Source organism: Pseudomonas sp. Q2-TVG4-2 (assembly GCF_013620795.1).
GTDB lineage: Bacteria > Pseudomonadota > Gammaproteobacteria > Pseudomonadales > Pseudomonadaceae > Stutzerimonas.
On the sequence record NZ_LGLW01000007.1, the window covers coordinates 1 to 57671 of the forward strand.

General features: G+C 61.4%; 47 protein-coding genes, 3 tRNA genes and 1 pseudogene (1 of these 51 running past the window's edge). 33 read left to right on the top strand and 18 right to left on the bottom strand.

Annotated elements, in window-relative coordinates; translation table 11 throughout:
- Nucleotides 1–508, bottom strand: a pseudogene (locus H3028_RS15585) (dTDP-glucose 4,6-dehydratase); the annotation flags it as partial.
- Between the two features lie 244 nt (nucleotides 509–752).
- The gene (locus H3028_RS15590; protein ID WP_181298168.1) at nucleotides 753–1274 is read right to left on the bottom strand and encodes an ATP-dependent zinc protease; all 522 of its coding nucleotides are present in this window, start codon (nucleotides 1272–1274) and stop codon (nucleotides 753–755) included.
- A 283-nt stretch (nucleotides 1275–1557) separates the two neighbouring features.
- Here H3028_RS15590 and H3028_RS15595 point away from each other — a divergent pair, with 283 nt between their 5' ends.
- Nucleotides 1558–2439: a manganese catalase family protein gene (locus H3028_RS15595; protein ID WP_181298169.1), complete on the top strand. Its 882-nt coding sequence runs from the start codon at nucleotides 1558–1560 to the stop codon at nucleotides 2437–2439.
- A gap of 78 nt (nucleotides 2440–2517) precedes the next feature.
- Here H3028_RS15595 and H3028_RS15600 read toward each other — a convergent pair whose 3' ends face one another.
- From H3028_RS15600 to H3028_RS15640, 9 genes are all read right to left on the bottom strand, one after another.
- On the bottom strand, nucleotides 2518–4788 hold the full coding sequence (locus tag H3028_RS15600; protein ID WP_181298170.1) for an MHYT domain-containing protein: 2271 nt from the start codon (nucleotides 4786–4788) through the stop codon (nucleotides 2518–2520).
- A gap of 321 nt (nucleotides 4789–5109) precedes the next feature.
- Nucleotides 5110–5496: a helix-turn-helix transcriptional regulator gene (locus H3028_RS15605; protein ID WP_181298171.1), complete on the bottom strand. Its 387-nt coding sequence runs from the start codon at nucleotides 5494–5496 to the stop codon at nucleotides 5110–5112.
- Nucleotides 5493–6812 (bottom strand): type II toxin-antitoxin system HipA family toxin, encoded by a 1320-nt coding sequence (locus H3028_RS15610; protein ID WP_181298172.1) that lies wholly within the window; start codon nucleotides 6810–6812, stop codon nucleotides 5493–5495. Before H3028_RS15610 ends, H3028_RS15605 begins: the two co-directional genes overlap by 4 nt.
- A gap of 419 nt (nucleotides 6813–7231) precedes the next feature.
- Nucleotides 7232–7759: an inorganic diphosphatase gene (ppa, locus tag H3028_RS15615; RefSeq protein ID WP_181298173.1), complete on the bottom strand. Its 528-nt coding sequence runs from the start codon at nucleotides 7757–7759 to the stop codon at nucleotides 7232–7234.
- Nucleotides 7760–7898: 139 nt separating this feature from the next.
- Nucleotides 7899–8711 (bottom strand): zinc-dependent peptidase, encoded by an 813-nt coding sequence (locus tag H3028_RS15620; protein ID WP_181298174.1) that lies wholly within the window; start codon nucleotides 8709–8711, stop codon nucleotides 7899–7901.
- Nucleotides 8712–8949: 238 nt separating this feature from the next.
- Nucleotides 8950–9759 (bottom strand): ethanolamine ammonia-lyase subunit EutC, encoded by an 810-nt coding sequence (gene eutC / locus H3028_RS15625; protein WP_181298175.1) that lies wholly within the window; start codon nucleotides 9757–9759, stop codon nucleotides 8950–8952.
- 246 nt (nucleotides 9760–10005) lie between these two features.
- Entirely contained in the window at nucleotides 10006–11400 is a 1395-nt protein-coding gene (locus H3028_RS15630; protein ID WP_181298176.1) for an ethanolamine ammonia-lyase subunit EutB, read from the bottom strand.
- A 226-nt stretch (nucleotides 11401–11626) separates the two neighbouring features.
- Nucleotides 11627–13075, bottom strand: coding sequence for an ethanolamine permease (gene eat, locus H3028_RS15635; protein WP_181298177.1), 1449 nt, complete (start codon nucleotides 13073–13075; stop codon nucleotides 11627–11629).
- 161 nt (nucleotides 13076–13236) lie between these two features.
- Nucleotides 13237–14757, bottom strand: coding sequence for an aldehyde dehydrogenase family protein (locus tag H3028_RS15640; protein WP_181298178.1), 1521 nt, complete (start codon nucleotides 14755–14757; stop codon nucleotides 13237–13239).
- Nucleotides 14758–14962: 205 nt separating this feature from the next.
- On the opposite strand from H3028_RS15640, the gene mpl reads away from it, so the two are divergent.
- The 11 genes from mpl (at nucleotide 14963) to dgoD (ending at nucleotide 26351) form a co-directional block, all read left to right on the top strand.
- Nucleotides 14963–16312 (top strand): UDP-N-acetylmuramate:L-alanyl-gamma-D-glutamyl-meso-diaminopimelate ligase, encoded by a 1350-nt coding sequence (gene mpl / locus H3028_RS15645; RefSeq protein WP_181298179.1) that lies wholly within the window; start codon nucleotides 14963–14965, stop codon nucleotides 16310–16312.
- Nucleotides 16313–16456: 144 nt separating this feature from the next.
- Nucleotides 16457–17086, top strand: a complete 630-nt coding sequence (ubiX, locus tag H3028_RS15650; RefSeq protein ID WP_181298180.1) for a flavin prenyltransferase UbiX — start codon at nucleotides 16457–16459, stop codon at nucleotides 17084–17086.
- 58 nt (nucleotides 17087–17144) lie between these two features.
- The gene (locus tag H3028_RS15655; RefSeq protein WP_375154425.1) at nucleotides 17145–17429 is read left to right on the top strand and encodes a YceK/YidQ family lipoprotein; all 285 of its coding nucleotides are present in this window, start codon (nucleotides 17145–17147) and stop codon (nucleotides 17427–17429) included.
- A gap of 485 nt (nucleotides 17430–17914) precedes the next feature.
- A complete protein-coding gene (locus H3028_RS15660) occupies nucleotides 17915–18640 on the top strand; it encodes a FadR/GntR family transcriptional regulator (protein ID WP_181298182.1) in 726 nt (241 codons plus the stop codon).
- Nucleotides 18641–18664: 24 nt separating this feature from the next.
- Nucleotides 18665–19543 carry an SMP-30/gluconolactonase/LRE family protein gene (locus tag H3028_RS15665; RefSeq protein WP_181298183.1) on the top strand — a complete coding sequence of 293 codons (879 nt, stop codon included), beginning with the start codon at nucleotides 18665–18667 and terminating at the stop codon, nucleotides 19541–19543.
- A gap of 54 nt (nucleotides 19544–19597) precedes the next feature.
- Nucleotides 19598–20416 carry an SDR family oxidoreductase gene (locus H3028_RS15670; protein WP_181298184.1) on the top strand — a complete coding sequence of 273 codons (819 nt, stop codon included), beginning with the start codon at nucleotides 19598–19600 and terminating at the stop codon, nucleotides 20414–20416.
- 142 nt (nucleotides 20417–20558) lie between these two features.
- A complete protein-coding gene (locus H3028_RS15675; RefSeq protein WP_181298185.1) occupies nucleotides 20559–21563 on the top strand; it encodes a substrate-binding domain-containing protein in 1005 nt (334 codons plus the stop codon).
- A gap of 85 nt (nucleotides 21564–21648) precedes the next feature.
- Nucleotides 21649–23163, top strand: coding sequence for an L-arabinose ABC transporter ATP-binding protein AraG (gene araG / locus H3028_RS15680; protein WP_181298186.1), 1515 nt, complete (start codon nucleotides 21649–21651; stop codon nucleotides 23161–23163).
- Between the two features lie 21 nt (nucleotides 23164–23184).
- Nucleotides 23185–24153 (top strand): L-arabinose ABC transporter permease AraH, encoded by a 969-nt coding sequence (araH, locus tag H3028_RS15685; protein ID WP_168425109.1) that lies wholly within the window; start codon nucleotides 23185–23187, stop codon nucleotides 24151–24153.
- A gap of 37 nt (nucleotides 24154–24190) precedes the next feature.
- Nucleotides 24191–25171: a 2-dehydro-3-deoxygalactonokinase gene (locus H3028_RS15690; protein ID WP_181298187.1), complete on the top strand. Its 981-nt coding sequence runs from the start codon at nucleotides 24191–24193 to the stop codon at nucleotides 25169–25171.
- Between the two features lie 31 nt (nucleotides 25172–25202).
- Nucleotides 25203–26351, top strand: a complete 1149-nt coding sequence (gene dgoD, locus H3028_RS15695; RefSeq protein ID WP_181298188.1) for a galactonate dehydratase — start codon at nucleotides 25203–25205, stop codon at nucleotides 26349–26351.
- Between the two features lie 272 nt (nucleotides 26352–26623).
- Here dgoD and H3028_RS15700 read toward each other — a convergent pair whose 3' ends face one another.
- Both H3028_RS15700 and queG read right to left on the bottom strand, forming a co-directional pair.
- Nucleotides 26624–27772 carry an aldose epimerase family protein gene (locus H3028_RS15700; protein WP_181298189.1) on the bottom strand — a complete coding sequence of 383 codons (1149 nt, stop codon included), beginning with the start codon at nucleotides 27770–27772 and terminating at the stop codon, nucleotides 26624–26626.
- 181 nt (nucleotides 27773–27953) lie between these two features.
- Entirely contained in the window at nucleotides 27954–29027 is a 1074-nt protein-coding gene (gene queG, locus H3028_RS15705; RefSeq protein WP_181298190.1) for a tRNA epoxyqueuosine(34) reductase QueG, read from the bottom strand.
- A gap of 171 nt (nucleotides 29028–29198) precedes the next feature.
- Here queG and H3028_RS15710 point away from each other — a divergent pair, with 171 nt between their 5' ends.
- The 11 genes from H3028_RS15710 (at nucleotide 29199) to H3028_RS15760 (ending at nucleotide 42164) form a co-directional block, all read left to right on the top strand.
- Nucleotides 29199–30698: an NAD(P)H-hydrate dehydratase gene (locus tag H3028_RS15710; RefSeq protein WP_181298191.1), complete on the top strand. Its 1500-nt coding sequence runs from the start codon at nucleotides 29199–29201 to the stop codon at nucleotides 30696–30698.
- On the top strand, nucleotides 30686–31156 hold the full coding sequence (gene tsaE / locus H3028_RS15715) for a tRNA (adenosine(37)-N6)-threonylcarbamoyltransferase complex ATPase subunit type 1 TsaE (protein ID WP_181298192.1): 471 nt from the start codon (nucleotides 30686–30688) through the stop codon (nucleotides 31154–31156). The genes H3028_RS15710 and tsaE overlap by 13 nt, the downstream gene beginning before the upstream one ends.
- Nucleotides 31157–31173: 17 nt before the next feature.
- On the top strand, nucleotides 31174–32580 hold the full coding sequence (locus H3028_RS15720; RefSeq protein WP_181298193.1) for an N-acetylmuramoyl-L-alanine amidase: 1407 nt from the start codon (nucleotides 31174–31176) through the stop codon (nucleotides 32578–32580).
- Nucleotides 32577–34454 (top strand): DNA mismatch repair endonuclease MutL, encoded by a 1878-nt coding sequence (gene mutL, locus H3028_RS15725; protein ID WP_181298194.1) that lies wholly within the window; start codon nucleotides 32577–32579, stop codon nucleotides 34452–34454. The genes H3028_RS15720 and mutL overlap by 4 nt, the downstream gene beginning before the upstream one ends.
- Before the next feature lie 77 nt (nucleotides 34455–34531).
- Complete coding sequence (gene miaA, locus H3028_RS15730; RefSeq protein WP_181298195.1) at nucleotides 34532–35503, top strand: tRNA (adenosine(37)-N6)-dimethylallyltransferase MiaA; 972 nt, start codon at nucleotides 34532–34534, stop codon at nucleotides 35501–35503.
- Between the two features lie 90 nt (nucleotides 35504–35593).
- Nucleotides 35594–35848 carry an RNA chaperone Hfq gene (gene hfq, locus H3028_RS15735; protein WP_168425119.1) on the top strand — a complete coding sequence of 85 codons (255 nt, stop codon included), beginning with the start codon at nucleotides 35594–35596 and terminating at the stop codon, nucleotides 35846–35848.
- Nucleotides 35849–35860: 12 nt separating this feature from the next.
- Complete coding sequence (hflX, locus tag H3028_RS15740) at nucleotides 35861–37162, top strand: ribosome rescue GTPase HflX (RefSeq protein WP_181298196.1); 1302 nt, start codon at nucleotides 35861–35863, stop codon at nucleotides 37160–37162.
- 97 nt (nucleotides 37163–37259) lie between these two features.
- The gene (gene hflK / locus H3028_RS15745; RefSeq protein ID WP_181298197.1) at nucleotides 37260–38441 is read left to right on the top strand and encodes an FtsH protease activity modulator HflK; all 1182 of its coding nucleotides are present in this window, start codon (nucleotides 37260–37262) and stop codon (nucleotides 38439–38441) included.
- A complete protein-coding gene (gene hflC / locus H3028_RS15750) occupies nucleotides 38441–39313 on the top strand; it encodes a protease modulator HflC (RefSeq protein ID WP_181298198.1) in 873 nt (290 codons plus the stop codon). The genes hflK and hflC overlap by 1 nt, the downstream gene beginning before the upstream one ends.
- A gap of 280 nt (nucleotides 39314–39593) precedes the next feature.
- Nucleotides 39594–40781, top strand: coding sequence for an ATP phosphoribosyltransferase regulatory subunit (locus tag H3028_RS15755; RefSeq protein ID WP_181298199.1), 1188 nt, complete (start codon nucleotides 39594–39596; stop codon nucleotides 40779–40781).
- Between the two features lie 87 nt (nucleotides 40782–40868).
- Entirely contained in the window at nucleotides 40869–42164 is a 1296-nt protein-coding gene (locus H3028_RS15760; RefSeq protein WP_181298200.1) for an adenylosuccinate synthase, read from the top strand.
- 190 nt (nucleotides 42165–42354) lie between these two features.
- Here the strand turns inward: H3028_RS15760 and H3028_RS15765 are convergent.
- The 3 genes from H3028_RS15765 to H3028_RS15775 form a co-directional block, all read right to left on the bottom strand.
- Nucleotides 42355–42441, bottom strand: a tRNA-Leu gene (locus H3028_RS15765).
- A gap of 103 nt (nucleotides 42442–42544) precedes the next feature.
- Nucleotides 42545–42631: transfer RNA gene (locus H3028_RS15770), tRNA-Leu, on the bottom strand.
- A 103-nt stretch (nucleotides 42632–42734) separates the two neighbouring features.
- Nucleotides 42735–42821: transfer RNA gene (locus H3028_RS15775), tRNA-Leu, on the bottom strand.
- 205 nt (nucleotides 42822–43026) lie between these two features.
- Between H3028_RS15775 and rnr the strand changes: the two genes are divergently transcribed.
- The 10 genes from rnr (at nucleotide 43027) to H3028_RS15825 (ending at nucleotide 56007) form a co-directional block, all read left to right on the top strand.
- Nucleotides 43027–45552, top strand: coding sequence for a ribonuclease R (gene rnr, locus H3028_RS15780; RefSeq protein WP_181298201.1), 2526 nt, complete (start codon nucleotides 43027–43029; stop codon nucleotides 45550–45552).
- On the top strand, nucleotides 45549–46301 hold the full coding sequence (rlmB, locus tag H3028_RS15785) for a 23S rRNA (guanosine(2251)-2'-O)-methyltransferase RlmB (RefSeq protein ID WP_181298202.1): 753 nt from the start codon (nucleotides 45549–45551) through the stop codon (nucleotides 46299–46301). The genes rnr and rlmB overlap by 4 nt, the downstream gene beginning before the upstream one ends.
- 180 nt (nucleotides 46302–46481) lie before the next feature.
- On the top strand, nucleotides 46482–48656 hold the full coding sequence (locus H3028_RS15790; RefSeq protein ID WP_181298203.1) for a PAS domain-containing protein: 2175 nt from the start codon (nucleotides 46482–46484) through the stop codon (nucleotides 48654–48656).
- A gap of 180 nt (nucleotides 48657–48836) precedes the next feature.
- Nucleotides 48837–49259 carry a 30S ribosomal protein S6 gene (rpsF, locus tag H3028_RS15795; protein ID WP_168425127.1) on the top strand — a complete coding sequence of 141 codons (423 nt, stop codon included), beginning with the start codon at nucleotides 48837–48839 and terminating at the stop codon, nucleotides 49257–49259.
- A 28-nt stretch (nucleotides 49260–49287) separates the two neighbouring features.
- Nucleotides 49288–49518: a 30S ribosomal protein S18 gene (rpsR, locus tag H3028_RS15800; RefSeq protein WP_181298204.1), complete on the top strand. Its 231-nt coding sequence runs from the start codon at nucleotides 49288–49290 to the stop codon at nucleotides 49516–49518.
- A 34-nt stretch (nucleotides 49519–49552) separates the two neighbouring features.
- Nucleotides 49553–50446: a hypothetical protein gene (locus H3028_RS15805; RefSeq protein ID WP_181298205.1), complete on the top strand. Its 894-nt coding sequence runs from the start codon at nucleotides 49553–49555 to the stop codon at nucleotides 50444–50446.
- 20 nt (nucleotides 50447–50466) lie between these two features.
- Nucleotides 50467–50913, top strand: coding sequence for a 50S ribosomal protein L9 (gene rplI / locus H3028_RS15810; RefSeq protein ID WP_131649793.1), 447 nt, complete (start codon nucleotides 50467–50469; stop codon nucleotides 50911–50913).
- A gap of 109 nt (nucleotides 50914–51022) precedes the next feature.
- Nucleotides 51023–52417 carry a replicative DNA helicase gene (dnaB, locus tag H3028_RS15815; protein ID WP_168425130.1) on the top strand — a complete coding sequence of 465 codons (1395 nt, stop codon included), beginning with the start codon at nucleotides 51023–51025 and terminating at the stop codon, nucleotides 52415–52417.
- A gap of 111 nt (nucleotides 52418–52528) precedes the next feature.
- The gene (gene alr / locus H3028_RS15820) at nucleotides 52529–53608 is read left to right on the top strand and encodes an alanine racemase (protein WP_181298206.1); all 1080 of its coding nucleotides are present in this window, start codon (nucleotides 52529–52531) and stop codon (nucleotides 53606–53608) included.
- Nucleotides 53609–53718: 110 nt separating this feature from the next.
- The gene (locus H3028_RS15825; RefSeq protein ID WP_181298207.1) at nucleotides 53719–56007 is read left to right on the top strand and encodes a YgiQ family radical SAM protein; all 2289 of its coding nucleotides are present in this window, start codon (nucleotides 53719–53721) and stop codon (nucleotides 56005–56007) included.
- Between the two features lie 52 nt (nucleotides 56008–56059).
- On the opposite strand, the gene H3028_RS21620 is transcribed toward H3028_RS15825, so the two are convergent.
- Both H3028_RS21620 and H3028_RS21625 read right to left on the bottom strand, forming a co-directional pair.
- Nucleotides 56060–56905 (bottom strand): methyl-accepting chemotaxis protein, encoded by an 846-nt coding sequence (locus H3028_RS21620; protein WP_375154420.1) that lies wholly within the window; start codon nucleotides 56903–56905, stop codon nucleotides 56060–56062.
- Nucleotides 56905–57671, bottom strand: partial view of a hypothetical protein gene (locus H3028_RS21625; RefSeq protein ID WP_375154421.1) — the 3' portion only. It continues 175 nt past the right edge of the window; the window shows 767 of its 942 coding nt (coding positions 176–942); its start codon lies beyond the right edge, outside the window — the gene reads right to left on this strand; its stop codon occupies nucleotides 56905–56907. Before H3028_RS21625 ends, H3028_RS21620 begins: the two co-directional genes overlap by 1 nt.

Sequence of the window (57671 nt, forward strand, 5' to 3'; positions counted from 1 at the left end):
GCCAGGTCGAGGGGTTGTAATCCCAGCCCGGTGGAACTGCGGCCTTCTGCATCATCCCGGACATGCTCATGCCGGGCATCATCGGTACCAGTGTGGAAAAGGCAATCACCAGCCCGCCGACCAGCAGGGCATTACCATAGCTGGCTGGTGACGGGGTCCAGAACAGCAGCGGGGCGAACATCAGCCAGAGCCCCATGCCCGTATTGGCCCACAGCGCCCAGCTGATCCGTTTTAGCGAAAGGACCGAGAGCAGCACGATCAGGGCGCCGCTGATAATGTCATTCCAGGTCATCAGCAGCGCGCGAGTGGCGACTTCGGGTAGATCGCGTTCCGAGGCCAGGCGGGCGAGATCCAGATCAGTGCTGGAAATGTTCGCGTAGCCAAAGATGAAGGGCGAGCTGAGCAGCCAAAAGCCGAGCAAGGCGTTGGCGAAATGGCACCACAGCGTGGCGAGATGGCGGCGTTCCATCATCTCCATATGTTCTTCCATGCCCATGTTCGGGCGCATGGCTGATCGCCGCAAGTATTCCGCTTGATGCTCCATGAACTCCCCCGCTCGAAGAATGGCAGCATGTCGCGTTCAGGCCGGGGCGGGTATTGCCTCCGGCAACAAACCAGGCTGCTGGTCAGTTGACCGGGGGAGGCGGGGTGAGTTGCAGAAAAATTAGCGCTGGCCGGCGCACCGAAGAAAGATAACGGCCGCAGTCGCCAGCGCTCCTCATCTGCCGGAGGGCTGGCACTTGAGGGGGCTGCTATTCAGAGCAATCCGGCTCGACGGTAAAGGTCTTGGACGAGTCCACCAAGCCCAGATTCTCCAGCGTACGGCGGCCAACGAGTACCGGATAGTTCATCTTGTCGCGATCGTTGAGTGAGAACTGCTCTTCGTAGATCTTGTTACCCAGGCATACCTTCATCAGCACCACAGGGCGTTCTTCGGCACCGCCTGCACCGCGCACCTTGATGTCCCGCACCACTTCGCGCTCCAGGCGCTTCTCAATATTCCTGTCGGTATCGATGTCTTCCATTTCCAGGGTAAAGCGCACCCAATCGTCGCCGTCTTTCTCGAATCGGTCGATGTTTTCGGCATGCATTGAGGAGGTCAGCGCACCGGTATCGAGCTTGAACTTCACGGCGACTTTCTCAGGAAAGATAAGCCCTTCCTCGACCCAGCCGAACACCTGAGGCGAATCGGCCAAAGCCGGTGCGCTGCAGACGGCTATCAGCGCCGCCAATCCAAGAGCTTTAATCAGGCTGGGGCTTGTCGAACGGAGCATTTTTCACCTCGAGTCAGTAGTGCCACGGCAACGATAGAGTCGCTGGGTCTGAATACGTTCAGCAAAAAAGGGGCGCCCGATCGCTGCGCGAGACACCGTGGCGATCCACTCGCTCCATTGAGTTGGTCAATCATCGTCATTGGAAAAAGCAATCGGACGGCTGCCGCAGCTTGTACTCCACCACTAGGGCCGCCTGCGATGCAGTCAGATACCGAATCGCCGTGCCCCGTTAACTGATCGAAGGAGGCAGTCACTAGGGAAGTCCAAAATTGAGAGGTGAACCATGTTCGTCCACAACAAACGACTTCAGTACACGGTAAGAGTAGCGGGCCCCAATCCGGGCCTGGCCAACCTGATGCTTGAGCAATTCGGCGGTCCGCAGGGTGAGCTCGCTGCCGCCATGCGTTATTTCACTCAGGCCGTGTCCGAGGATGACCCAGGCCGCAAGGACATGCTCATGGACATCGCCACCGAAGAGCTCAGCCACCTCGAGGTGATCGGCTCCATTGTTGGCATGCTTAACAAAGGCGCCAAAGGCCAGGTGGCCGAGGGCGTCGAAGAGGAAGCGGATCTGTATCGCTCGCTGACGGACGGCGGCAATGATTCGCACGTTACCTCGTTGCTGTACGGTGGCGGCACGCCGCTAACCAACTCAGGCGGGGTTCCATGGACGGCCGCCTACATCGATACGATCGGTGAGCCAACGGCGGATCTGCGTTCCAACATCGCAGCCGAGGCGCGGGCCAAGATCGTTTACGAGCGATTGATCAACGTGACGGATGATCCGGGCATCAAGGACGCGCTGAAATTCCTCATGACCCGCGAAATCGCGCACCAGAAATCGTTCGAAAAGGCGCTACATGCCATCCAGCCCAACTTCCCTCAGGGCAAGCTGCCGGGCGAGCCGCAATTTGCCAACGTCTACTACAACCTGTCGCAGGGCGAAGGGGATCTGCGGGGCCCATGGAATCAAGGGCCTGAATGGGAGTTCGTTGAGAGTCCGCAGCCTGCCGTGGACGGTGGCGATGGTAAACCTTCCGTCGAGCTGAACAAGGACCAGCAGAAGGTATTGCAGCAGATGGCGGTGCGGACCCAGTCCGACGTCTCCGCCGATCCCATGACAGGAGCCGATCTGGGCTCTGGCAAGGCCGTAAAGAAGGGCTGAGCCTGATGGGCGAAACGCAGTCCCGGTGCGTCTGAATTCAGGCGCATAGGTGCTGCGTTTCGTTTTCGACGGGCGTATCTAGCGCCGGCCGAGCAGCGGCACCACGACCCCCGAGCCCGGACGGCCAAGTGCGTCGCCGATGGCTACGCTTAGCGAGTGTTGCGTAAACGGCTTGGCCAGCGTGTGCAGCGGGCGAGCCTCCTCGGTCAATTCCGCATAACCGCTGACCAACAGAACCGGCAGATCGGGCTTTTCAGCGTTGACGATCTCCGCCAGCTGGGTTCCGGTCATGCCTGGCATCATCTGATCGGTGATCAGGATATCGAAAGCGCTTTGACGGAGGATGCTGAGAGCGGCCTCGCCACCGTCGGCAGAGGTGACTCGATGACCCAGGTCCTCGAGAAGCTCGGCCGTATTGGTCAGCACCAGTGGATCATCGTCCACCACGAGAATCGACAAAGCGGGTATGGATGTTCCGATGGGCTCGTTCGCGATCTCTGGTTCCGGCGCGGCCACCGGAGCAGGGATGCCCAGCGGTAGCCACAGCTCGACTGTCGTTCCCTTGCCCGCGCTGCTTTCGATCACCAATCGCCCCCCTGACTGTTCAGCGAGGCCGTGCGCCATCGAAAGGCCAAGGCCGGTGCCCTTGCCCGGTCCCTTGGTGGTGAAGAAGGGTTCGGTTGCTCGGGCGAGTGTCTCCGGGCTCATGCCCGTGCCGTCGTCGCACACGATCAAAGCGACAAACTCCTGCGTCGGCTGTTCCGCTGATGATCTGAGGGTGCGCAGCTGGCCTTCGATGCGGATCGTGCCGCCCGCCGGCATCGCGTCTCGTGCGTTGACCACCAGATTGATCAGCACCATTTCGAGCTGATTTGCGTCGACGTACGCAGGCGGCAGGCTAAGCGGGAATCTCGTTTCGATGTTGATGTTGATTTCGACCGAACGTTGCAGCAGCTCCCGCATGTTCAGCACTACGTCCGGTAGCACGACGGAGCTCGGTTTCAACTCCTGTTTGCGGGCAAAGGCCAGCATGCGCTGGACCAGACCTGAGCCGCGTTGCGTCGCCTGCAGCGCGTTCTCGATCAGGCTTGCGACACGAGCCGTGTCGTTTGGCAGCCGCTTGCGGAGCAGTTCGAGATTTCCACCGACCACCGCCAGCAGGTTGTTGAAGTCATGAGCGATGCCGCCGGTAAGCTTGCCGATCGCCTCCATCTTCTGCGCCTGGCGGAGCGCGGCTTCGGCGTTCCGGCGCTCGGTGATATTCACCAGACCGCCGATGATGAGCGCGCCGCGAGTGGTCTGCTCGAGACGGGTGGAGGCCAGCACATCAATGAATGCGCCAGCCCTGGCTACCAGGCGGTATTCGGCGTTGAGGCACTCCCCGGTTTCGAGCAACACCGGCCAGTCCTTGTCGAGCATCTGGCGCGCGGAGCGTTCGGTCATGAAGCTGATCAATGACCGACCGATCACGTCCTCTCGGCGATAGCCCATCAGCACGAGCCAGGCATCGCTGACCGACTCAAGCCGGCCTTCTTCGTCCAGCGAATGCAGAGGCAGCGGCGTCTTGCTATAGAGCTCGCGGAACCGCTCTTCGCTCTGGCGCAATGCTGCCGCTTCTCGCTCGCTGATGATCGCCATGCGCCTGTCGTGCATCGAGGCAGCAAGGCCGAAGAACAACACGATGAAGGTCGAGCCAGCGACCGATAACGCCAACGTCAGCAGGTCCAGACCGCTTCCGGACGGTGCGGGCATCGCATCGTCCAGCGGGGTGAAGCGCGCGCCTGCCATGGCTGTGTAGTGCATGCCTGCCACGGCAAACCCCATCGCGACGGCGGAGATGGCCTGCAGCGATAATCGCCGGCCCCGGGCGGAGAGCCAGAGCGCTACAGTTGCCGCCCCGATGGCAATAAGGATCGAAATGACAACCCACTGCGGGTCATAGGACAGTTCGGCATGCATCGTCATGGCGGCCATGCCCATGTAATGCATCGCACCAATCCCGAGGCCCATGAACAAACCGCCAATACCGAGCGTCTTTCGGCCCAGGCCGCTAATGCCAACCGCAAAAAAGCTGATCGCCGTCACCGCAATCGGCACGACTAGCGACCAGAGGGTGAGGCTCAGATCGTATTGGATCTCCATGCCGGGCATGCCGAACGCGAGCATGCCAACGAAATGCATCGACCAGATGCTGCCGCCCATGCATACCGCTGCCGCGCAAAGCCAGACGTGCCGCATCCAACCCACGGAAGCGCGCGAACGGCTGGCCAGATCGAGCGCCGTGAAAGAGCCAGCAATGGCGATCAGGATAGACAGGCTCACCAGTGCTGTGTTGTAGGTGGTAGGCATCGAAGGATCCGCTCAGATATTCGGGACTATCGCTTTCATCTATTACGGCAGACACCTTCAGGTCCTGCCAGTTACAAATGCTATAGCGCTCGCCTCCGCATTGGCTGTTGGTTTGCGGAACAATTCAACCGGGCCGGCGCCAAGCCGTTTGCGCGCCTCGATAAAACGCCACTTCTTAGCCTGAAACTGGTCCGAGGCCAGCCCCAGGGCGAAGATGTTCAGACGCCTTGCGGCTTGTGGACAGGGCAGGCGCAAAGCACTTGGTGCGAAACCTGCGAACCCGATGCGATGGTCAATCCCCTGGCCTCGAAGAGGAGATGTTTACTCGGCCACAGGCTGGAAAGGCGACGTTTGGAGCGCAGCCTTCTGGCGTTTCGGGCTGGCTCCCCGTTTACGCGCTGGCTCCTCCTCATTTTGGCGGATTGGCGTGGTGGGTTGATGGCGCAACGCGCCGAGCGTTATCGCTAAACCGAATGGTTTGAGAATGCCGTTGAGGGTGTTGATCGTTGGGTTGCCTCTGTCGTTCTCAAGTGTGGACAGGGTCTTCGTCGTTAGTTTGCACATCCTGGCGAACGAGTCCTGATCTAGCCCGGTGATCTCGAGGCGCAGACGGCGAATCGATTTTCCGAGGCTTTCTTCACCCGATGCGCTCTTGAACTGGATGTCTTCGATGAGTTGCTGGCGATCCATGGGCGTGAGGTTTTTCATAGCAAGCCCCACTCCTTCAGGCGGGCATCTAGATTGTTGAGGGGGATCGATTGCGCGAGCCGTATGTCTTCCGGCATGTCTTTCAAAAGCCCAGGAAGGGCTCTGAATTCCTCGGCTGCCGCCCGTAGCCGGGCAAACAGATGGGCGGGGTCGACGTGCTCCCGAAATAGCGCGCACACCGCAGACCAATCCGGCGCGCCAAGTCGCTCGTTCTCCCATTTCGTGACGCGCGTGACGCCCTCGGGGTCCAGCACCATGGGGGCCAGGTCGTAGATCGGGGCGAGCTGGAAACGTCCATCATGCCGGAAAATCGAAGTGTTGCGACCATGGTTGTCGGAGTTGCCGACGATGCGGTTGAGCAAGTCGCGACGTATGTATTCGAACACCAGCCCTGCGATCTCGTCGGCCTGGTCGTTGGCGAGCCAAAGCTCGATCAGTCGATGCGCAACCTCCTCATGACGCATGTTCGATCCCGGCTCCGTGTTGCCGCAGATTGAGTAGATCGACTCCATCGGGATGCGCTCGACATTTCCGTCCGGCAACAATCGACGATCGAAGCGTGGCATCCAGAGGCTTGGTTTTTGCGCTTCCTCAAGAGCCAGCCCCTCCGTAGGAATGGTGTCCAGCCCTAGCGCGGCAATCGCACGGTAGTAGTGGTACTCGGCTCGCAGGATGTTCTTGTCTCGCTCGGTTGCCTTGTTTCGAGCGAACTTCACGAGCCAATGCCGGCGCACCTGGTGGTCAGGCAGGACCGCATCGGCATGGAAACCGCCATGAAGATCCTCAGTCATCAGCAGCTTGGGGGCTTCCCCTTGAGCACCCGTTGCGCCGCCGATGGCTGCGCCGAGTTCATAGGCGTACTCAAGGAAGTCGTTCGTTCGCTCGATGATTTCCCGGCGCGGGAAGGCGACAGTCCGGCTGGTGTCGGTCAGCTCGAAGGACTCTTTCACGCGCATATGGCCAATGGGCGCCGGCGTACAACGCTTCAGCAGAAAGAGATCCAGGTCCATGTCCTTGGGCTTTTCACCTGCAGACCGCTTTTCCAGCGACTTTCGCGCAGCGCCAGCGGGAATGATGTCGTAGATGAATGCGGGAAAGCCCCTGGTGCGGGTCCCCGTCCAGTTAATGGGCAAATTGACGCTGACCGCAGGATCGAGGGGCGAGTCGATACAATCCAGGAAATGGATCAGGTAGTTCGGCATATAGGCGGTCGAGCAGATGCCGTTCCTGACGTCTGCGGGATCATCCACAGTCAGCTGCAGGGCGTCGTACCACTGACCGTTAATGAAAGTTTGGATGGTCAGTTGTTCGGGCATGGAGTGGTAACCGGAAACATAATTCCTGAAATGCTAGCCAAGTAGCTTGTTTCAAGCAATATATTTCTTGGTTCGTTGAATTTCAGAGAGTAACTAGAGTTTTAATTCCAATTGCAGGCTGAGTCAGATCTTCTTGATCAACGTGGGGCTAGGCGCTGCGTAGCGCCCATGCAAACGCCGCCCAATCATTCATGAATGCCCGGCGCTTCTTCGGCAGATCGGAGTCATGCCTCCCTCCAAAACCCTGCCCCCACCTCCTGATCCACACTTCGGGGTGGGTCAGGGTAAAGCCGGCGGAAGAAGTGTGGGGTTTCAGAGAGGCCAGCCCGCATGAATGCTGGGTTTCAGCAATGTTTTTGGGCTTTCCACGGGCATAAAAAAAGCCGGCTTGTGGCCGGCTTTCCGTTAGCGGTTTTGGCTTACTTCTGATAAGCCGCCACAGCCTTGGTGATTTCTGCGCGGGCGGCTTCGGCGTCGCCCCAGCCTTCTACCTTGACCCACTTGCCCTTCTCCAGATCCTTATAGTTCTCGAAGAAGTGCTTGATCTGCTCGAGCAGCAGCGGGGGCAGGTCGGTGTATTCCTTCACGTCCACGTACAGCTGGCTCAGCTTGTCGTGCGGGACGGCGATCAGCTTTGCATCGCCGCCGGCTTCGTCGGTCATGTGCAGCACGCCGACGGGACGGGCGCGGATGACCGAGCCTGGGGCAACCGGGTAGGGGGTGACGACCAATACGTCGAGCGGGTCGCCATCGTCAGCCAGGGTGTGCGGGATGAAGCCGTAGTTCGCCGGGTAGAACATCGGTGTGGCCATGAAGCGGTCGACGAACAGGCAGTCGGTGTCGTGGTCGATTTCGTACTTGATCGGCGCATGGTTGGCCGGAATTTCGATGGCGACGTAGATATCGTTTGGCAGGTCTTTGCCGGCCGGGACTTTGCTGTAGCTCATGGACATTGCTCCGTGGTCGGCCGAAGCGGCCTGGGGCGAAAAAAGTGGGCGCGATTATAGGCGCAGTATCGGGCGTTTTGCCATGCCAGCGGTGGCGAAGCTCACTGGCCTGGCGATGCGCGCATTCGACGGCCTGGAGTCAGTGAGGTTCCGCGTACTGCGGATGGCTGTGCTGCAGTTGCTGCAGGCGCGTCAGCGGATCCTGGTGATAGAAGGCGGCGAGCTGCTGATAGACCTCGGGATAGGTCGCATGCAGCAGGTCCGGCGCGGCGAAGAAGTACTCGCTGGTGACGGCAAAGAACTCAGCTGGATTCTCTGCCGCATAGGGATCAATCGGTGTTTCGGCATCCGGATCGGAGTCCAGGGTGGTATTCAGCGAGTCATAGGCGCTTTGCATCGCGCTCGCCCAACTGTCGATGCGCATGTTCCGGTGCAGCGGTGGCAGGCCGTTGGCGTCGCCGTTGAGCATGTCCAGCTTGTGCGCCAGTTCGTGAATCACCAGGTTGTAACCTTCCCAGCCGCCGCTCTCCTGCACGCCTGGCCAGGCCAGGATCACCGGACCCTGCAGCCAGGCCTCACCGCTGTGCTCGCCGTCCCACTCGTGCACGACGCCAGCTGAATCACGGTGCTTCTGCGGGCTGTGGAAGTCGCCGGGATAGATGACGATTTCATGGAAGCCCTGATACCAGTCCAGGTCGGCCAGGTGGAGCAAGGGCAGCTGCGCCTGGGCAGCCAGACGCAGCCGGTCTGCCGGTTCCAGTTCGGTGCCGGGCAGGGCTGTGATTCGCTTGGCATGCAAGAACAGGATGCTGCGCTGGCGAAGCCGCTCGGTTTCCTCGACGCTCAGGCCGTCGAGAATCGGCAAGCTATCCAGCACGCGTTGCCAGAGTGCCGGCTCGATGGCGAAACGGCTGAGGATGCGCTTGCGGCGCCAGTCGCGAAATGACCACATGAGGGAGCTTCCAGCCTGGGGGCGACAACCTTAAGCGGGGTGGTAGTTGTCGGCAAGCGGGGGGCGTGATGGAGCAAGGCGCCGGCCGTGAGCCCAACAGGGTGTGCCTGTTGGGCGATGTGGATCGGTCATCGCCAGGCGGCAAACGGCGCTCTCGTTAGAGGCTGCTTGTCGGCGAGCCCGGAGCACCTGGCGCAGCAGATCGGGCTGTGCGTCTGCCTCGCGACAGGCGATCCATTCAACCCAACAGAAAATTGCTGGTTCTCGGCGTGTCGTCATCAAGGCTGAGCATCTCCGCTTCATCTTTCAGGCTGACCCCTGAAAGTTGGCGTCTGCAAGCCTCGCGCATCAGATGGCTCAAGCGGTGCGCGGCGAGGTTGTAGCTCAACCCTTCCAGCCGGATGTTGGAGATGCAGTTGCGGTCGGCATCGGTGCGCCCGACTTTCGGCGCGTAGGTGAAATACAGTCCTAGGCTGTCCGGCGAGCTCAGGCCGGGCCGCTCGCCCAGCAGCATCACCACCATTTTCGCCTTGAGCCGTACGCCGACCTCGTCTCCGAGTGCAACGCGGCCCTGTTGCACCAGGCTGATCGGCGCGAGACTCCAGCCATCTTTCTCGATTTGCTCTTCGATGCGCTGGAGCAAGGGCAGGGCGTGACGCTGGACTGCCAACGCCGACAGTCCGTCGGCAATGACGATTGCCAGGTCGTAGCCAGCCGTGTGTTGCTGTGCATGGTCGCCCAATCGCTCGGCGGAGGCGTCGTCCAGCCGTCGACCCAGGTCGGGACGTTGCAGGTAGATGTAGCGATCGGTTGCCGCACTGTGCAGTCGCAGGGTGTTGAACCCTCTTTCCTGAAGTTGCGCGGCCAGCTCGCCGGTATCTAGGGTGAGGTGCACGGCGTCGCGTGCCTGCGCGTGGGCAAACTGGAAATCCAGCTGGGCTTCGGTGGGCAAGCTGGCGCCCGCGCGGCCCAATGCGATGCGCGCCGGGGTGAGCTGGCGCAGGTGGCTCCAAGGGTTGGCGATGGCAATGGGCGGGCGAGTGCTCATTTCTGTTGCTCCGTTGATGTCTTCGGCGGACGGCAATCACGTATCGCTCTAACCATCGGGCTCGCTCATGGCCTTGATCGCCAGCAAGCCGGTTCCTACAAAAATAGGCATGGCGTATATGTGTGCGGTGACGCGTAGGAGCCAGCCTGCTGGCGAATCGGTTCGAAACGACCATGCAGGTCGGGTTCGCGAGCAAGAGCTGGGCGCCCCCCTCGTTCCTACAGGCGGCGCAGAGCCTCAACATTGTCATGCCATCCGCTCAAGCGCTTGGCGAAAGGCAGGGGGAAGCTGTTCGCCCATCTGCAAACGACCGCCATCCTGGCGCAAGATTTCCATTTTCTGGAGCCATTCTTCGAACTCTGGTGCAGGTCTAAGCCCGAGGCTCTGGCGCAGGTAAAGGGCGTCATGGAACGACGTGGTCTGGTAATTGAGCATCACGTCATCCGAACCCGGAATGCCCATGATGAAGTTGACGCCGGCGGTGCCGAGCAGGGTCAGCAGCACATCCATGTCGTCCTGATCGGCTTCGGCGTGGTTGGTGTAGCAGATGTCGCAGCCCATGGGCACGCCGAGCAGCTTGGCGCAGAAGTGATCCTCCAGCCCGGCGCGGATGATCTGTTTGCCGTTATAAAGGTATTCCGGGCCGATGAAACCGACCACGGTATTGACCAGCAGCGGTTTGAAGCGGCGCGCCACGGCATAGGCGCGCGCCTCGCAGGTCTGCTGATCGACGCTATGATGGGCGTTGGCCGACAAGGCGCTGCCCTGGCCGGTTTCGAAGTACATGAGGTTGTCGCCGACGGTCCCGCGCTTCTGCGACAGGCCCGCCTCGTAACCCTCCTGCAGTACCGCCAGGTTGATGCCGAAGCTGGTATTGGCCGCTTCGGTACCGGCGATGGACTGGAACACCAGGTCCAGCGGCGCGCCACGGTTGATCGCCTCGATGGAGGTGGTGACGTGGGTGAGAATGCAGCTCTGGGTCGGGATTTCGTAGCGCTGGATGATGGCGTCGAGCATCTTCAGCAGTTCGCAGATGCCGCTGGTGCTATCGGTGGCCGGGTTGATGCCGATCACCGCATCGCCGTTGCCGTAGAGCAGGCCGTCGACGATGCTCGCGGCGATGCCGGCGGCCTCATCGGTGGGATGGTTGGGTTGCAGGCGAGTGGACATCCGCCCGCGCAGGCCGATGGTGTTGCGGAATTGGCTGACCACTCGGACTTTCTGCGCCACCAGAATCAGGTCCTGCACGCGCATGATCTTCGATACCGCGGCGACCATCTCCGGTGTCAGCCCTGGCGCCAGGATTTTCAGTGTCAACTCATCGGCGTCGTCGCCCAGCAGCCAGTTGCGGAAGTCACCGACGGTCAGGTGACTGACCGGGGCGAAGGCTGCTGCGTCGTGGCTGTCGATGATCAGGCGGGTGACTTCATCCGTCTCGTAGGGGATCAGCGCTTCCTCGAGAAAGCGCTTGAGGGAGATCTGAGCCAGGCACATCTGCGCGGCGACCCGCTCGGCATCGCTACCCGCCGCAACCTCGGCGAGGAAATCGCCGGAGCGCGCCGGGCTGGCCTTGGCCATCACCTCGCGCAGGCTGTCGAAACGCCAGTTGGTGCCGCCTACGCTGTGTGTGTATCCCGCCATGCTCGTCTCCCATAGCAAGCTGTGAAAACTACCTGCGTTGGCATTCCTGCGTTAAAAGCGCCCTCAACATGCTCATTTACAATACGTAAACTCGTACGCGAGCCCGGTCCGCTGTTTCGGCCGCTTTGACTCGCGGCGCTCGCCCTTCGGGCCAGCCTTTTGGCTGTTACTCCCTTCGGTCGTTGCGCCTTGTACTGCCTGCCTCGTTCACGTTTTCAGCAGCCTGCTAGTTAAGCGATGCCTCGGCATTCTCGATCGCCGCGAATTCCTCTTCCGGCGTACCAGCGACGAGATGGTGACGGCTATAAATAGCGAAGTACGCGATGAACACGCCGTAAATCACCGCCGCAGCGATCACCACGCGCGGGTCGACGAGGAAGCCGGCAACTACCGCAAGGCAGGCCAGCACCAGCGCGACGCCGGACGTCAGCACACCGCCGGGCGTTTTGTACGGGCGATGCAGGTCCGGCCGGCGCAGGCGCAGGACGATATGCGAGGCCATCATTAGCACGTAGGAAATGGTCGCGCCGAACACCGCGACGAGGATCAGCAGATCGCCCTGACCGGTCAGCGAGAGCAGGAAGCCGACGACACCCGGGATCACCAGCGCCATCACCGGCGCCTTGTTTTTGTTGGTCAGCGACAATCTGCGCGGCAGATAGCCGGCTCGCGACAGCGCGAAGATCTGCCGCGAATAGGCGTAGATGATCGAGAAGAAGCTGGCGATCAGCCCGGCTAGACCCACCAAATTGACGAAGCCGCTCATCCAGGTTGAGGAGCCATAGGCGGTGGTCAGCGCTTCGACCAGCGGGTTGCCGGATTCCACCAGCGTGCTGGAACCGGCCCCACCAGGCCCGACCAGCAGGATCAGCCCGGCGAAGGCGAGCAGCACCAGCATGGCGCCGATCAGCCCGCGTGGCATGTCGCGCTGCGGGTTCTTGGTTTCCTCGGCAGCCAGTGGCACGCCTTCGACCGCAAGAAAGAACCAGATCGCATAGGGAATCGCCGCCCATATACCGACGTAGCCGTAGGGCAGAAATGCGCTGGCGCCAGCGGCGGTTGTCGGCGCGATATCCAGCAGGTTGTCCACGGAGAAGTGCGGCACCATCGCGACGATGAATACGCCCAGCGCCAGCGCGGCGATCGCGGTGATGATGAACATCAGCTTCAGGGCTTCACCGACGCCGAAGATATGGATGCCGATAAAGATGATGTAGAAGGCTAGGTAGATCGCCCAGCCCCCGATGCCGAACAGCGATTCGCAATAGGCGCCGATGAACACGGCGATGGCGGCCGGGGCAATGGCGTATTCGATGAGGATCGCCGTACCGGTGAGAAAGCCACCGAGCGGGCCGAAGGCGCTGCGGGCGAAACCATAGCCGCCGCCCGCGGTGGGGATCATCGAGGACAGCTCGGCGAGGGAGAAGCACATGCACAGGTACATCGTCGCCATCAGCAGCGTGGCGATGAACAACCCGCCCCAGCCGCCCTGAGCCAGGCCGAAGTTCCAGCCGGCATAGTCGCCGGAAATCACGTAGGCAACGCCAAGGCCCACCAGTAGCACCCAGCCGGCGGCGCCTTTCTTCAGTTCGCGTTCCTTAAAATAGGTACTGCCAACTGCTTCGAAATCGATGGCGTGTGTCGGGGGTGTCGCACTGCTGTGTTCGAGAGCCATGGGATCATCCTCTGATGGGTTCGGTACGGCAGGATCGTTAAAGCAAGCGCTGTGCCTGGTGTTTTCTCACGCTCTGCTGCGCCTTATTGCAGGCACCGCCGCACCAGCCCGGCGCGCATGGCGTCGGGCTGGCACCTTGGCGGAGCGTTTCAGCGAGCGGGCTAGAAGAACCCGAGAGGATTGATGTCGTAGCTGATCAGCAGGTTCTTGGTCTGTTGATAGCTGTCGAGAATCATCTTGTGCGTCTCGCGACCGACGCCGGACTTCTTGTAGCCACCGAACGCCGCATGCGCGGGGTAGAGGTGGTAGCAGTTGGTCCAGACACGGCCAGCCTTGATCGCCCGGCCCATGCGGTAGGCGCGGTTGATGTCGCGGGTCCAGACGCCCGCTCCGAGGCCGTACTCGGTGTCGTTGGCGATCGCGAGTGCTTCGGCTTCGTCTTTGAAGGTGGTGACACCGATGACCGGGCCGAAAATTTCCTCCTGAAACACGCGCATCTGGTTGGTGCCCTTGAGCAACGTCGGCTGGATGTAATAGCCAGTGGCGAGAGAGCCTTCGAGCTTCTCGACTCCGCCGCCGGTGAGCACTTCGGCGCCTTCCTGCTTGGCGATTTCGAGGTAGGACATGATCTTGTCGAACTGCTGCTGGCTGGCCTGAGCGCCGACCATGGTGTCGGTATCCAGTGGATCGCCGCGTTTGATCTGCTCAACCTTCTTCATCACCGCTTCCATGAAGGGTGCGTAGATGGACTCCTGAACCAGCGCACGCGACGGGCAGGTGCAGACTTCGCCCTGGTTGAAGAAGCCCAGCACCAGACCTTCTGCGGCCTTTTCGATAAAGGTCGGTTCGGCCTGCATGATGTCTTCGAAATAGATGTTCGGGCTCTTGCCACCCAGCTCGACGGTACTTGGAATGATGCTTTCAGCGGCGCGCTGCATGATGTGCGAGCCCACCGGGGTGGAGCCGGTGAAGGCGATCTTGGCGATGCGCTTGCTGCTCGCCAGTGCCTCGCCGGCTTCCTTGCCGAAGCCCTGAACGACATTCAACACGCCGGGCGGCAGCAGATCACCCACCAGTTCCATCAGCACGGCGATGCCCAGCGGTGTCTGCTCGGCCGGCTTGAGTATCACGCAGTTGCCGGCGGCCAGCGCCGGGGCGAGCTTCCAGGCGGCCATCAGAATCGGGAAGTTCCAGGGGATGATCTGCCCGACCACGCCCAGCGGTTCGTGAAAGTGATAGGCCGCGGTGTGCTCGTCGATCTCGGCGGCAGTGCCTTCCTGAGCACGGATGCAGCCGGCGAAATAGCGGAAGTGGTCGGCGGCCAGCGGAATGTCGGCGTTCAACGTTTCACGTACCGCCTTGCCGTTGTCCCAGGTTTCGGTGATGGCGAGCATTTCGAGGTTCTGCTCGATGCGATCGGCGATCTTCAGCAGGATCAGCGAGCGCGCCTGCACGCTGGTCTTGCCCCAGGCATCGGCGGCGGCATGGGCGGCATCGAGCGCTTTCTCGATATCGGCTGCGTCGGAGCGGGGGAATTCGGCGATGGGCTGGCCGTTGACCGGGGACAGGTTGGTGAAGTACTGGCCGTTGACTGGCTCGACGAACTCGCCGTTGATGAAGTTGCCGTAACGGGATTTGAAGGAAACGACAGCGCCTTCGCTGCCGGGATGGGCGTAACGCATGGTGAGTCTCCGGAACTTGTAATTGTGTTGGGACTGCTGTGATTCAGCGTAGAACAAAGCCCGTTCGTCGGTAGGCGAGGCGACGTGCGGTGCGGGGGCCAGCGAGCAGGTGCTGTGCTAATCTGCGCCGCAGTTTTCGGCGCCGACACGCGCGGCTGTGCCGCGGGGTCCCTCCGTTTGGCGCAGCGCTTTCCAGAGGTCATTCATGCACATTCACATTCTCGGCATCTGCGGCACCTTCATGGGTTCGCTGGCGGTGCTGGCCAAGGAACTCGGCCACCGCGTCACCGGCTCCGATGCCAACGTCTACCCCCCGATGAGCACCCAGCTTGAAGCCCAGGGCATCGAGCTGACTCAGGGCTACGAGCCGAGCCAGCTCGAGCCGGCGCCCGATCTGGTGGTGATTGGCAATGCGTTGTCTCGTGGCAACCCGGCGGTTGAGTACGTGCTGAACAAGGGCCTGCCCTATGTGTCGGGCCCGCAATGGCTGGCCGACCATGTTCTGCAGGGCCGCTGGGTATTGGCAGCGGCCGGCACCCATGGCAAGACCACCACCAGCAGCATGCTGGCCTGGGTGCTGGAACACGCTGGCATGAGCCCGGGCTTTCTCATCGGTGGTGTGCCGCAGAACTTCGGTATTTCGGCGCGCCTGGGGGGTACGCCGTTCTTCGTGGTCGAGGCCGACGAATACGACAGCGCCTTCTTCGACAAGCGCAGCAAGTTCGTCCATTACCGTCCGCGCACGGCGATCCTGAACAACCTGGAATTCGACCACGCCGACATTTTCCCGGACCTCGCTGCGATCGAAAGGCAGTTCCACCACCTGGTGCGCACCGTGCCCAGCGAAGGCCTGGTCATTCATCCCGAATCCGAAGCCGCACTCAAACGCGTGGTCGGCATGGGTTGCTGGACGCCGGTGCAGACCACTGGCGAAGGCGGGCAGTGGCAGGCGAACCTGCTCAGCGCCGACGGGTCGCGTTTCGAGGTGATCTTCGATGGCGCCGTTCAGGGCGTGGTCGACTGGGAATTGACTGGCCTGCACAACGTCAACAACGCCCTGGCCACCCTCGCCGCAGCGCGTCATGTCGGCGTACTGCCGAAGCTGGGCGCCGAGGCGTTGAGCGAGTTCCGTAGCGTCAAGCGGCGCATGGAGAAGGTCGCGGACGTCAACGGCATAACCATCTATGACGATTTCGCACACCACCCGACCGCTATCGCCACCACGCTTGATGGGCTGCGCAAGCGCGTGGGCGATACGCCGATCATTGCCGTGATCGAGCCGCGTTCCAATTCCATGAAACTTGGCGCGCACCGTGAAGGCCTGGCTGACTCGGTGGCACTGGCGGATCAGGCGATCTGGTACGCGCCGCCGAATCTCGGCTGGGATCTGGCCGCCACCGTGGCCGGTTCGCCGGTCGAGACGACCGTCTGTGATTCGCTGGACGCGATCATTGCTAAGGTGAAAGCCGACGCCAAACCGGGCACGCAGGTGGTGGTGATGAGCAATGGTGGTTTTGGCGGGTTGCACGTCAAACTGGCGGAGGCGTTGGGCTGATCGCCCAAGGTGGAAATCGCCGAAGGCATTTCCACGCAACGGCCCCATGGCTGAGCCCGGGGCCCTTGTAGGAGAGATCCGGAGGCGAGCGGAGCCCCCGAGACAAATAATCGGCGGGCGTGCCCGCTTGACGGAGCAGATTGTATGAACGGACCGGAACGCATCACATTGGCCATGACCGGCGCCTCCGGGGCGCAATATGGCTTGCGACTGCTCGATTGCCTGATTCAGGAAGACCGCGAGGTGCACTTCCTAATCTCCAAGGCGGCGCAGCTGGTGATGGCCACCGAGACCGATGTGGTGCTGCCGGCCAAGCCGCAGGCCATGCAGGCGTTTCTGTCCGAATACACCGGCGCCGCGGTCGGGCAGATCCGGGTTTTTGCCAAGGAAGACTGGATGGCACCGCCGGCTTCGGGCTCCGGCGCGCCGACCGCTATGGTGGTGGTGCCGTGCTCCACCGGTACCCTGTCGGCGATTGCCACCGGTGCCTGCAACAACCTGATCGAGCGCGCCGCTGACGTCGCTCTCAAGGAGCGCCGCCAGCTGATCCTCGTCCCTCGTGAAGCGCCGTATTCGAGCATTCATCTGGAGAACATGCTCAAACTGTCCAATCTCGGCGCGACCATCCTGCCGGCCTCGCCGGGCTTTTACCATCAACCGCAAACCATCGATGATCTGGTGGATTTCGTCGTCGCGCGCATCCTCAATGTGCTCAACATCCCGCAGGACATGCTGCCGCGCTGGGGCGAGCACCATATCGTCAGCGACGACTGAGCACGGCCGCGCCAGCGTTCGACAACAACCGGAGGAGGCGCCCATGAAGCGATCGGCTATGCGACTCGGCTCGACATTGGCGCTCGTACTGCTGCTCTCCGGTTGCGCCACAGTGCGCACCCTCCATGCAGCCAAGCCCGGCGCGCCCATCGTTTACTCGGGCACCCGACTGGACTGGTACCGCCTCAACGATGGTTGCTGTCCCATGGATCGTTTCGGGGCCAAAGCGCCGAAATATGCGGCCCTCGACCTGCCCGCCAGCGTATTGCTCGACACGCTGCTACTGCCACTCTCGCTCGCGGCCGTGCTTGGGCTGGGGGTCAACGTACAAGGCGGTCTCTAGCCCCTCGGTTCGATGCCCAGGTCGAGGCAAGTGGTCCTGTGATGAAGCTCGTTTGCCGATAAGTATTGGTTATCGCGCGATCAGCAGCTGTCACTAGGCAGCGTTAGCGGTGCTTCTTAGAGTGGCCGGCATTCCAGAATAATAAAAAGCGAGGAAAGACGATGAGGCTTGGCCTGATCGCAAATCCCGAGCGTGGCGCTCAGACGCCCGGCATTTTCTATTCATATGATCAGAAGGCTAGCTTGCTGGGCCGCTCGACGGTTGGCGGAACCAGCTGTCTCCGTTCGGTACGGCTAGGTTCCGTTGCTGTGATCGCCCCCGAAAGCCGTCTTCGCTTCTTCAATATGTCGCCATGGCGTGGCGCCGGCCGCTTACCCGCTCAATCGTTCGGGCGATTTCGATGTGAGAGTTGCCAGTCAGATTTGACAGCCAATCATATGATGATAGGGTTCAATGGAACCAAGGGCAGCCGCACAGGGGCTCGCATGTCGAACAACTATCACAGCGCAACGGTGGAATGGCTGGGCTCCTGGATCGCCTCGGGCAAGGTTCAGCCAGGCGAGGCGCTGAAGGTCGAAGCGGGGCTCTGCGAAGAGCTCGGTGTCAGCCGCACGGTGATCCGCGAGGCGATCAAGACGCTGGTGGCCAAGGGCATGCTCGATGTCGGGCCGAAGGTCGGCACCCGCGTGACCCCGGTGCGCTCCTGGAACCTGTTCGATGTACAGGTGGTGGGGTGGCTGGCCGAGAACGGGCTGCCGGAAAGCTTCGTGATGGACCTGCTCGATCTGCGCCGGACCATCGAGCCGACCGCCGTGCGCTGGGCGTGCGAGCGCGCAACACCGAAGCAGATTGCCGAAATCCAGGCGGCCTACCAGATGCTGGCCGCATCCCTCGGCGACAAGGATGAATACAACCGCGCCGACAAGCTGTTCCACGAGGCGGTGCTTGCCGCCAGCCACAACCAGTTCATCGAGCGCATGGTGCCCGCGCTGGGCGCCTTGCTGGCGGTGTCCTTCGAAGTGTCATCGACGGTTCCTGACGAGCTCGGCCTGACCCTGCCGCTGCACAAGGACATCGCCGACGCCATCGCCAGCCGCGACGTCGCGCGCGGCGTCTGGGCCTGCATGACGCTGATCGAGCGCGCCGCCCTGACCATTTCACGCCATTACCCCGAACTGGTCGTATTACGCGGCGAGCAGACCGCGCCATAAAAACAATGAAAGCGGAGTGCGACCATGCAATGGCTGCCCATCTCGCAACAACGCTACAGGCTGGCCGAGGGCCCTTTCTGGGACGCTCGGGAGCAGACGCTCTACTGGGCCGATATCGTCGGGCGGCTGGCCTGCCGGCTGGGCCCGGACGGCTACCGGCAATGGCAGCTGGCCGAGCCGGTATCGGCGTTCATTCCCTGCCTGCGTGGCGACGCGCTGGTGACCCTGGCCAGCGGCGTCTATCGCCTCGATCCTAACGCTGCTGACGCTGCACCTGCGCTCGAACGTTTCTGCGTTGCCGACGCCACGCCCGGCAACCGCGCCAACGAGGCGCGCTGCGACGGCCAGGGGCGGCTCTGGCTCGGCACCATGCAAAACAACATTGCCGGCGATGGCGGCGACCTGCCGATCACTCGGCGTTCCGGCGGGCTGTTCCGGGTCGACCCGGATGGCTCGGTCACGCAGCTGCTCAGCGACCTCGGCATCGTCAACACCTTGCTGTGGAACGAGGCGGGCGATCGGCTCATCTGTGGCGACACGCTGGACGAGACGCTTTACATCCACCGCATCGACGACGACGGGCAGCTGATCGGTCGAGACACCTGGGCCGGCCCGCATCCGCGTGGCGTGCCCGACGGCTCGGCGATGGATGTCGAGGGCTGCGTCTGGAATGCGCGCTGGGGTGGCCACTGCCTGCTGCGTTTCGCGCCGGATGGCTGCTTGGATCGCATCGTTGAACTGCCCGTCAGTCATCCCACCAGCTGCGTGTTCGGCGGACCCAACCTGACTCATCTGTATGTCACCTCGGCCAGGTCGGACGAGGCGTCGACCGAGCTGGACGGCGCCGTGCTGGTGGCCGACGTCGGCATCGCCGGCACGCCTTGTACAGGCTTTGCCGGTTGATCCATTTTTTTCAGGCCGCCGGGCGGCCAATCATTCGTCAGAGGAGTTGTTCACATGGCCGCACCGCTCACCTTGCCATCGACACCCGAACCCCCGCGCGGCGAACGCCTGAAAGGCAAGGTCGTGGTCGTCACCGGCGGTGCCCAGGGCATCGGCGAAGCCATCGTTGCCTGCTTTCAGGCGCAACAGGCCAAGGTCGTCATTGGCGACATCCAGGGCGAGAAGACCGAGCGGGTCGCCGCCGGCTGGCGCGAGCGTGGCGGCGAGGTGCGAGCTCTGAAGACCGACGTCACCCAGCCGGCCGAGCTGGAAGCGCTGGTCGGACTGGCCCTCGAGCACTACGGCCAGGTCGACGTGCTGGTCAACTGCGCCGGCGTCAACGTGTTCCGCGACCCGCTGGAAATGACCGAGGAGGACTGGCGGCGCTGCTTCGCCATCGACCTGGATGGCGTCTGGTTTGGTTGCAAGGCGGCCCTGCCACACATGGTGCAACGCGGGGTCGGCAACATCATCAACATCGCTTCGGTGCATTCGACCAACATCATCCCCGGCTGCTTCCCCTATCCGGTCGCCAAGCACGGGCTGCTCGGCCTGACCCGCGCGCTCGGCATCGAATATGCCCCCAAGGGAATTCGCGTCAACGCCATCGCGCCGGGCTACATCGAGACGCAGCTAAACGTCGATTACTGGAACGATTTTTCCGACCCGCAGGCCGAGCGCCAGCGCGCCTTCGACATGCATCCGCCGCGTCGCATCGGCCAGCCGATCGAAGTGGCGATGACCGCGCTGTTTCTCGCCACCGACGAAGCGCCTTTCATCAATGCCGCTTGTATCACCATCGATGGCGGGCGTTCGGTGCTCTACCACGATTAACGGCGCGATCAGTTCAGGCATTCGATTCAAAAGGGCCGCCAGCGGCCCTGCGGAAAGCCGCCAGCAAGCATTCGGTGGGGCGTGTGAGGGTGATGAGCACCCGGCTAATCAGAGCTATTCAATAAGAACAATGGAGGTAGCTATGTTTCGTTCTTTCGGTATCCGTTCGCTTTGCTGTGCGGCGTTAACGGTCGGTGCGATGAGTTTCGCCGCTGCGACCCTGGCCCAAGAAGAAGTCAAGATCGGTTTTCTGGTCAAGCAACCCGAAGAGCCCTGGTTCCAGACCGAATGGGCGTTCGCGGAGAAGGCTGCCAAAGAGCACGGCTTTACCCTGCTGAAGATCGCCGTACCGGACGGCGAGAAGACCCTCGCCGCCATCGACAGCCTGGCGGCCAATGGCGCCAAGGGCTTCGTCATCTGCCCACCTGACGTGGCGCTCGGCCCGGCCATCGTCGCCAAGTCCAAGTTCAATGACCTCAAGGTCATGGCGGTCGATGATCGTTTCGTCGACGCCAAGGGCGAGTTCATGGAAGACGTGCCCTATCTCGGCATGGCCGCCTTCGAGGTCGGTCAGAAGCAGGGCGCAGCCATGGCCGAGGAAGCCAAGAAGCGCGGCTGGGACTGGAACGATACCTACGCGGTGATCAACACCTATAACGAGCTGGACACCGGCAAGAAGCGCACGGACGGCTCGGTGGATGCGCTGAAGAAGGCCGGCTTTCCTGAAGACCACATTCTCTATACCCCGCAGAAAACCCTCGACGTGCCGGGCAGCATGAACGCCACCACCTCGGCACTAGTGAAGCTGCCGCGCGGCGCGAAGAACCTGATCATCGGCGGCATGAACGACAACACGGTGCTGGGTGGTGTGCGCGCCACCGAGAGCGCCGGCTTCAGCGCCGAGAACGTGATCGGTATCGGCATCAATGGCACCGATGCCATCGGCGAGCTGAAGAAGGACAACAGTGGCTTCTACGGCTCGATGCTGCCCAGCCCGCATATCGAGGGCTACGAGACGGCGCGGATGATGTACGAGTGGGTCACCGAGGGCAAAGAGCCGCCCAAGTACACCGCGATGGACGAAGTCACCCTGATCACCCGCGAGAACTTTCAGGAAGAACTGGAAAAGATCGGCCTCTGGAAATAACTCGGTCCATTGGCGGGAGGCCTGATCTCAGGCCGATTTCAGCATCGAACTCGTCCGGTCGATCGGGCGAGCGTGGAGACGCTCCATGTTCCAACAAGTCAAAGCGGGCGACAGCCTGCAGTTCAACGGCATCGGCAAGAATTTCCCGGGCGTGCGCGCGCTGTCGGACATCAGCTTCGTCGCGCGACCCGGTACCGTGCATGCGCTGATGGGCGAGAACGGCGCCGGCAAGTCGACACTGTTGAAGATCCTTGGTGGCGCTTACCAGCCCAGCAGCGGTGAGCTGCAGATCGGCGAGCGCAGCCTGACGTTCCGCTCGGCCGGGGAAAGCATTGCCAGCGGCGTCGCGGTGATCCATCAGGAGCTGCACCTGGTGCCGGAGATGAGCGTGGCCGAGAACCTGATGCTCGGGCACATGCCGTCGCGCTTCGGGCTGGTCAATCGGCGCGCCATGCATCGTCAGGCCTGTGAACTGCTCAAGGGCCTGGCGGACGAAATCGAACCGGCGGCACGCCTGGGCAGCCTGTCGCTGGGGCAGCGCCAACTGGTGGAGATCGCCAAGGCCATGTCGCGCAATGCCCACGTGATCGCCTTCGATGAACCCACCAGCAGCCTGTCGGCGCGCGAGATCGAGCGGCTGATGACCATCATCGCCAGGTTGCGAGACGAAGGGCGCGTGGTGCTTTACGTCTCGCACCGGATGGAAGAGATCTTCCGTATCTGCGACGCGGTCACGGTGTTCAAGGACGGTCGCTTCGTTTGCACGTTCGACGACATGAGCGAACTGACACACGACCAGCTGGTGACCTGCATGGTCGGTCGGGATATCGACGATATCTACAACTATCGCCCCCGCGAGCAGCAGGGTGAGGCCCTGCGCGTCGAGGGCCTGCTCGGTCACGGCTTGCAGGAGCTGGTGAGTTTCTCGGTCAGCCGTGGCGAGGTGCTCGGCTTTTTCGGCCTGGTCGGTGCTGGGCGTACCGAGCTGCTGCGCCTGCTTGCCGGGCTTGCTCCGCACAAAGCCGGTACGGTGAAGCTCGATGGGCAACCACTGAAACTTAAGTCGGCGCGCGATGCCATCGCCGCAGGCATTCTGCTGTGTCCCGAAGACCGCAAGAAAGAAGGCATCGTGCCGCTGGGCAGCGTGGCGGAGAACATCAACATCGGCGCGCGCAGCCGCAACGCGCGCCTGGGTTGCCTGGTGCAGGGCCGCTGGGAGCGTGAGAACGCCGACCGACAGATTCGCGCGTTGAACATCAAGACGCCATCGCCGGATCAGCAGATCGTCTACCTCTCCGGCGGCAACCAGCAGAAGGTGATCCTCGGTCGCTGGCTGTCGATGCCGATGAAGGTGCTGTTGCTCGACGAGCCCACCCGCGGCATCGACATCGGCGCCAAGGCCGAGATCTACCAGATCATCCATGACCTCGCGGCGAGCGGTATCGCGGTGATCGTCGTGTCCAGCGACCTGATGGAGGTCATCGGTATCTCCGACCGTATTTTGGTAATGAGCGAGGGGGCGATCACTGGCGAGCTCCCTCGAGAGCAGGCCGATGAGTCCCGCCTGCTGCAACTGGCACTCCCGCGTTCGCGCGGCTGAACAACAATGATGAGGTGCTTTATGTCTGCTCAACAGAACGCTCTGTCCGCGCCGCGGCAGGGCCTCAATATGCGCCGTTTCCTTGATGACTGGGTCATGGTATTGGCCGCACTCGGCATCTTCGTGCTGTCGGCGATCTTCATCGAAAACTTCCTCTCGCCGTTGAACATGCGCGGGCTCGGGTTGGCGATCTCGACCGTCGGCATTGCCGCCTGCACCATGCTGTTCTGCCTGGCATCCGGGCACTTCGACCTGTCGGTCGGGTCGGTGATTGCCTGCGCCGGTGTGGTGGCGGCAGTGGTGATGCGCGATACCGAAAGCGTCTTCCTCGGCGTCTCGGCGGCGTTGGCGATGGGCCTGGTGGTCGGGCTGGTCAATGGCATCGTGATCGCCAAGCTGCGTATCAATGCGCTGATCGCGACGCTGGCGACCATGCAGATCGTTCGCGGGCTGGCCTACATCTTTTCCAATGGCAAAGCGGTGGGGGTGATGCAGGAAGAGTTCTTCCTGTTCGGCAACGGCAGCCTGTTCGGTGTGCCGGTGCCTATCCTGATCACCCTTGTGTGCTTCGCCTTCTTCGGCTGGCTGCTCAACTACACCACCTACGGCCGCAACACCATGGCCATCGGCGGCAACCAGGAAGCGGCGCTGCTGGCAGGGGTCCATGTCGATCGCACCAAGATCATCATCTTCGCCGTGCATGGCCTGATCGGTGCGCTGGCCGGTGTGGTGCTGGCGTCGCGGATGACGTCCGGGCAGCCGATGATCGGCCAGGGATTCGAGCTGACGGTGATCTCCGCCTGCGTACTGGGTGGCGTGTCGCTCAGCGGTGGCATCGGCATGATTCGCCACGTGATCGCGGGGGTGTTGATTCTCGCGATCATCGAGAACGCGATGAACCTGAAAAACATCGACACCTTCTATCAGTACGTCATCCGCGGCACGATCCTGCTGATCGCGGTGATCATCGATCGGCTGAAGCAGCGCTGATCCCATTCGCGTCGCGTGCCAGCGCGCTGGAGAACCCGTGAATACACGCCTGATAGCGCTGGACTGGGGCACCAGTTCATTGCGCGCTTATCGGCTCGGTGCGGCCGGCGAAACGCTGGAAGAACGCAGCCTGCCGTTGGGCATCATGCAGCTCGATGGCAGCGAGGCCGACTTCGAACGCGCGCTGGAACAAGCCTGTGGCGACTGGCAGCGGTCGAATCCGGCGGTGCCGATGATTGCCTGCGGCATGATCGGCAGCGCGCAGGGCTGGCGCCAAGTCAGCTACGTCGAGGCGCCGCTTGGCGCCGACGGGTTGGGTACGGCGCTGCTACCGATTCACCGCTCCCAAGGTATGCCGCTGTGGCTGGTGCCGGGTGTGATACAGCGCGGTGCTCTACCCAACGTTATGCGCGGCGAGGAAACTCAGGTGTTCGGCTTGTTCGACGGCGACGCCGATCACGCCGGGCCGTTGCTGATCGGCCTGCCCGGCAGCCATAGCAAGTGGGTGATGGTTGAAGATGGCCAGCTCAGCCAGTTCCAGACGTTCATGACCGGCGAGGTCTATCAGGCGCTGCTCGGCCACACGATTCTCGGTCGCACGGCGGTGATCGGTGACGCCTTTAACGCTGCGGCTTTCGAGCGGGGCCTGCGGGTGGCCACATCAAACGAAGGGCAAGGTGGCCCATTGTCGACCATCTTCAGCAGCCGCACCCTGGTGCTGACCGGCGAACTTAGCGGCTCGGCTCAGGCCGATTACCTGTCCGGGCTGCTCATCGGCCATGAACTGGCTGCCATGACGTCCGGGCTGCAGCTGTCGTCGTCCCAGCCCATCGTCCTTATCGGCAATTCGACCCTGTGTGCCCGTTACTTGTGGGCGCTGGAGCATTGCGGCTTCGAGTCTCTGCGCTTCGCGCCCGAGGCGACGGCCGCCGGGCTCTGGAAGATCGCCACGGGGGCCGGCCTGGTCGCCGCCGAGACAGCAGGAGATCCGTACGTTCGACACCACACTGGCCATTAACGGGCTGATTGCAACCTTCGAGAGACTGCCGATGAAAATAACTCGCCTTACTACGCTGGTTGTGCCGCCACGCTGGCTGTTCCTGAAGATCGAAACCGACGAAGGCGTCACCGGCTGGGGCGAGCCTGTGGTCGAGGGCCGCGCGCACAGCGTTGCCGCCGCAGTGGACGAGCTGTCCGACTACCTTGTTGGCCGCGATCCACGCAACGTCGAAGACCTCTGGACCGTGATGTACCGGGGCGGCTTCTACCGCGGCGGAGCGATCCACATGAGTGCCATCGCTGGCATCGACCAGGCGCTGTGGGACATAAAGGGCAAGGCGCTCGGCGTCTCGGTCAGTGAGCTGCTCGGCGGCAGGGTGCGCGAACGCATTCGTGTGTATTCCTGGATCGGCGGTGATCGCCCGGCCGACACCGCCAATGCTGCGCGAGACGCCGTGGCGCGAGGTTTCAGCGCGGTAAAGATGAACGCCAGCGAGGAAATGCAATTCGTCGACAGTCACGCCAAGGTCGATGCGGTGCTGGCGAACATGGCCGCTGTGCGCGACGCGGTGGGGGGGGGAATCGGCATCGGCGTCGATTTCCATGGCCGCGTGCATAAACCCATGGCCAAGATCCTGATCAAGGAACTCGAGCCGTATCGGCCAATGTTCATCGAGGAGCCCGTGCTGAGCGAGAATTACGAGGCGCTTAGAGAACTGGCGCCGCTGTCCTGTGCGCCGATCGCGTTGGGGGAGCGGCTTTACTCACGCTGGGACTTCAAGCGCATCCTTGCCGAAGGTTACGTCGACATCATCCAACCGGATGTTTCCCATGCCGGCGGCATTACCGAGACGCGTAAGATCGCCAGCATGGCCGAGGCTTACGATGTCGCGCTGGCATTGCATTGCCCGCTTGGGCCGATCGCCTTGGCTGCGTGCCTGCAGCTCGACGGCGTCTGTTACAACGCTTTCATTCAAGAGCAGAGCCTGGGTATCCATTATAACCAGGGCAATGACCTACTCGATTACATCAGCAACCCCGAGGTGTTCGCGTATCAGGATGGTTTCGTTGCCATTCCGAACGGGCCGGGGCTGGGTATCGAGATCAACGAGGCCTACGTGCTGGAGCAGGCGCGCATCGGCCATCGCTGGCGTAACCCGATCTGGCGCCACGCGGATGGCAGCGTGGCCGAGTGGTAGGGCAGCGACATGGTTGTGGTCAGGCGCACGGCAGGCCTCACGGGCACGTAGGCTGCAGCAAGAGCCAAAAGCTTCGCCCCGAGGCGGGCCTCCCACAAAAGCGGCCAGTGCGCACCGAACCGCTGTAGGAGGCGCGCCCCGCGGCGAACGCTGGTTCGGATCCACAACGGTCTATGAAACCAACCGTGCTGCAAGCAAAGCGGCTGCTAAAAACGACCTCGCCAACCGCGAGGCTCGTTACAGCCGGAAGGCCCCTTGCGGGGCCTTCCGCGTCAGGGCTTGGGAAATTTGTAGATCGTGGTCTGGGTATAGGTTTCGCCCGGGTCTAGGCGTGTGCTCGGGAAATCCGGCTGATTCGGCGAGTCCGGGTAATGCTGCGTTTCCAAGGTGAAGGCGCTCCAGTGCGGGTACGCCTTGCCGCCTTTGCCCGTGATGCTTCCGTCGAGGAAGTTGCCCGTATAGAGCTGCACGCCGGGCTCTGTCGTGTACATCAACAGCCGCCGCCCGGACTCGGGGTCAAGCACTTCGGTCGCCAGCTTGCTCACGTCTCCGTCGGTGTCCAGCACCCAGTTGAAATCGAAGCCGCCGGCCTTGGCCTCGGCGAATTTCAGCTGCTGATGGTCACCCTTTATGTGCTCACCGAAGCGAGTCGGTTGTAAGAAATCCATCGGCGTGCCCTTGACCTCGACCAGTTCGCCGGTGGGAATCAGCTTCTCGGTCACTGGTGTGTAGCGCGAGGCGTGCAGCGTCGCGACCTGGTCGAGCACGCTCGGACTGCCGGCCCCGGCGAGGTTGAAGTAGCTGTGGTTGGTCAGGTTGAGTACGGTGGGTTTGTCGGTGGTGGCGCGGTACTGGATGCGCAGCTCGTTATCTTCGTTGAGGCTATAGGTCACGTGGGTGGTCATGGTGCCGGGGAACCCCATCTCGCCATCGGGCGACACGTAGCTCAGCTCGACGCCGACCCATCCGTCCTCGTCTGCGGGCTTGGCCTTCCAGACTCGCTTGTCGAAGCCCTTGGGTCCGCCATGCAGGGCGTTGCTGCCATCGTTCTGTGGAATCTGGTAGGTCGTGCCGTCGAGTTCGAAGCGGCCATCGGCGATGCGATTGCCGAAGCGACCTATGGTGGCGCCGAAATAGACGTTGCCGTTCTCGATATAGCCGTCGATTTCATCGAAACCGAGCACGATGTCTTCGAGCTTGCCGTTTTTATCCGGAACCATGAGCGACTGCAGCACGCCACCGTAGGTGATCACCACCGCCTCAATCCCCTGGCTGTTTTTCAATGTGTACTTTTCGATGGGCGTGCCGTCCGGCATCTTGCCGAAGCTTCCGTGCTGGTTAGACAGGCCAGCGGCCTGGGCGCCAAATGTGCTGATCATGAGAGACAGGGCAATTCCGTTGAGTAGCAATCTAGGTTGCATGGCTTCACCTGACATTGTTGTTGTTTTCTGCGTGGGTGCACGGCGCCAAGGTCGATTGAAGGCCTGGCGGCGTTGCGCCGGCTAAAGCCTAGACAGCCGAGCCATTCCGTCCCAATACGAATTGCGGTCTCTGCGATACGCGAATCGGTATGTCTTCCGGGCGCAAAAAAACGCGGAAGGTTCAGCTGCGCTGGCGGGCCTCATGCTGCGCCAATGCCCACTCGACGTGCTCGCGCACTAGCTCGGACGGATCCTCGCGGCGCGACTGCAGTGCTTCGAGTACGGGAATGCTCGAAGGCGCATTGCCTAGTCCTACGGCCAGGTTGCGCAGCCAGCTCTGATAGCCCGTCCGACGCAGGGGGGAACCCTCGGTGCGGCTGAGGAACTCCTCTTCGGTCCAGCGAAACAGCGTGGCCAGTTCGGCGTTGTCCAGGCTATGGCGCGGCTGAAAATCGGTTTGCTCGGTCGGGCGGGCAAAGCGATTCCAGGGGCATACGATCTGGCAGTCATCGCAGCCGAATACGCGGTTGCCGATCTTCGGCCGCAGTTCGATTGGGATCGGACCCTTGAGTTCGATGGTCAGGTAAGAGATGCATCGTCGCGCATCCAGCACGCGATCGCCGACGAAGGCTTCGGTGGGGCAGATGTCCAGGCAGGCGTGGCAGCTGCCACAGTGATCGCGTGCTGTGGGCTCGTCGACGGGCAGGGCGATGTCGACGAAGAGTTCGCCGAGGAAGAACCAGCTGCCGGCCTTGCGGTTGAGCACCAGGGTGTTCTTGCCGATCCAGCCAAGGCCAGCCTGCTGCGCCACGGCCTTCTCCAGTACCGGCGCGCTGTCGACGAACGCACGGAAGCCGAAGGGGCCGATCACCTGCTGGATGCGCTCGGCCAGTTGCTGCAAGCGTTTGCGGATCAGCTTGTGATAATCGCGGCCCAGCGCGTAGCGCGACACATAGGCCTTCTCCGGCTGCGCCAGGCGCTCGGCCATGTTTGTATCGCCCGGCAGGTAATCCATGCGCAGCGAGATGACCCGCAGGGTGCCTGGCACCAGCTGCTCCGGATGGGAACGTTTGCTGCCGTGAGCAGCCATATAGTCCATCTCGCCCTGATAGCCCGCAGCCAGCCAGCGTTCGAGGTGCGCCTCATGCTCACCCAGATCGACTCCGGTAATGCCGACCTGCTGGAAGCCAAGCTCACGGCCCCACTCCTTGATGGAGTCGGCAAGAGCGGCTGGGTCGAGTGATGTGCTGGGCATGGATTCGAGTCGTCGGGCGTTGCGGCGATGATTGCGGGCTGAAGGTCTCGATTCGGCAAGTTGCGCCGATCGACTGCCGCCATGCGCCTGAAACGCGTGAATCTCGACGCGCCGCGGGCGGCTCGGCAGGCGCATGCGTATAATTCTGCCAGATATTTGCTCGGGTGATTCATGTCTCAGACCACCGATACCCTGCCTACCGCTTTATATTCCGCCGCCCAGGTGCGACATATCGATGCTCGCCTGATCGCCGCCGGCACACCCGGCTTCGAACTGATGCAGCGGGCGGCCCATGCTGCGTGGCGTGCACTGCGCCGACGTTGGCCTGACGAGCAACGAATCACCGTGCTGGCAGGGCGGGGCAACAACGCTGGGGACGGCTATCTCATCGCGGCGTTGGCGCAGCGTGCCGGCCGTCAGGTTCAGGTGCTTGCGGTGGGCGATCCGCAGCAATTGCAAGGCGATGCCGCGCAAGCGCTCGCTGAGGCGAAGGAAGCTGGCGTTACGCCGGTGTCGTGGTCCGCCGACGTCAAACTGCACGGAGTGCTGGTCGATGCGCTGCTCGGTACCGGAATTACCGGCGAGGTGCGCGAGCCTTATGTCGGCGCTATTAGCGCGATGAACGAAAGCGCGTTGCCGATCCTGGCGGTCGATCTGCCGTCCGGCCTTTGCGCCGATACCGGCCGCGTGCTCGGCCAAGCGGTGCGGGCAGACCTCACGGTGTCTTTCATTGGTCTCAAGGTCGGGCTGTTTACGGGGGAGGGGCCGGGTCGGGTCGGTGAGCTGGCGTTTGATGACCTGCAGGCCGACGCAGCCATCCTCGACCAGGTCGAACCCGGCCTCGAGCGCCTATGTGAGGCGAATCTTCCCGTGCTGGCGCCCCGTTCGCCGACTGCGCACAAGGGCAGCTTCGGCCAGGTGCTGGTAATCGGCGGCGATCTGGGCACTGGTGGCGCAGCACTGCTTGCCGCCGAGGCCTCGCTGCGCTGCGGTGCCGGGATGGTCACGCTAGCGACGCGTCCTGAGCACGTAACGGCCGCGTTGGTACGGCGACCGGAAATCATGTGCAGCGGTGTCGAGTCCACCTATGCATTGACGGCGCTGACCCAGCGCGCCGATGTGTTGGTCATCGGCCCGGGCCTGGGGCAGGCACCCTGGGGGCGCAGCCTGCTGTCGCTTGCGCCGCAGTGTCAGTTGCCGCAGGTGTGGGACGCCGATGCGTTGAATCTATTGGCAGCAGGCGCAATCGATCTGCCGGCCGGCTGCCTGCTGACGCCGCACCCGGGAGAGGCCGCGAGATTGCTGGATACCTCTGTTGCCGACGTGCAGGCCGATCGCCCGGCGGCGGCGCGGATGCTGGCGAGTCGTTACAGTTGTACGGTACTGCTCAAGGGCGCAGGTACTTTGATCGCCGACCGTGATGGCCGCTTAGCTTTGTGTGATCGCGGCCACCCGGCGATGGCCAGCGCCGGCCTTGGTGATGTTCTGGCGGGTGTTGCGGGTGCATTGTTGGCGCAGGGGTTGGCGCCGTTCGATGCGGCCTGTCTGGCGGTATGGCTGCATGCCGTTGCCGGCGAAAATACCGGCGAGGGCGGGCGCGGGTTGGCAGCCGCCGATCTGATTCCAGCCATCCGCCAGTTGCTCGAGGAGCAATCACCATGCCGCAGGTAACGCTTTTCGCAGCCGACGAAGATGCGATGCTCGCGCTTGGCGCGCGCATCGCCCAGGCGACCGGTGGTCGGGGCGTGATCTACCTTCACGGGGACCTCGGAGCAGGCAAGACCACGCTGTCGCGCGGGCTGATTCGCGGTTTCGGTCATGAGGGCAAGGTCAAGAGCCCGACCTTTACCCTGGTCGAACCATACGAAATGCCCGGCGCGCGGGTCTTTCATTTCGATCTCTACCGCCTGGTCGATCCGGAAGAACTGGAATTTCTTGGCATTCGCGACTATTTCGAAGGGGATGCCTTGTGCCTGGTAGAGTGGCCGGAACGTGGCGCCGGCATTTTGCCAAAGGCTGACCTGGACATTACCATTACGCCGCACGGGGCCGGTCGTATGCTGCGCCTGACGCCACGAGGCGAGCGCGGTGAAGGCTGGTGTTCCATCCTGACCATCGGTAATCAATGAAAATCATGGGGTTGGGTATGCGCATGCGCGCGCTGGTAAGTGGTTTGGCATTAATGCTTGCGTCGGTGCAGGTCCTGGCTGCTTCCGATGTGCAGAGCGTGCGTTTGTGGCGGGCGCCAGACAACACTCGTCTGGTATTTGATCTTTCCGGTCCGGTTCAGCACAACGTCTTCACCCTGACGGCGCCGGATCGCATTGTCATCGACGTCGACGGCGGCAATCTGCCGAAGCCGTTCGAACAGCTCCCGCTGAAAAACACCCCCATCTCCGGCCTGCGTGCGGCAAAGTTCGACGCCGATACGTTGCGAGTGGTCATTGATCTCTCTGCGCAGGTGACACCCAAGAGTTTTACCCTGACGCCCAATCAGCAGTACGGTCATCGACTCGTAGTCGATCTGTTCGATGAAGGTGCCAGCAGCGCCGAAGTCCCGGCGACTGTCACGCCAAGTACTCCCGCTGCGCCCGTGTCGCCGACCCTGCCTGCGCTGAAACTGCCGCCGCTACCAAGCAGCAAGCGTGACATCGTCATTGCCATCGACGCCGGCCATGGTGGCGAGGACCCGGGCGCGATCGGCCCGGGCAAAGTCTATGAGAAAGGGGTCGTGCTGCAGATTTCCAAAGAGCTGCAACGCCAGATCAATGCCGAAAAGGGCTTCCGTGCCGAGCTGGTGCGGACCGGTGATTACTTCATTCCGCTGCGCAAACGCACCGAGATCGCGCGCAAGAAGGGTGCGGACCTGTTCGTCTCGATACATGCCGACGCGGCGCCGCGTTCGGCCGCCTATGGAGCCTCCGTGTTTGCGTTGTCGGACCGCGGCGCTACCTCGGAAACCGCACGATGGTTGGCTGACAGCGAGAACCGTTCTGATCTCATCGGCGGTGCCGGTAATGTCAGCCTCGGTGACAAGGACCAGATGCTGGCCGGCGTGCTGCTGGACCTGTCGATGACTGCGTCATTGTCGTCCAGCCTCAATGTCGGGCAGAAGGTACTGAGTAACATGGGTCGCATTACCCCACTGCACAAGAGCCGTGTGGAGCAGGCGGGGTTCATGGTGCTGAAGTCTCCCGATATTCCATCAATCCTGGTGGAAACAGGATTCATCTCCAATCCGTCCGAGGCGCGTAAGCTGCAGACCGCATCCCATCAACAGTCGCTAGCGCGCTCGATTCACAGCGGCGTTCGGCAGTTTTTCCACGAGAACCCGCCGCCTGGTACCTACGTCGCTTGGCTGCGGGATTCCGGCAAGATCGCCAGCGCGCCTCGTGAGCACGTGGTCCGTTCTGGCGAAAGCCTGGCCCTGCTCGCCGAGCGTTATCAGATCAGTCTGCTCGCATTGCGCAACGCCAACAGTCTGAAAGGTGACACGATCAAGGTCGGTCAGACGCTGAACATTCCTGCTACCACCCTGGCATCGCAGCCATGACCGAAGCGGCGCGTATCCAGCTGCTCAGCCCGCGGCTGGCGAACCAGATCGCCGCCGGAGAAGTGGTCGAACGGCCCGCTTCGGTGATCAAGGAGCTGCTGGAGAACAGTCTCGACTCTGGCGCTGATCGTATCGAGGTGGACGTCGAGCAGGGCGGGATCAAGCTGCTGCGCGTTCGCGACAATGGCTGCGGCATTCCGGCCGATGACCTGCCGCTGGCCCTGGCCCGGCATGCAACCAGCAAGATCCGTGACCTGGAAGATCTCGAGCGGGTAATGAGCCTGGGCTTTCGTGGCGAGGCGCTGGCGTCGATCAGCTCGGTGTCGCGGCTGACACTGACCTCGCGCACGGCCGACGCCGCTGAGGCCTGGCAGGTCGAAACCGAAGGCCGGGATATGGAAGCGCGGGTGCAGCCCGCGGCGCATCCGGTGGGCTCGTCGGTCGAGGTGCGCGACCTGTTCTTCAACACACCGGCCCGGCGCAAGTTTCTGCGCACCGAGAAGACTGAATTCGATCATCTGCAGGAAGTGATCAAGCGGTTGGCGCTGGCGCGCTTCGATGTGGCGTTTCATCTGCGACACAACGGCAAGGTGGTGCTCGCTCTGCATCAGGCCAGCGATGCCGCATCGAGGGCGCGGCGTGTGGCTTCGGTGTGCGGTCCGGCATTTCTCGAGCAAGCACTGCCGGTGGAAATCGAGCGCAACGGTCTGCACCTCTGGGGCTGGGTCGGTTTGCCGACGTTTTCGCGCAGCCAGGCGGACCTGCAATATTTTTACGTCAACGGGCGCATGGTGCGTGACAAGCTGGTTGCCCATGCGGTGCGCCAGGCCTACCGCGACGTATTGTTCAACGGCAGGCATCCGACCTTCGTGCTGTTCCTCGATGTGGATCCGGCGGTGGTGGACGTCAACGTTCATCCGACCAAGCATGAGGTCCGTTTTCGCGACAACCGTATGGTCCACGACTTTCTCTACGGCACGCTCCATCGTGCGCTAGGCGATGTACGCCCGGAAGATCAGTTGGTGGCGCCGGCCAGCATGACGTCGATCACCCAGGCCAGTGGTATCGCCGCCGGAGAATTCGCCGGGCAGAACGAGATGAGCCTCGCCGCCAGCGTGCTTGAACAGCCGCAGGCTCAACAACCGGCTTGGCGCGGGGCGGGTGCCGGCTATCAGACGCCTCGGGCGATGTCGATGGCGAACGCTGCGGAAGCCCAGGGCGCCTACCGGGAGTTTTTCACGCCTTTGCCTGAAGTCGGGCCGGCGGCGTTGCCCGAGAGCCAGGACGATGTTCCGCCGCTGGGCTATGCGCTGGCCCAGCTCAAGGGCATCTACATTCTGGCCGAAAATGCACACGGGCTGGTGCTGGTAGACATGCACGCGGCACACGAGCGGATCACCTACGAGCGGCTGAAAACCGCGATGGCCAGCGAGGGGTTACGGGGTCAGCCGCTGCTGGTGCCCGAGTCGATCGCCGTCGCGCAGCGTGAGGCGGACTGCGCCGAGGAGCACGCGCATTGGTTCCGAATGCTTGGCTTCGAGCTGCAACGACTCGGCCCTGAAAGTTTGGCGATCCGACAAATACCATCCCTACTCAAGCAGGCTGAGGCGACGCGACTGGTGCAGGATGTGCTGGCCGATTTGCTGGAGTACGGCACCAGCGATCGTATTCAGGCGCATCTTAATGAATTGCTTGGCACCATGGCGTGCCACGGGGCAATTCGTGCCAACCGGCGCCTGACGCTGCCGGAGATGAACGGCCTGCTACGCGATATGGAGCAGACCGAGCGCAGTGGTCAGTGCAACCACGGCCGCCCGACCTGGACCCAGATGGGTATGGGTGATCTGGATAAGCTGTTTCTCAGGGGGCGTTAGGCTCCTGTAGGCGGATCGCCCCATTGCCGCATCGATTCCATCCTGCGTACCCGAACCACCTTACTTTCGAGCCATCGATGTCCCGATTACCGCCCGCCATTTTCCTCATGGGCCCTACTGCCGCAGGCAAGACCGATCTGGCGATGCAGCTCGCCAGCATGCTCCCCTGTGATCTGATCAGCGTCGATTCAGCCTTGGTGTACCGGGACATGGACATCGGTACGGCCAAGCCATCGGCCGAGCTGCTCCGGGAGTTCCCGCATCGGCTGATCGATATCCGTGACCCGGCGCAAAGCTACTCGGCGGCGGAGTTTGTCGACGACGCGCTGGCGGCGATGGCTGACAGTACCGCTGCGGGGCGCATCCCGTTATTGGTTGGCGGGACCATGCTCTACTTCAAGGCATTGATTGAGGGTCTCGCCGATATGCCTGCGGCTGATCTCTCTGTGCGCGCCGAGTTGGAGGCGCAGGTGCAGGTCGAAGGGTTGGGAGCGCTCCATCGACAGCTGGCCGAGGTCGATCCGGAGTCTGCCGCGCGGATTCATCCCAACGATCCTCAACGTCTGATCAGGGCGCTAGAGGTCTACCGTGTCAGCGGTATCAGCATGAGCGAGCACCGTGCCCGACAAAGGTTGCAAAAAGCCGTAGCGGGCACGCCAGACGGCGGCGTCTTGCCTTATACTGTCGCCCAGTTGTCCGTTGCGCCCGCGCAGCGACAGGTCTTGCATCAGCGTATCGAACAGCGGTTCGTGGCGATGGTTGAACAGGGCTTTGTCGAAGAGGTCGAAAAACTCCGTAGGCGTGGCGATCTGCATCCCGAGCTGCCCTCCATGCGTGCCGTAGGCTATCGCCAGGTCTGGAATTACCTGGACGGTGCCTATTCGCGGGGCGAGATGGTTCAGCGCGGCGTTATCGCTACTCGACAGCTGGCCAAGCGTCAATTGACCTGGCTGCGGGGATGGGAGGGGGTTCACTGGCTGGAAAGCTCGGCCTGCGACAATCTGCCGCGAGCATTGAAATACTTGGAGAGGCTCACCATATTGAGCTGACACTGTAATCTGACCGGCTATCCTCAGACATTGATCGGCCGTGTTTGATTCTAAAAAACTAATGAAAAGATCCTTTAAGGAGTGCGGCACATGTCAAAAGGGCATTCGCTACAAGACCCTTACCTGAACACATTGCGTAAGGAACGCGTTCCGGTTTCCATCTACCTGGTCAATGGCATCAAGCTCCAGGGGCAGATCGAATCATTCGACCAGTTCGTCATCCTGTTGAAGAATACGGTCAGCCAGATGGTTTACAAGCACGCCATTTCGACCGTTGTTCCTGGCCGTCCGGTGCGCCTGCCCGCCACGGGTGATGCAGAGCAGTCCGAGTCGGGTAACGACTAAAGGGGGCGTTCATTGTTCTTCGAACGTCCCGGTGGCGGTGAGCGGGCTATCCTGGTTCATCTGGATGGCCAGGATCCAGCGGCGCGTGAAGACCCTCAGGAATTTCGGGAGTTGGCGCGATCAGCCGGCGCCGAAACCGTTGGCTTCGTCAATATCGCCAGGCATCAACCTTCAGCCAAGTTTTTAATCGGCAGCGGCAAAGTCGAAGAATTGCATGGTCTCGTCAAGGATGGCGAGGTCGAGCTGGTCATCTTCAATCACACACTGACGCCCAGTCAGGAGCGTAATCTTGAGCGAGCGCTCGAATGCCGCGTGCTTGATCGAACCGGCCTGATCCTGGATATCTTTGCTCAGCGGGCGCGTACCCATGAGGGCAAGCTGCAGGTTGAGTTGGCCCAGTTGGAACATATGAGCACGCGTCTGGTGCGAGGCTGGACCCACCTTGAGCGGCAGAAGGGTGGTATCGGTCTGCGCGGCCCGGGTGAAACTCAGCTGGAAACCGACCGACGCCTGCTGCGAGTACGCATTCGGCAAATCAAACAACGCCTGGAAAAGGTCCGTGGTCAGCGTGAGCAGGCCCGTCGGGGTCGCCGGCGGGCCGACATTCCGCTGGTTTCTCTGGTGGGCTACACCAACGCTGGCAAGTCCACGCTGTTCAATGCCCTGACCGAATCTGACGTTTACGCCGCCAACCAGCTGTTTGCCACGCTCGACCCGACCTTGCGTCGTCTAGAGCTGAGTGACCTCGGGCCGGTAGTGCTCGCCGATACGGTGGGTTTCATTCGTCATCTGCCACACAAGCTGGTTGAGTCCTTCCGGGCGACGCTCGAAGAGTCGAGCAATGCCGATCTGCTGTTGCATGTGATCGATGCTCACGAGCCCGAGCGCGATCAACAGATAGAGCAGGTGTTAGCAGTGCTGACTGAGATCGGCGCGCACGAGCTGCCGATTCTGGAGGTCTACAACAAGGTAGACCTGCTGGAAAGCATCGAGCCGCAGATCCAGCGAAACGCCGATGGCGTGCCGCAGCGGGTCTGGGTATCGGCACAGCAGGGACTCGGCCTCGATCTGCTGAAGCAGGCGGTCGCCGAATTGCTCGGCAATGATTTATTCGTGGGAACGCTTCGGCTCCCTCAGAGCCTTGGGCGGCTGCGGGCGCAGCTCTTCGAGTTGGGTGCGGTTCAGTCCGAGTCTCATGATGAAGAGGGTGGCAGCCTGCTCGATGTGCGATTGCAGCGTGTCGAACTGCATCGTCTGATTAGTCGGGCAGGTCTCGAGGTGGAGCAGTTTTTCGAACAACACACTTTGCAATAAAGCTCGGGGGGCTTTTAAGCCGTTCGTTCCGGGCTTTCGGTAGCATTGGCGGGCGCGCCGTTGGCGCGCCTTTAGCTTTATTTGAATGGAGAGCGCTATGGCTTGGAATGAGCCGGGTGGCAACTCGAACAACCAGGATCCCTGGGGTAGCGGTGGCGGTGGTCGTCGCGGTGGTGGCGATCAGAAGGGTCCGCCGGACCTGGATGAGGCTTTCCGAAAATTACAGGACAGCCTCAACGGCATGTTCGGCGGCAAAAAGCGTAGCGGCGGGTCGTCAGGTGGTGGTGCCGGACGGCGCGGCGGGTTCGGGCTGCTCTGGATCGGCCTGGTGCTGCTGCTCGCCGTCTGGCTGTTCAACGCGATCTATATCGTCGATGAGCAGGAGCAGGCCGTGGTGTTGCGCTTCGGCAAGTATCACGAAACCGTAGGGCCGGGTTTGAATATATATTTCCCGCCGTTCGATCGTAAGTTCCAGGCCAATGTCACTCGTGAGCGCTCCTACAGCAAGCAGGGGCAAATGCTTACCGAAGACGAGAACATCATCGAAGTGCCATTGACGGTGCAGTACAAGATCAGCGATCTGCAGGCCTTCGTGCTCAACGTCGATGATCCGGAAGCGTCGTTGCAGCACGCGACCGATAGTGCGGTGCGTCATGTGGTGGGCTCGACCGCCATGGATCAGGTGCTGACCGAAGGGCGTGAAGCTATGGCTGGTGAGGTCAAGGAGCGCCTGCAGCGTTTCCTCGACAACTACGGCACCGGCATCATCGTCACCCAGGTCAACCTTCAGAGTGCGGCAGCGCCACGCGAAGTGCAGGAAGCCTTCGATGACGTGATCCGTGCTCGTGAAGACGAGCAGCGCGAGAAGAATCAGGCCGAGTCTTATGCCAATGGGGTCATCCCCGAGGCGCGCGGCCAGGCTCAGCGCATGTTGGAGGAGGCAAGCGGCTACCGCGATGCGGTGATTTCACGGGCTCAGGGTGAGGCGGACCGCTTCTCCAAGCTGGTTGCCGAGTACCGAAAGGCACCTGACGTGACGCGTGAACGCCTGTACATGGAAACCATGCAGGAAGTGATGAGCAATACCAGCAAGGTCCTCGTGACTGGCGAGAAGGGGCAGAACAACCTGCTCTATCTACCGCTGGACAAGATGATTAACAGCCGTGGCGCTGCTTCCGAGCGGTCTGCGGCGGCATCCGCGTCGGGCTCCTCGACTCAGACTACGCGGTTGCCTCCTGAGCTGGATCCGCGCGAAGTGCGTACAAGGGAGGTCCGCTGATGAGCAATAAGTCCCTGACCGCCCTGATTGTGGGTGTAGTGCTGGCGATCGTGTTGTGGAATAGCTTCTACATTGTCTCGCAGACAGAGCGTGCGGTAATGCTGCGCTTCGGTCGTATCGTCGAGCCGGACGTGAAGCCGGGTCTTCATTTGAAGATTCCTTACGTGAACAGCGTGCGCAAGTTCGATGCCCGTCTGATGACGCTCGATACCACCACGTCGCGGTTCCTGACGTTGGAAAAGAAAGCCTTGATGGTCGACTCCTATGCCAAATGGCGTGTGGATGATGCCGAGCGTTTCTATACTGCGACCTCAGGTATGAAGCAGATTGCAGATGAGCGCCTTGCGCGTCGTCTGGAGGCTGCACTGCGAGATCAGTTCGGTAAGCGAACCCTGCACGAATCCGTGTCAGGTCAGCGCGACGAGCTGATGAGTCTGGTGACCAACAGCTTGAATCGGGCAGCGCAGCAGGAGCTCGGTATCGAAGTGGTCGATGTTCGTGTCAAGGGCATTGATCTTCCTCGCGAGGTGAATCGCAGCGTGTTCGAGCGTATGAGCTCCGAGCGTGAGCGAGAAGCGCGTGAGCACCGGGCGAAAGGTAAGGAATTGGCCGAGGGTATCCGTGCCGATGCTGATCGTCAGCGTCGTGTGCTGCTGGCTGAGGCGTTCCGGGAGGCCGAGGAGCTGCGCGGTGATGGTGATGCGCAGGCGGCGGCGATCTATGCTGGGGCGTACGGCCAGGATCGGGAGTTCTATTCCTTCCATCGCAGCTTGCAGGCCTATCGCGAGAGCTTTGCCAACAAGGAAGATGTGCTGGTGCTGGATCCGAATAGCGACTTCTTCCGTTATCTGGAATCCTCGACAGCGCAGTGATCGCAAGGGCCATCCGGCCGGACGATGTCGTCCGCCGGGTGACCCGTTGGCGAAACATTGCTATGATCCGCGAGCCGGGGAAAACCCGGCTTTTTTGCGTCTGTGTCCCAGTGGGTCGCAGACGGATCCGGGCATGGCCAGCCATGCTGATCCCCTTTCAGGGCATGGCGTTGTCGCCATGGTTCGAACACAATCGCACGCGACCGGTGGGCGGCTCAGGCTGTGGCCCCGGTGTTCGTCTGCTTGACTAGGCTTGCCGTATCGAGAGGTGATTGGCGAAATGGCAACGGTAGACCGCTGGCTTCTGCCAGATGGCATCGAAGAGGTGCTGCCGCCCGAGGCGGCGCGTATCGAGACCGCACGACGTCGCGTGCTGGATCTGTTCCAGCGCTGGGGCTATGAGTTGGTCATTACCCCTCACGTGGAGTTTCTCGAGTCGCTGCTCACCGGTGCGGGGCAGGACCTTGATCTCAAGACTTTCAAAGTCATCGATCCGTTGTCGGGCAGGCAGATGGGCTTGCGTGCGGATATCACTCCACAGGTCGCGCGCGTGGACGCCCACACCTTGCGCCGGGAAGGCCCCAGTCGGCTCTGCTACGCCGGTAGCGTGTTGCATGCCAAGCCCCAGGCGCTCGCCACTTCGCGCAGCCCGATTCAACTCGGTGCGGAGCTTTACGGTGACAGCAGCATCTCCAGCGACCTTGAGGTGATCAGTCTGATGCTGGAAACCCTCGGTCTGGCCGATGTGCCTGAAGTGCACATGGACCTCGGGCATGTGGGTATCTATCGCGGGTTGGCGCAGGCGGCGGGCCTGTCCGGAGATGCCGAGCAGCGGCTGTTCGATGCCTTGCAGCGTAAGGCAATGGATGAGATTTTCGCTTTGACAACCAACGTCGAGCCGGCGCTGGCGGGCATGCTGCGCGCGCTGGCGAGGCTTTGCGGCGGGCGCGAGACGCTGGATGCGGCGCGTACGGCGCTTGCCGGTGCGCCTGCCGCGGTACTCGAATCGCTTGAAGACCTGGTCCATATTGCCAGTCAGCTGGCAGCACGGTACCCGCAGCTGCCGCTGTATTTCGATCTGGGTGAATTGCGCGGTTATCACTATCACACCGGTGTCGTATTCGCGGTGTTCGTGCCGGGCGTTGGGCAATCAATTGCCCAGGGCGGTCGTTATGACGACATTGGTGCGGATTTTGGCCGGGCGCGCCCGGCGACCGGCTTTTCGACGGACCTGAAAACCCTGGTCAGCCTTGGTAATGCCCAGCTTGTGGCTCCCGTCGTCGGTGTCTGGGCGCCGTATAGCACCGATCCTGCGTTATGGCAGGCGGTATGCCGGCTGCGTGAGCGGGGCGAGCGTGTGGTGCAGGCCCTGGAGGGGCAGCAGAGCGATGCGGCACTAAGCGTTGGCTGCGACCGGCAGTTGCTTCTGCAAGAAGGTTCCTGGGCCGTAACGCCACTGGCCCGCTGAAGCGGGTTTCGCTGTCTGCGCCAGGCTGGTTTTCCAGATTTTTTCGCCGGTCGTGACCGGTATGCTTCGCCAAGAGGACAAAGGTTTATGGGTAAGAATGTCGTGGTCCTGGGCACCCAATGGGGTGATGAGGGCAAGGGCAAGATCGTCGATCTGCTGACCGACCAGGCGGCGGCCGTGGTTCGTTTCCAGGGTGGCCACAATGCCGGTCACACCCTGGTCATCGATGGCGAAAAAACCGTGCTGCATCTGATTCCGTCCGGGATTCTGCGTGAAAACGTGCAGTGTCTGATTGGCAACGGTGTGGTCGTTGCGCCAGACGCCCTGATGCGCGAGATCACCAAGCTGGAAGAAAAGGGCGTGCCGGTGCGCGAGCGTCTGCGCATCAGTCCCGCCTGTACGCTGATTCTGCCGTATCACGTGGCTCTGGATCAGGCCCGCGAAGCATCTCGCTCTGAAGGCAAGATCGGCACCACGGGCCGCGGTATCGGCCCCGCCTACGAGGACAAGGTGGCGCGCCGCGGTCTGCGAATTGGTGATCTGTTCAATCCCGAGCGCTTTACCGTCAAGCTGCGTGAGCTGCTCGAATATCACAATTTCATTCTGCAGAATTTCTACAAGGTTGAGCCCGTCGATTTCCAAAAGACTTTGGACGAAGCGCTGGGTTATGCCGAGATCCTCAAGCCGATGATGACTGACGTCTCGGCTCGCCTGCATGAGTTGCGCAAGCAGGGCGCGCGTATCATGTTCGAGGGCGCTCAGGGCTCGTTGCTGGATATCGATCACGGTACCTACCCGTATGTAACCAGTTCCAGCACCACGGCTGGCGGCACGGCAACCGGTTCTGGTTTCGGTCCGCTGTATCTGGATTACATCCTCGGTATTACCAAGGCCTACACGACGCGCGTTGGTTCAGGTCCGTTCCCGACGGAGCTGTTCGATGAGGTGGGTGCTCGCCTGGCTGAGCGTGGCCATGAATTCGGGTCTACGACTGGCCGGGCGCGTCGCTGCGGCTGGTTCGATGCAGTGATCCTGCGCCGCGCCATTGAGATCAACAGTGTGTCGGGGATCTGCTTGACCAAGCTGGATGTGCTTGATGGACTGGAAACTATCCGTATCTGCGTGGCGTACAAGGATCGGAACGGAGAAACGCTGGTTGATGCGCCGACCGATGCAGACAGCTATCAGGGGTTGCAGCCAGTTTACGAAGAACTGCCTGGCTGGAGCGAGTCCACTGTCGGCGTCAAGTCGCTCGATGCGCTGCCGGCTAACGCCCGTGCGTATATCAAGCGAATCGAAGAGCTCGTCGAAGCGCCGGTCGATATCATTTCCACCGGCCCGGATCGCAACGAGACGATCGTGCTGCGTCACCCTTACGCCTGATTATCACGGCAAAGAAATGGACCGCCTTCGGGCGGTCTTTTCGTTCTGGCTGAGTGCTGAGTGGCAGGCTGAGCGGGCCGAAATGCAGTGGTGCATGAATCTAAACGTCCAGTTAACCAGTGCTGCCGGGCCACTTCTTTGCGGGCGGAAACGAAAAAACCGAGCCAGTGGCTCGGTTTTTTCTGAAGAGTGGTGCCCAGGAGAAGACTCGAACTTCCACGATGTTGCCATCGCTAGGACCTGAACCTAGTGCGTCTACCAATTCCGCCACCTGGGCACATTGCGATGATTGCTCATCGGCTTCTGTCGATTGCTGGTCGAGGCCGACAAACCTCGCGTCTATGAGACTCTCGCCATTGGCAAGAACCTCATCAAGTAAATGGTGCCCAGGAGAAGACTCGAACTTCCACGATGTTGCCATCGCTAGGACCTGAACCTAGTGCGTCTACCAATTCCGCCACCTGGGCACATTGCGATGATTGCTCATCGGCTTCTGTCGATTGCTGGTCGAGGCCGACAAACCTCGCGTCTATGAGACTCTCGCCATTGGCAAGAACCTCATCAAGTAAATGGTGCCCAGGAGAAGACTCGAACTTCCACGATGTTGCCATCGCTAGGACCTGAACCTAGTGCGTCTACCAATTCCGCCACCTGGGCACTGCAAACGATGATACTTCGTCGTTTCCGTGTTACAACGTCTACCAGACATTGTGGGCGCGAACTATACGGGCGGGGTTACGCCTTGTAAAGCCCAGCAAAGGAAAAATTAATTCGCTCGAAAGCTGCCGTCGGCACGCGTTTCGCGCTTCAATAGATATAGGGCGTTCTGCCTCTATAAATGAATGAAAGGTGACATCTCTTAATGGCCGATTGGCAATCCCTCGACCCCGAGGCCGCACGTGAAGCGGAAAAGTACGAAAACCCCATCCCCAGCCGCGAGCTGATTATCAAGCACCTGAGCGAGCGTGGCTCGCCAGCGGCGCGTGAGCAGCTGGTGGAAGAGTTCGGATTATCCTCCGAAGACGATATCGAAGCTCTGCGCCGCCGTTTGCGCGCGATGGAGCGTGACGGTCAGCTGATCTATACCCGGCGCGGCACCTATGCCCCGGTGGACAAGCTGGATCTGGTTTGCGGTCGTGTCAGTGGCCACCGCGACGGTTTTGGCTTTCTGATCCCCGATGATCGCAGCGACGACCTGTTCCTGAGTCCTGCGCAGATGCGTCTGGTATTCGATGGTGACCGTTGCCTGGCCCGTGTGGCCGGGCTCGATCGCCGCGGTCGCCGCGAAGGGGCCATCGTCGAAGTGATCAGTCGTGCCCATGAAACAATCGTTGGCCGCTATCAGGAAGAAAGCGGAATCGGTTTCGTTATGGCCGACAACCCCAAGATTCAGCAGGAAGTCCTGGTGACGCCAGGGCGCTCCATGGATGCCAAGCCGGGGCAGTTCGTCGAGATCAAGATCACCCATTGGCCGACTCAGCGCTTTCAGCCTCAGGGCGATGTGGTCGAGGTGATAGGCAACTACATGGCGCCGGGTATGGAAATCGACGTCGCCCTGCGCAGCTTCGATATACCTCATGTCTGGCCTGATGCGGTTAAGCGTGAGGCGGCCAAGCTCAAGCCGGAAGTGGAGGAGAGAGACAAGCAGAAACGCGTCGATCTTCGCCATCTGCCCTTCGTCACCATTGACGGCGAAGATGCGCGGGACTTCGACGATGCGGTCTATTGCGAGAAGCTCAGCGGCTGGAAACTTTTCTCTGGTGGCTTCCGCCTGTACGTCGCGATCGCCGACGTCTCGCATTACGTCAAGGTCGGTTCAGCACTGGATCAGGAGGCCGAGTTGCGAGGCACCTCGGTGTACTTCCCTGAGCGCGTCGTGCCGATGCTGCCGGAGGAACTGTCGAATGGCCTCTGCTCGTTGAATCCGCACGTCGACCGTCTGGCCATGGTATGTGAAATTACCCTGAACAAATCGGGGAAGATGACGGACTACCAGTTCTACGAAGCTGTCATTCACTCCCATGCACGGCTGACCTACAACAAGGTCAGCAGCATGCTGGAGGAGCCATCTTCGGCCGAAGGCAAGCGCCTGATCGGTGAATATGGGGAGGTGTTGCCGCACCTCAAGCAGCTGTATGCGCTATATAAAGTGCTGCTCAAGGGGCGTCATAGCCGGGGTGCGATCGACTTTGAAACCCAGGAAACACGCATCGTCTTCGGTGCCGAGCGCAAGATCGCGGCGATCAAACCCACCGAGCGCAACGACGCTCACAAGCTGATCGAGGAATGCATGCTGTGCGCCAACGTGGCCACCGCACGCTTCCTTCAGGATCATGATATTCCGGGCCTGTATCGCGTCCACGACGGCCCACCACTCGAGCGCCAGGAGAAGTTGCGGGCGTTTCTAGGCGAGCTGGGGCTGACTCTGCATAAAGGCAAGGAAGGGCCGACGCCGAAGGATTATCAGGCGCTCCTCGAGCGTATCCAAGGGCGTCCGGATTTCCATGTGATTCAGACGGTGATGCTTCGATCGCTCAGTCAGGCGGTCTATAGTCCCGATAATAACGGTCACTTCGGTCTGAATTACGAGGCGTACGCACACTTCACCTCACCGATCCGCCGCTACCCAGATCTGCTGATTCATCGCGCAATCCGCAGCATCATCCGCTCGCGCCGGGATACGTCCCATGTGCGTCGTGAGGGTGCGACCAGCATGCCCAAGGCGCGCATCTATCCGTATGACGAGGCGAAGCTGGAGCAGTTGGGCGAGCAATGCTCGATGACCGAGCGGCGTGCCGACGAAGCGACCCGCGACGTGGTGAACTGGCTTAAATGCGAGTTCATGAAAGATCGGGTTGGCGAAAGCTTTCCGGGCGTCATCACGGCAGTCACCGGGTTCGGCCTGTTCGTCGAGCTGACCGATATCTATGTCGAGGGTCTGGTCCACGTGACCGCCATGCCCGGCGATTACTATCACTTCGATCCGCTGCATCATCGCCTTTCGGGGGAGCGCAGTGGGCGCAGCTTCCGTCTCGGCGACAGCGTTGAGGTGCGGGTCATGCGCGTCGATCTCGACGAGCGCAAGATCGACTTCGAACTGATTAGCGGCGGCAGCAAGACCGGCACCGCTGAGCGCAGCTCAGCGGATGGCCGGGGCGCGCGTAAGGATGGACGCAGCAAAAAGGCGGATGCGTCATCCCCCAAGGCGCGGGAATCCGTCAGCCCTGAGGTGCGCAAAAGCCGCGAGATGAAAAAGGCTCTGCTTGGCGATGCCAAGGGGGACAAGTCGGCGAAAGGTAAACCCAAGCGCAGCTCCTCGAAGTCAAAAGCCAAACCATCCAGCACGCCGGACGGCAGTGCGCCACGCAAGCGCAAGGCCAAGTCATGAGTGATTTGGAAAAAATATACGGCCTACACGCCGTAGAGGCCTTGCTTCGCCATCATCCGAAGCGGGTCAAGCAGGTCTGGCTGGCCGAAGGGCGCGACGATCCACGCGTGCAGACGCTGATCCAGTTGGCCGCGCAATCGAAGGTGCGTATCGGCCACTGCGAACGCCGAGAAATGGATGCTTGGGTCGAAGGTGTCCATCAAGGCGTGGTGGCCGATGTCAGTCCCAGCCAGGTCTGGGGTGACGCGATGCTTGAAGAGCTGCTGGACCGGACTGAAGGTGCGCCGTTGTTGCTCGTGCTCGATGGCGTCACGGACCCTCATAATCTGGGCGCCTGCCTGCGTACCGCCGATGCGGCTGGAGCGCTGGCGGTGATCATTCCCAAAGACAAATCTGCAACCTTGAACGCCACGGTGCGCAAGGTGGCCTGCGGTGCGGCAGAAGTCATCCCGCTGGTGGCGGTTACAAACCTTGCGCGAACGCTGGAAAAGCTGCAGCAGCGTGGCTTATGGGTCGTCGGTACCGCTGGGGAGGCCGAGCAGGAGATCTACGACCAGGACCTCAGTGGCCCTATTGTTCTGGTGATGGGAGCGGAAGGTAAGGGCATGCGGCGCTTGACGCGCGAGCATTGTGATTTCCTGGTGAGACTGCCAATGGCCGGGTCTGTCAGTAGCCTCAATGTGTCGGTTGCCACCGGCGTCTGTCTGTTCGAAGCGCTGCGCCAGCGTCGTTCGGGTAGGTCGGTCTAGTCGGCAAGCGGCCGCTGCAGCGCCGTCGACCCCAGCGTTACCGCCTCATTCGAAACGGATCGCCTCCGTCGCGGTCAACTGCCCATTCCTGATTTACGGCCGGCTCCGTCGGCTGTTGGTTTGCGCGTCCGGTGGTCACTCTCGATGTAGACCGCGACAGGCACGCACCATGGAGGTTGTATGCCGCAACGCCCGCCTTTCGAGGCACTGTTCAGGGTTTCTCCGAACGCCTATCTGCTGCTTGACCGTGAGCTGACCATACTGGATGCTAACGACGCATATCTGAAGCTCACCGCGCGTACGCTCGATGAGATCGCGGGGCGGCGCATACACGAGGCGTTCGCGGCGGATCCGAAAGCGCCGGAAACGACCCATGTCGATGAGCTACTGGAGTCGTTTGCTCGGGTGCTGCGCAGCAAGGCCGTTGATACGTTGCCGGTCATCCGTTACTCGATCGCGGTGAGCTCCGATCGCGGCGCGTCCTATCAGGATCGTTACTGGAGCGCGACGCATACACCGGTGCTTGATGAACGCGGCGAAGTGAGCGCTATCCTGCAGCACACGGTGGACATCACCGAGCTGCAATCGCTCAAGGATTCCCTGCGTTCGGCCGAGTCCCGGGGTCAGCCCTTGCAGCAGATTCAGGCCGCGATCATGGCGCGCGCTAGATCGATGCAAGACGAAGGCAATCAACTGCGCCAACTTTTCTCCCAGGCGCCGGGTTTCGTCTGCTTTCTGCGTGGCCCGGAGCATGTATACGAGTTGGTCAACGAAGCCCATCAACAATTGACCGGCTATCGCCAGCTGATCGGTAAGCGTGTGAGCGATGGTCTGCCCGAGTTGTCGAAGCAGGGTTTCATCGAGTTGCTGGACGAGGTCTATCGCACTGGAGAACCCTACATTGGCAAGGGGATGCGAGCGCTGTTTGAGCGTCGTCCCGGTGCAGGGCTCGAGGAGGTCTACCTCGATTTCGTGTTTCAGCCAATCGTCGAGCGCGACGGCCAAGTATCGGGCATTTTCGTGCAGGGCAATGATGTGACCGAGCAGCATCGCAACCAGCAGGAGCTGCGCGAACACCGCGAGCATCTAGAGGAGCTGGTTCGTGATCGGACGCGTGAGCTCTTACATAGCGAATCCGAACGCCGCGTGGCAGAGGCGGCGCTGATGCAATCGCAGAAACTCGAAGCGGTGGGCAAGCTGACTGGTGGCATCGCTCACGATTTCAACAACATGCTGCAGATCATCGGCGGCAACCTCCAGCTGTTGCGTCGGAACCTGGGCACCGACGAGACGGCGCAGCGGCGTCTGGAGTCCGCAGTTGGCGGTGTGGAGAAAGGTGCGCGTCTGGCGTCGCAGTTGCTCGCGTTCGCCAGTCGCCAGCCGCTTCAGCCCCAATCGGTTGATCTGCGCGAGTTGCTCGGGCAAATGAGCGAGTTGCTGGGTGGCGCTCTAGGTCGGGCGATGAATGTGGAGATCGATGCTCAGCCGAACCTGTGGCCGGTCTTTGCCGACGTAGGCAATCTGCAAGCCGCGATCCTCAATCTTGCGGTCAATGCGCGTGATGCAATGGTGGGTGGTGGTGCGTTGTGTATACGCTTGCGCAACCGCTCGCTGGACCCCACGCAGCTCGCGGGTCAGCCGGATGTCGTTGCGGGGCCGTACGTCGAGTTGAGTGTGATCGACGGAGGTGTGGGAATGCGCCCGGAGGTGAAGGTGCGCGCATTCGAGCCGTTCTTTACCACCCGTCAGGACGCCAATGCCTCAGGTCTCGGTCTGAGCATGGTCTATGGCTTCGTCAAGCAGAGCGGCGGATTCGTCGTGCTGGAAAGCGAAGAGGGGGGCGGTACGTCCGTGAGCGTATACCTGCCGCGTGATGCCGCCGAGCGGCAGCGGGACGTTCAGGAGGCGATCGCCAGCAGCGATCTGAAACCGGCGCTGACGACATCGCCTGGTGAGGGCGAGGCGTTGCCGGAGCAGGCCACTGGTTTGAGTATTCTCTTTGTCGAGGATGATCCGACGCTGCGTATGCTCACTGGCGAGGTGATGGAAGAGCTTGGCCATGAAGTCAGTGCATGCGAATCGGCGGAGGCCGCGCTGGAGCAGTTGGGACAGCGTCGCTTCGATGTGCTGCTAACCGATGTGGGGCTGGCCGGTATGAGCGGCATCGAACTGGTGCGCCAAGCAAAATCGCGCGATTCCGCACTGAGCGTCGTGATCGCCTCCGGTTATGCCATCAATGCACGTGACGAAGGTCTGGAAGATATGCGGACCATGCTCAAGCCTTACGATATCCATCAGGTCCGATCATTGCTTGAAAGTATTCGAGCCGAGCGCTCCCTCGCCAAGCGAGGCTGAGTCCGGCTGGTTAAATAATCACCAAGGCGCCTTGCGTGGTTGATCGGGCTTCTCTAGAATTGCGCCCCTTGCCCGGATGGCAGGCGTTTGCGCGCCTCTCTGGCAGGCAAGACAAACATACTCATTCACTCCTTGCCTGATCCGTGTTGTGCGGCAGGCTGCAACCCGTAAGGAGCAACAATGCGTCATTACGAAATCATCTTTCTGGTCCACCCCGACCAGAGCGAGCAGGTTGGCGGCATGGTGGAGCGTTACACCAAGCTGATCGAAGAGGACGGTGGCAAGATTCATCGTCTGGAAGACTGGGGCCGCCGTCAGCTGGCTTACGCCATCAACAACGTGCACAAGGCTCACTACGTGATGCTGAACGTCGAGTGCAGCGGCAAGGCACTGGCTGAGCTGGAAGACAACTTCCGCTACAACGACGCCGTCATCCGTAACCTGGTCATTCGTCGCGATGAAGCCGAGACTGAACAGTCCGAGATGCTGAAGGCCGAGGAAAACCGTAGCGAGCGCCGTGAGCGTCGTGATCGCCCTGAATCTGACAATGTCAATGAAAACGACAATGACAGCGACAGCCGCGACAACAACGCTGACGAGTAATCCACGGACCTATTGAGGAGCCTATTTCATGGCACGTTTTTTCCGTCGTCGTAAGTTCTGCCGTTTCACTGCAGAAAACGTGAAAGAGATCGATTACAAGGATCTCAACACGCTGAAGGCCTACATTTCCGAAACCGGCAAGATCGTTCCTAGCCGTATCACCGGAACCAAAGCACGCTATCAGCGCCAGCTGGCCACCGCTATCAAGCGGGCCCGCTTCCTGGCTCTGCTGCCCTACACTGACAGCCACAGCCGTTGATCGAACTGTTCGACAGACGTAAAGGATAGATCGCATGCGCGCCCTGGCTGACTTCATCATGCGCGGCCGTATGCAGGCAATTGTTGTGGTGGCCGGCTCTGCGGCGCTGCCGATGTTGTTCTGGCTGTGTGCCGCGGCAGGAAGCCTGGTGTTGCTGCGTCGCGGGCTGAACGACGCACTGGGTGTGTTGGTGTGGGCTGTATTGCCCGCATTGGCCTGGTGGTACTTCGGCGATCCGCGGACTCTGCTGGTATTGCTCGGATCGTTCGGATTGGCGCTGTTGTTGCGCAGTCAGAACTCCTGGCGCCGTGTGATGCTGTGCAGTGTGGCGCTCGGGTTGTTGTATGCCTGGGCGCTTGGAGTGGTTTTTGGCGAGCCGATTGCGGCGCTCGCCACCGAATTGCAGAAAGTGTTACCCGACATGCTGTCGGATGCCTATCAGCAGCTTTCGGTGGAAGAGCAGGCGCGGTTGGGAGCACTGCTGACACCGGTTCTGACCGGCTTGTTGGCGGCGCTGCTGCAAATCACCACCCTGCTCAGTCTGATGCTCGGACGATATTGGCAGGCGTTGCTGTACAACCCAGGTGGCTTCGGTCTTGAGTTTCGGGCGCTGCGTTTCACGCCCGTGCCGGCAATGGTGCTCCTCGCGGGCATGTTGCTCGGGCCGAGCCTCGGTGTGCAGGTAGCGATGCTGGCTCCGCTGTGCAGTGTTCCGCTGGTGTTCGCCGGTATTGCGCTGGTGCACGGACTGGTGGCGCAGAGCCGGATGTCGCGGTTCTGGCTGGTGGGGCTTTACGTCACGCTGGTGCTGTTCATGCAGTTGATTTATCCGTTACTGGCCGTATTGGCCATTGTCGACAGCTTGTTTGATTTTCGCGGTCGGGCATCTCGTGATGACGATGCGGGACCTGCGAACGGTGAAGGTTAAGTTAAAGAGGTAAGACTCAAATGGAAGTCATCCTGCTGGAAAAAGTCGCAAACCTGGGCAACCTGGGCGACAAGGTAAACGTCAAGTCTGGTTACGGCCGCAACTACCTGCTGCCGCAGCGCAAGGCTACTGCTGCAACCCCGGCCAACATCGCCGAGTTCGAAGCTCGCCGTGCTGACCTGGAGAAAGCTGCTGCCGAGCGTAAGGCTTCTGCCGAAACTCGCGCTGCTCAGCTGGCTGAGCTGGAAGTCACCATTACCGCGACCGCGGGCGATGAGGGCAAACTGTTCGGTTCCATCGGTACGCACGACATCGCCGACGCCCTGACCGCCTCCGGCGTTGAAGTGGCCAAGAGCGAAATCCGTCTGCCGAACGGCACCATCCGTCAGGTTGGTGAGTACGACGTAGCTGTGCATCTGCACACCGACGTCGAAGCGACCGTGAAGCTGATCGTGGTTGCTGGCTGAGACCAGCCTGCGTCTGGCACCCCTGGTGCCTGACGCGTAACATCGGGCACGCCTCCACGCGAGTGGAGCGTGCCCTTTGTCTTTCTGAACGTTAAAGAATTTGAGTACCATGAACGACATCAGCGTCCCCCAACAGTACGATCTGGAAACCGCCGCACTCAAGGTGCCGCCGCATTCCATCGAAGCCGAACAGGCTGTGCTTGGCGGGCTGATGCTGGACAACAACGCCTGGGAGCGGGTGCTTGATCAGGTCTCTGATGGCGATTTCTACCGCCATGACCATCGGCTCATCTTCCGCGCCATTTTCACCCTGGCCGAGCGCAACTCGCCATTTGATGTGGTGACCCTGTCTGAACAGCTGGACAAGGAAGGCCACCTGCCACAGGTCGGCGGGCTTGCCTATCTCGGTGAGTTGGCAAAGAACACTCCATCCGTCGCGAACATCAAGGCTTATGCGCAGATCATCCGCGAGCGCGCGACGCTGCGCCAGCTGATCGGTATCAGCAATGAGATTGCAGACAGCGCCTATGCACCACAGGGTCGCACTGGCGAGGAGATTCTCGATGAAGCCGAACGGCTTATCTTCCAGATCGCCGAAGCCCGTCCCAAGACGGGTGGGCCGATGGGAATCAACGACATCCTGGTCAAGGCAATCGACAGGATCGATTCGCTGTTCAACGCCGGCGAGGCGATCACCGGGATCTCGACCGGCTTTACCGATCTGGATGAGGCGACCAGTGGCCTGCAGGCGGCGGACCTGATCATCGTGGCCGGTCGTCCATCGATGGGTAAGACCACCTTTGCGATGAACCTGGTGGAAAACGCCGTGCTGCGCTCTGACAAGGCGATTCTGGTGTTCTCGCTGGAAATGCCTGCTGACTCCATTGTGATTCGTATGCTGGCTTCCCTTGGACGCATCGACCAGACCAAGGTGCGGACCGGTAAGCTCAGCGATGATGACTGGCCCCGGTTGACCTCGGCGGTCAACCTGCTCAATGATCGCAAGCTCTTTATCGACGATACCGCCGGCATATCACCATCTGAAATGCGCGCCCGGACACGGCGTCTGGCGCGCGAGCACGGTGAAATCGGAATGATCATGGTCGACTACTTGCAGCTGATGCAGATTCCCGGCTCAAGCGGCGATAACCGCACCAACGAGATTTCCGAAATCTCCCGTTCGTTGAAAGGCCTGGCCAAGGAATTCAACTGTCCGGTGATTGCCCTGTCGCAGTTGAACCGCTCCCTGGAGCAGCGGCCCAACAAGCGCCCGGTCAACTCTGACCTCCGCGAATCCGGGGCCATCGAGCAGGATGCCGACATCATCATGTTCGTCTACCGGGACGAGGTTTATCACCCGGAAACCGAATACAAGGGCGTCGCCGAGATTATTATCGGCAAGCAGCGGAACGGTCCGATCGGCACCACGCGACTGGCATTCCTTGGCAAGTATTCGCGTTTCGAGAATCTGGCGCCCGGCAGTTACCAGTTCGACGACGAATAATCGTCGATCCGAGAGATGGCGGCGCGAGCTGATGTGTTGCCAAGCGCTTGCGGCCCTGGCGGAAGACGCCGGACAATGGGCGTCGTCTGTTCTCACTCCAAAGGACTTCTCATGCGCCCCCTGGTTGCCACGGTCGATCTGGCCGCGCTTCGTCACAATTACCAGCTTGCCAAACAGTGCGCGCCTGGCCGCAAGGCCTTCGCGGTGGTCAAGGCCAACGCTTACGGGCACGGTGCTCCGGCCGCCGTGGCGTGCCTGGCTCACGTTGCCGACGGTTTTGCGGTCGCGTCTCTGGAAGAAGCCGAGCAGGTCAGAGCGGTAGATCGCGACGCGCGGCTGTTGTTGCTTGAAGGTTGCTTCGAGCCCGAGGAGTACATCAGGGCGGCAGAGCTGAGGCTGGATGTTGCGGTGCAGGGCGAGGCGCAGGCGATTGCATTGCTGGACGCCTCAATCACCCAGCCGCTAAATGTATGGCTGAAGCTCGACTCCGGCATGCATCGCCTGGGATTCGCCGCCGAGGCGCTGCGCCGGTGGCACTCGCGGCTGAAGGGCGCGCCACAGGTCGCCGAAATCAACCTGATGAGCCATTTCGCCTGTGCAGACGAGCGCGGTCATCCGCTCAATGAAGCGCAGCTCGAACGCTTCAGCGGCCTGCTGGATCTGGGCTTCGATCACCGCTCGTTCGCCAACTCGGCTGCGGTGTTGGCGCTGCCGGCCGCGCATATGGACTGGCTGCGCCCCGGCATCATGCTTTACGGCGCTTCACCTTTCGCTGAGCTGAGTGTAGAAACGCTCGGATTAAAACCAGTAATGACCCTGACCGCCGCGATCATCGCGGTTCGCGATGTGATGGCAGGCGAATGCGTCGGTTACGGTGCCGGCTGGGTGGCGCAGCGCCCGTCACGTATCGCCACGGTCAGTTGTGGCTACGCTGATGGATATCCCCGTACGGCGCCGCCTGGCACCAGCGTGATCATTCGAGGCCAGCGGATGCCGCTGGTCGGGCGGGTCTCGATGGATATGCTCGCGGCCGATATCACCGATCTGCCAGAGGCGGCACTCGGCGATGAGGTCGAGCTATGGGGCGCGCAGGCGTCGATCGACGAGCTCGCCCGAGCCTGCGGCACCATCGGCTATGAATTGCTGACCAAAGTTACGCAGCGAGTGCCGCGGCGCTATATCAACGGCTGAGTGGTGTTTCGCTTGCGGCGTTTGGGTAAAGGCCGACCGACACAGTCGGCCTTCCTGATCAATTTTTGTGCTATATTCCGCGCCCGTTTTCGTTGCCCCGGTTTCTAGCCATGCACGCCGCCAAACCCCTGTTCGACTATCCAAAGTACTGGGCCGAATGTTTCGGTCCGGCACCGTTCCTGCCGATGAGCAGGGAGGAGATGGATCAGCTCGGCTGGGATTCGTGCGACATCATCATCGTCACCGGCGATGCCTATGTGGACCACCCGTCGTTCGGCATGGCGATCATTGGCCGCCTGCTGGAAGCCCAGGGTTTCCGCGTCGGCATCATCAGTCAGCCGAACTGGCAGAGCAAAGACGATTTCATGAAGCTCGGCGAGCCAAATCTGTTTTTCGGAATTGCTGCCGGCAACATGGATTCGATGATCAACCGCTACACGGCCGATCGGAAGATTCGCTCCGATGATGCCTACACGGCCGGCGGCCTGGCTGGCAAGCGTCCTGACCGCGCCAGCCTGGTCTACAGCCAGCGTTGTAAGGAGGCCTACAAGCACGTGCCGGTGGTGCTCGGCGGCATTGAAGCGTCGCTGCGTCGTATCGCCCATTACGATTACTGGTCGGACAAGGTGCGTCGCTCGATCCTGATGGATGCGACTGCGGACATTCTGCTTTACGGCAACGCCGAGCGCGCTATCGTCGAGGTGGCACAGCGTCTGGCGCGGGGCGAGGCAGTCGATCAGATCACTGATGTGCGTGGCACCGCCTTCATCCGCAAGGATGCGCCGCAGGATTGGTTCGAGATCGACTCGAGCCGGATCGATCGGCCCGGTAAGGTCGACAAGATCATCAACCCTTACGTCAACACCCAGGATCTGCAAGCCTGCGCCATCGAGCAGGAGAAGGGGCCCGTCGAAGACCCGAACGAACCCAAGGTTGTTCAGCTGTTGCCGAATCCGAAGATCGAGCGTGACAGGACGGTGATCCGTCTGCCGTCATTCGAGAAAGTGCGCAACGATTCGGCGCTGTATGCCCACGCCAACCGCGTCTTGCATCTGGAAACCAATCCGGGCAACGCTCGTGCATTGGTGCAGCGCCACGGCGATCACGACATCTGGTTGAACCCGCCGCCGATCCCGCTGACCACCGAAGAGATGGATTATGTGTTCGCTTCGCCTTACGCGCGCGTTCCGCATCCGTCCTATGGCGGTGAGAAGATTCCCGCTTACGAGATGATCCGCTTCTCGGTCAACATCATGCGCGGCTGCTTTGGTGGCTGCACCTTCTGTTCGATCACCGAGCACGAAGGCCGGATCATCCAGAACCGCTCCCACGAGTCGATCCTGCATGAGATCGAGGAGATGAAGAAGCTGCCGGGCTTTACCGGCGTGGTATCCGACCTCGGCGGGCCGACCGCCAACATGTACCGGATCGCCTGCAAAAGCCCGGAAATCGAGGCGCACTGCCGCAAGCCGTCGTGCGTCTATCCGGGCATTTGCGAGAACCTCAACACCGACCACAGTTCGCTGATCGAGCTGTACCGCAAGGCGCGTGCGCTACCGGGCGTGAAGAAAATCCTGATCGCATCCGGTCTGCGTTATGACCTGGCTGTCGAGTCGCCTGAGTACGTAAAAGAGCTCGTCACTCATCATGTTGGTGGTTACCTGAAGATCGCTCCGGAGCACACCGAGCGCGGTCCGCTGGACAAGATGATGAAGCCCGGGATTGGCAGCTATGACAAGTTCAAGCGGATGTTCGACAAGTATTCGAAGGAGGCGGGTAAGGAGCAATACCTCATCCCTTACTTCATCGCCGCGCATCCCGGTACCACCGACGAAGACATGATGAACCTTGCGCTATGGCTGAAGGCCAACGGCTTCCGCGCCGACCAGGTGCAGGCCTTCTACCCTTCACCGATGGCGAGCGCCACGGCGATGTACCACAGCGGCAAGAACCCGCTGCGCAAGGTGACGTACAAGAGCGAGGGTGTCGCCATCGTCAAGAGCGAAGAGCAGCGTCGGTTGCACAAGGCGTTCCTGCGCTATCACGATCCCAAGGGTTGGCCGATGCTACGCGAGGCCTTGCAGCGCATGGGGCGGGCCGACCTGATCGGTAGCGGTAAGCATCAGCTGATTCCGGCTCATCAACCGGCCATCGATGGCTATCAGAGTGCGCGGCGCAAGAACTCCACCCCGGTCGGTAGCAAGAAGGCGGGGCAGGGAGGCAAGATTCTTACCCAGCACAACGGCTTGCCCCCGCGTAGCCACGACGGCAATGCCTGGGACAAGCGCGAGCAGGCCAAGGCGGACGCCGAGGCCCGGCGCAAGGCTGCTGCAGGTGGCGCTGGTAAGCCGTCCGGCAAGAATCGCAAGCCGTCGCAGCGCCCCGTCGCGCCGCGCTGATCGAGCCTCCGGCGCGAGCGTCGCTGGCGCCGATTCAGGACCGTTTAGCTAGCTAGCATTTGAACGCAAGCGTCGCCTGGTTCAGCTCGTTCGCCAGGCGCAGCATCTGCTCACTTTGCTCGCGGCCGCGGCTGATGTGTGCCAGGTTGCTGTCGCCCAGCTGATGGATGCGTTCACTATGCCCACGGATCTCGCTCACGGTGTCGCTCTGTTGGGCGGTAGCTGATGCGATCTGTTCCGCCATATGTTCGATAGTGCCGATGGTGGCGACGATCTGCTTCAGCGCCAGGTCGGCTGTTTCGGCGAGTTCGGCGGTGGCCTCGGCATGACTCACCTGAGTTCGCATGGCCTCGACTGACTGATGAGCGGCCTTTTGCAGATTGCCGATCAGCTGTTGAATCTCCTCGGTGGCTCCGCTGGTGCGTTGTGCCAGCGTACGCACTTCGTCGGCCACCACAGCAAAACCACGACCCTGCTCACCGGCTCTGGCGGCCTCGATGGCCGCATTCAGTGCCAGCAAATTGGTCTGCTCGGCGATCGAGCGGATGACAATTAACACCTTGCCAATAACGCTGGTTTCGTCGGCCAGGCGCTCGATGGCCTGAGCGTTGTGTTGGACTTCATTGACCAGTCCCTGCAGGCCGGTGAGGCTCTGGCCGATGACTTGTTGCCCGTGGCCGACGGCCTGGCCTGCTGCGCGACTGGCTTCTGCGGTCTGGCTGGCACCGCTTGCCACGTCCTGAATGGTCGCTTCCAGCTCGCCGAGCGAGTCGCGAATCTGAGCCGTGTCACCGGTTTGGCGGCTGGCCCCTTGGTGCAAGTCGCTGCTCATTTGCGCCAGGCTGCGACTGCTGTGATCGACCTCTTGTGCATGCTGGCGCAGCGTGCCGACCAGCATCAGCAAGTAGCTGCGCAGATGGTGCCCTGGATGAGGCGCACCTCCACCTGAATGCGCCCATGCTCGGCCCGGATTACCGGCTCCAGCTCCGCGAGCGCTCGCTGCAACGCCGCGATCTTCTGCTCGCTGCTGGCCATCAGTTCGCTGCGCTGGCGGATCAGCTCACGGGTTCGCTGAAGTTCCGCGGGGTAGCGCTTGATCAGGCTGAGCAGCTCACGCTTGGGCGCGACGCCCTGGTCTTCGCTGACCTGCTCTTGCTGCTGATCGCCGAGGTCCAGTAATGCAGCGAAAGCACTGGCGCCCGTACGTTGTTCGCTGGTGATGTCAAGCAAGGGCAGTGAGTCCAGCCGGGCGGCTTCCTTGCTCAGCGCCTGCAGGGCTTGCTCAACGTCAGCCGCCAGTTCGTCTTGTCCGCTGCTGACCAGTTTGCCGCGCGCGTGGCTAAGGCGTAGCAGTTGACGGCCGGCCTCGAACAGAGGCGTCTGGTACCTGCTCGCCGCCACCTGGGTGGTTTGCGCCGCATACTGGTGCAGCCGTGATAGCGTACCGGCCATCTCCCGCTCGGCCTGTAGCAACAGGCCTTGAGGATCCCCTGCGAGCTTGCCGGCTGCTAGAAGCTCGGTGGCGGTGAAATGATTGAGCTGCTCCAGGCTTGGTCGTAGCCGATCGGCAAATTGGCTAGGCAAAGCTGTTAGATCTGTCGCGAGACCATCCAGTGCCTGCATGGCCGCGCTGTGGCGTAGCGCATTACCGCCAGCCAGGTAGT

Bases quoted from the DNA above. Each gene is read 5' to 3' on its own strand.
- H3028_RS15590 (WP_181298168.1), bottom strand. From the start codon at position 1,274: ATGCTCCGTTCGACAAGCCCCAGCCTGATTAAAGCTCTTGGATTGGCG.
- H3028_RS15595 (WP_181298169.1), top strand. From the start codon at position 1,558: ATGTTCGTCCACAACAAACGACTTCAGTACACGGTAAGAGTAGCGGGC.
- H3028_RS15600 (WP_181298170.1), bottom strand. From the start codon at position 4,788: ATGCCTACCACCTACAACACAGCACTGGTGAGCCTGTCTATCCTGATC.
- H3028_RS15605 (WP_181298171.1), bottom strand. From the start codon at position 5,496: ATGAAAAACCTCACGCCCATGGATCGCCAGCAACTCATCGAAGACATC.
- H3028_RS15610 (WP_181298172.1), bottom strand. From the start codon at position 6,812: ATGCCCGAACAACTGACCATCCAAACTTTCATTAACGGTCAGTGGTAC.
- ppa (WP_181298173.1), bottom strand. From the start codon at position 7,759: ATGAGCTACAGCAAAGTCCCGGCCGGCAAAGACCTGCCAAACGATATC.
- H3028_RS15620 (WP_181298174.1), bottom strand. From the start codon at position 8,711: ATGTGGTCATTTCGCGACTGGCGCCGCAAGCGCATCCTCAGCCGTTTC.
- eutC (WP_181298175.1), bottom strand. From the start codon at position 9,759: ATGAGCACTCGCCCGCCCATTGCCATCGCCAACCCTTGGAGCCACCTG.
- H3028_RS15630 (WP_181298176.1), bottom strand. From the start codon at position 11,400: ATGGCGGGATACACACACAGCGTAGGCGGCACCAACTGGCGTTTCGAC.
- eat (WP_181298177.1), bottom strand. From the start codon at position 13,075: ATGGCTCTCGAACACAGCAGTGCGACACCCCCGACACACGCCATCGAT.
- H3028_RS15640 (WP_181298178.1), bottom strand. From the start codon at position 14,757: ATGCGTTACGCCCATCCCGGCAGCGAAGGCGCTGTCGTTTCCTTCAAA.
- mpl (WP_181298179.1), top strand. From the start codon at position 14,963: ATGCACATTCACATTCTCGGCATCTGCGGCACCTTCATGGGTTCGCTG.
- ubiX (WP_181298180.1), top strand. From the start codon at position 16,457: ATGAACGGACCGGAACGCATCACATTGGCCATGACCGGCGCCTCCGGG.
- H3028_RS15655 (WP_375154425.1), top strand. From the start codon at position 17,145: ATGCGACTCGGCTCGACATTGGCGCTCGTACTGCTGCTCTCCGGTTGC.
- H3028_RS15660 (WP_181298182.1), top strand. From the start codon at position 17,915: ATGTCGAACAACTATCACAGCGCAACGGTGGAATGGCTGGGCTCCTGG.
- H3028_RS15665 (WP_181298183.1), top strand. From the start codon at position 18,665: ATGCAATGGCTGCCCATCTCGCAACAACGCTACAGGCTGGCCGAGGGC.
- H3028_RS15670 (WP_181298184.1), top strand. From the start codon at position 19,598: ATGGCCGCACCGCTCACCTTGCCATCGACACCCGAACCCCCGCGCGGC.
- H3028_RS15675 (WP_181298185.1), top strand. From the start codon at position 20,559: ATGTTTCGTTCTTTCGGTATCCGTTCGCTTTGCTGTGCGGCGTTAACG.
- araG (WP_181298186.1), top strand. From the start codon at position 21,649: ATGTTCCAACAAGTCAAAGCGGGCGACAGCCTGCAGTTCAACGGCATC.
- araH (WP_168425109.1), top strand. From the start codon at position 23,185: ATGTCTGCTCAACAGAACGCTCTGTCCGCGCCGCGGCAGGGCCTCAAT.
- dgoD (WP_181298188.1), top strand. From the start codon at position 25,203: ATGAAAATAACTCGCCTTACTACGCTGGTTGTGCCGCCACGCTGGCTG.
- H3028_RS15700 (WP_181298189.1), bottom strand. From the start codon at position 27,772: ATGCAACCTAGATTGCTACTCAACGGAATTGCCCTGTCTCTCATGATC.
- queG (WP_181298190.1), bottom strand. From the start codon at position 29,027: ATGCCCAGCACATCACTCGACCCAGCCGCTCTTGCCGACTCCATCAAG.
- H3028_RS15710 (WP_181298191.1), top strand. From the start codon at position 29,199: ATGTCTCAGACCACCGATACCCTGCCTACCGCTTTATATTCCGCCGCC.
- tsaE (WP_181298192.1), top strand. From the start codon at position 30,686: ATGCCGCAGGTAACGCTTTTCGCAGCCGACGAAGATGCGATGCTCGCG.
- H3028_RS15720 (WP_181298193.1), top strand. From the start codon at position 31,174: ATGCGCATGCGCGCGCTGGTAAGTGGTTTGGCATTAATGCTTGCGTCG.
- mutL (WP_181298194.1), top strand. From the start codon at position 32,577: ATGACCGAAGCGGCGCGTATCCAGCTGCTCAGCCCGCGGCTGGCGAAC.
- miaA (WP_181298195.1), top strand. From the start codon at position 34,532: ATGTCCCGATTACCGCCCGCCATTTTCCTCATGGGCCCTACTGCCGCA.
- hfq (WP_168425119.1), top strand. From the start codon at position 35,594: ATGTCAAAAGGGCATTCGCTACAAGACCCTTACCTGAACACATTGCGT.
- hflK (WP_181298197.1), top strand. From the start codon at position 37,260: ATGGCTTGGAATGAGCCGGGTGGCAACTCGAACAACCAGGATCCCTGG.
- hflC (WP_181298198.1), top strand. From the start codon at position 38,441: ATGAGCAATAAGTCCCTGACCGCCCTGATTGTGGGTGTAGTGCTGGCG.
- H3028_RS15755 (WP_181298199.1), top strand. From the start codon at position 39,594: ATGGCAACGGTAGACCGCTGGCTTCTGCCAGATGGCATCGAAGAGGTG.
- H3028_RS15760 (WP_181298200.1), top strand. From the start codon at position 40,869: ATGGGTAAGAATGTCGTGGTCCTGGGCACCCAATGGGGTGATGAGGGC.
- rnr (WP_181298201.1), top strand. From the start codon at position 43,027: ATGGCCGATTGGCAATCCCTCGACCCCGAGGCCGCACGTGAAGCGGAA.
- rlmB (WP_181298202.1), top strand. From the start codon at position 45,549: ATGAGTGATTTGGAAAAAATATACGGCCTACACGCCGTAGAGGCCTTG.
- H3028_RS15790 (WP_181298203.1), top strand. From the start codon at position 46,482: ATGCCGCAACGCCCGCCTTTCGAGGCACTGTTCAGGGTTTCTCCGAAC.
- rpsF (WP_168425127.1), top strand. From the start codon at position 48,837: ATGCGTCATTACGAAATCATCTTTCTGGTCCACCCCGACCAGAGCGAG.
- rpsR (WP_181298204.1), top strand. From the start codon at position 49,288: ATGGCACGTTTTTTCCGTCGTCGTAAGTTCTGCCGTTTCACTGCAGAA.
- H3028_RS15805 (WP_181298205.1), top strand. From the start codon at position 49,553: ATGCGCGCCCTGGCTGACTTCATCATGCGCGGCCGTATGCAGGCAATT.
- rplI (WP_131649793.1), top strand. From the start codon at position 50,467: ATGGAAGTCATCCTGCTGGAAAAAGTCGCAAACCTGGGCAACCTGGGC.
- dnaB (WP_168425130.1), top strand. From the start codon at position 51,023: ATGAACGACATCAGCGTCCCCCAACAGTACGATCTGGAAACCGCCGCA.
- alr (WP_181298206.1), top strand. From the start codon at position 52,529: ATGCGCCCCCTGGTTGCCACGGTCGATCTGGCCGCGCTTCGTCACAAT.
- H3028_RS15825 (WP_181298207.1), top strand. From the start codon at position 53,719: ATGCACGCCGCCAAACCCCTGTTCGACTATCCAAAGTACTGGGCCGAA.
- H3028_RS21620 (WP_375154420.1), bottom strand. From the start codon at position 56,905: ATGCTGGTCGGCACGCTGCGCCAGCATGCACAAGAGGTCGATCACAGC.